The following is a 42,323-nucleotide window of genomic DNA, read 5'->3' on the forward strand; positions in this document are numbered from 1 at the left end:
CGGATGCGCCGACACCCGGGCTCAGCGGCACCGCCTCCGGTCTCGTCTGGGCTGGCGCCGCGGTGGCAGGCTTCCACCCAATCCGGTGCCGTTCTTGCGTGGCTTCGTGCCGCGCATCGTCCTCGGTATGCAGGTAGGCGCTGGTGGTGGCAATGGACGCGTGCCCGAAATTGTCCCGCACGAAGCGCAGGTCCACCTGCTGGTCCGTCATGTGCGAGCCAGCGGTATGGCGCAGCCAGTGCGCCGACGCGCTGGCCAGCAGGCCGGCCTGGCTTTCCCATTCGGGGCCGCGCGCGCGCAGCCGCTCGGCCGCCAGCGCGAACACCTCCTTCAGGATCAGGTGGAGAGCGCCACGCGACAAGGGCCGGGGCGCCCGGGTCTGGCCAATGACTGGCAGCACCAGGGGGCGATCTTCGCCGGGCATCGGGCTGGGCGGCAGGCCGTGGGCGCGGCGGTAGCGCGCCAGTTCTGCCACCAGCTCGTCGGTGGCCGGCACCAGCCGCGTCTTATTGCCCTTGCCGGTTACCTCCAGCCACCAGCGCTCCACCCCGTGGACATCGCGCCGGCAAAAAAAAGCCCCCATGCGCGTCTCGGCCACCTCGGCCGCCCGTAGCCCACCGAGATAGAGCACGGAAAAGAGCCAGCGGCAGCGCGCCGCGTGCAGGCGCTCGCGCTCGGTGGCGGTGTCGCTCGCACCCGGCATGGCCTCGATGGTGTCCTTGACCGCCTGCCACAGTTCGTGACTGAGGTAGCGCGTGATGCGGGGCTTGGCCTGCCCGCGGCGGCGGCGCGCCAGCGACAACGGGTTGCCGGCCAGGTAGCCGGCCTCGACCAGCCAGAAAGCGCTCGTACAACAGGTGTTGCCGACCATTAATTCGGCAAACGGTGACCACTAAATCCGCCAATGATCATCGATCTAACTGATTGATCCATAAGCAATTTTCTGCGTTGTGACGTGCACCACTGTTGTTCGTAGGCAACGCGTTTTGGGGTGCCGCGTCCACTAATTCCGCCAGCCCGAGTCGACCGTTCAGTAAATCGCCTAGTGTGTAAGACCACGGTCTTGAGCACGGCCATGAGGATTGCAACGAAGCGCGAACTGGCGATTGCGAGGGTCTTACGTCCGCTTGGGAGGGCTCCCCTCACGCGTAAGCAAGCTGAGAACGGCAAGGCTATCTGCACTTGAGAACTTGAGTCGCGCACTGCTTCGAGAAGTTTCGGCGCGCATGCTGATCGTTGACGAGGTTCATCACTTTGCTAGTGGAGGGCTAACAGGGGAAGTGTCGCGCGTCTTGACTGTTTCCGCAGAACTCGCGATCCGGGATGGGCAGGAGGCCATCGACCTTGGTCACATAGAGAATGCAGCGCGAACCCTGGTCTCCTGAGTGCGTCAGGCCTTGGCCCGTTGCTCCGCGTCCATTCGATGACGAGGCGTTTGGCGGTTGGCTCGGTCGCCTGGCGGCGAGGTATCTGATCAGTGTTGAACAGTTGTGGCAGATCGGAGACCTTGGTGCGTTCTCGGCGTTGACCAATATCGGCTGGCTTCTGTTCCCTCCGATGGACGAGAACGCACTGTGCCGCCTCGCGCAGCTGACTCATGTTGGTATCCCGAGGTTGGCAGCGCTTCAAACGCCAACAGCGTGGGTGTCAGACCGAGATCAGCTCCCTTACTGCTTCGACTGCCTTGTTCTGAATCCCGTCGACGTCTTCTCGCCTCGCTGGAAGCGGGATTGGCTAGATCCGCACACCGCTGTCTGCCAAGTCCCTGAGCATAGACTGAACGCGCTGGCGCCATGCACGCTACGCATCTGCCGCAACCTCACTGCGGTGCTCCGTGAGATTGGAAGACGTCAGCGCAAGGGTAGGCAGCGGCGTCAAAATCTCGGCATTGGCGGAAATTGTGACCGCCATTGGCGGAAATAACGATCTGCAACACCAGCGTGGCGCCACGAGGGCGCGGGTTGGGAAGGCATCCGAGACTATACGGTTAGGCGGAAGATGGCCTAATAAACAAAATGCACTTAAGCGCGGTCTCTTAGGCGCCACAGTAAGCCGAAGTCCGGCAACGAAGGGGCGCCAATGCTAGCGCTTCCATCCGATCCGGTGCTGTTCCTGCGTGGCCTCACGGCGGCGTGCCTGAAATTGTCTCGTACAAATCGCAGGTCCACCTGCTGGTCCGCCATGTGCAACCCCGCGAAGTGGCGCAGTCAGTGTGCCCAGGCATTGGCCAGCAGGTCGGCCTGGCTTCCCCAATCGGGGCCGCGTACGCGCAGCCGATCGGCGGCCATCGCAAGCACCTCCTTCAGGACTAGGCGAAGGGCGCTACGTGACAAAGGCCGCAGTGCCCGGGCCTGATTGATGACAGGCAGCACCAGGGGTTGATCCTCGCTGGGCATCGGCCTGGGTGGCAGGCCGTGAGCACGGCGATAGCGCGTCAGTTCTGCCATCAGTTCCTCGGCGGCCGGCACCAGCCGCATCTTGCTGCCCTTGCCGGACACCTCCAGCCACCAGCGCTCCACCTCGTCGACGTCGCGCCGGCAGAAAAAGGCGCCCATGCAGGTACTGGCCACCTCTGTAGCAAGTAGCCTACCGAGATAAAGCGCGGAGAACAGCCACCGACAGCGCGCCGCGTGCAGGCGCTCGTGCTGGTGGCGATCGGCATGGCCTCGATAGTGTCCTTGACCACCTGCCACAACTCGTGGCTGAGGTACCAGATGATCCAGGGTTTCGCGTCAAGTCAGCAGGCGCTCCAAGATATCCTCGTCCGGATAGGCTTCGTTGAGGGCACTCCGCACGGAGGTGACAACAGATTGAAACTCCGGTGAATTTCTCACGGCCTCACCGAAGGACTCGATAAGCAGGCTTTCTACAGCCGCTCGTTCTAGGATGTCCCTGTCAAGAATTCCCTTTTCCCTTAGCCTCGAAATATGGGTCCTCACCGAATCCTGCTTTCCCAGGCGCAGTTTCGGCTGGTCCGATTCCAACGAAGCCGTCGCCGCATCCCTCTGAGTGTCGCGTGTACCTGATGTGGTTCGCGCCAGTCTTGCTGAGAGCAATTGGGCTATCTGCGTAGTCTTACTAATGGAATCCATGGGGGAGGCATTCAGTTGGTTTGACCGTTACCGACGTACCGAGATAGCAGAAATTTACCGATATCAGTTGTATCCTGCTCAGGTGGCCTCACAACCTGCCCTAGTAGCATCTCCATATCACGCCGAAGCGCCGCTGGAAGCTCATTATTAGCGAGGCCGGATCTGATTCGTGCGATAGCGGTGATTGTATCGCCACGGACGATGTTCCGCAGCCCAGCCGCGAAATCCGCGTAGGGATCGTCAATGCCATTGGCCTCGAGCGGTAGCAGCGTTGTCAGGCCTTCTTCCGTTTCTCCGGTTGTAATCTCGAGCAGGCCTAGTTGCAGGCGCAATACGTGAAGCTCAGCAGCATACCTGAGTGCCGTCCGCATGTAGCTCTTGCCTCGCTCGTAGGCGCCAAGGCTCGCGAGCAGACCTCCGCCCAGAAACCATAGGCGACCGTCCTTCGGGTAGGTCTCTATACCCATCTCTACTTGTTCCAGCGCTTGCCGGGAACCCTCCGGAACTTCTAGTAGTTGAAGGAGCGACGCTAGGGTTGATTCCGGCATAACTGACTTTCCTTCCATGGATCTTCTCCTTAATCTAGTACCGACTTCAGTGCGATGAGCGCTGAGCGATGAATCTGAGATACACGCCCCTTTGTCACTCCGAAAAGCTCAGCAATTTGCTCAAACGAAACGCCGTGCAGATAGTGAAGGACAATAAGTCTGTTTTCACGCTTTGGTAGCGTTTGTATGCTATTGAAAAGCTGGGAGCGAAGCCGCTTCCACGCCAGCGATGTGTAAGGGTTTTCGGTCCCGACGTCTGACTCGGGCGAAAACATGCCAGTATCCTCCAGCAGGAAGCCAAGTGCCAAGCCAAGAGCCATATCGGCAATCTCGGGAAATCTCGGGATTTCTGCGGGATCGGATTTAAGCGACTTGAGACGGTCATTCTTCAGGCGTTTCGCCAGGGAAATCTGCTGTTGTGCCTCCGTTAGCCTTTCGACGCCAGACAGAACGTTCCCCTCCATCCGGTGTGTGCAGTATGTTTTGAATGAGACGCCCCTGGAAATATCGAACTTATCGAGAGCCTGTAGTAGCCCTATGCAGGCCAGTTGATGGTAATCGCCGAACTCGACGTCATCTTTCAGGCGGTTGCCGAAGAGGCGCGCTGCGACAGCCCGAGCGTACGGCAGATAGCAAAGGAATAGCTCTTCCCGAGCGCTTGCGTCATCCTGCTCTCTGTAGGCGGCCCAAAGATTGGCCTCGTGACTATCGGTCGATGGCATGGAGGCGGGCACTTGCGTAGCTCACTTATCTGAAACTTCCGACTAGTCCTCGAAGCACTAATGCCCAGCCATCAATCAGGACAAAAAGCAACACCTTCAGCGGCAGCGAGATTGTTGATGGGGGGACCATCATCATGCCGAGCGCGAGAAGCACGCTGGATACGACAAGGTCAATAAGAAGAAAGGGCAGCAGTATGACGAAGCCCATCTGGAACGCGACACGAAGTTCGTTCAGGATGAAGCTGGGAACGAGTTGCAGCATCCCAACATCCTCTCGGCTACTTGGTCGTTCTTTCTTGGATAGCTCGTGCATAAGACTAAGATCTTCATCTCTCACTTGCCTGAGCATGAACTCCTTGAGAGGAGGTGTCGCATTCTCAACAAACTGTTTGGCAGAGATCTTCCCGTCGAGAAACGGTTCGACCGCGCGCGCATTCACCGTTTCCACGGTCGGCATCATTGTGAATAGCGTCAAGAACAGCGCCAGGCTCACCAAGATTGGATTCGGTGGTGTTTCCGGCATTCCCAGGCCATGTCGGAGCATTGCAAGTACGATCACGATGCGAATGAAGGCCGTGCCTGCCATTACGATCGCCGGAAGGACGCTCAACAGCGTCAGGAGTACGAAGAGGCGTATGGCATTGCTGGCGCCATCCGCTGAAGAAAGCGAATCTAACCCCGGCAACGCAGTTGGCACAGTGGCTCCGTAGGCAACGAGCGGAGCAGCTAGTGCGATGGTGAGAACGACCTCCGGGATATATGCAAGGGACGCGCGGTTCATCCTTCGTGTCCTTCGCGAACCAGTTGGCTCCCTCGCGTCAGCGCGATACCTTGTTGATTGCAGGCGATGAGAATGGCCTCTCCGTCTGCCTCGACCAGATACAGCACAGTTCTGTTGTCCAATCTCAGAGTCTCAATTGCTTTCAGGCGTCGAGATTCTCGGGCTGGCTTCCGGAAACTCATATTAAGCCTTAGTCTCAGCAGAAACGGAGTGGCTATACCCAAAGCCAAGCAGAAGACGAGCGCGAGCCCGAAACGGAGCCAATCAATTCTCTCGGATGCCGAATTGGAGGATGGTGCCCAAGCCAGGGCAGGCATGCAGGCCACACTGCATGCGAGGCATATGGATCCCAGCGTAGATGGCTTCAACTGGGCGTCCCATTGAACGCGGCCACGCGGGTGATACGCACGCCGTAACTGTCCTCCACGGCGACTAGCTGGCCTTCGGCGACGACTTTTCCGTTCAAGAGAACAGCAACCGGGTCGGCCACCGATTTATTCAGGGATAAGACGGCTCCCGTCTTCAAAGCGAAAATATCTGCGGCAGAAAGAGATGATTTTCCAACAATCACCTCAAGTTCAACTCCAATGTCATTTAGCAGTTCCGCGGCATTGCGGATGAGATTCTGATCTCCGTCCGGCGTAGCGGCCGGCTCCGGGTATGCGAGTGGAGTCGATTTTTTGATGTCGGACATAAGATCAATTCTGGTTTTTGTCAATTTCGAGAAGCTGTATTGCGAGTTTCTCATCCTTGCAGCACAGCAATCCCATTGCGATCGGCAACCTATTTTTCTCGGTACGTAGATGCACCAGCGAATTTTGCTTTGGCTGTAGAACCAGAAGATCGCCAATATCAAGATTGATTAATTCCGACAGGCTGATCCTGGCGCCTCCAGCGGATACCTCAAGAGACATCTCGCATTCCAAAATTGATTCTTGAACCTGGTCGATCGAGATTGGCGTCTGCTTGTCGGCCTGCGTTGGGAAATAGTCTGCCGTGACGAGAATGGATGCGAGAGCGATCGAGCCGTTGCGAATAATCAACTGTGCACTTGACGCAGGATGTAGTCCCGCCAATTGATCAGACGTTTTCTTCGCAGATTCTGTGAAGCCACTGTTAGAGCCTGCGAGCCTGAATGCCAGATCGTCGCCCATGCTCTTTGCAAGTCGCGATAGCATTTCGCCACCAGCCTGATGGCTTTCCTCTCGAGATAGGGCCATTGAAAATGAAAAGAGAGCGGTTTCGAAACCCGTCGAGTGACCTAGCCAGAGGCCGTCGCTTAATCGATACCATGGCCACGCTTCCGGAAGAGGCGCAAGTGACAGCAGTCTAGGCTCATCCACTATGATGGTGGACGCGGCGCTCCAGTTGATAGACCAGGCATTCAGAATCTCACGTGCAGTACTATGAAACTGCCTGAGCTCCGAAGCGCCGAGAGGCCGGCATTGCCGAAATCCGGCCATATGCTATCCCCGTCCTTTCATATCAAAGAGCTGCTGTATCATCTCGTTGCTGATGTTGATGATCTGAGATGCGGCCTGGAAACCGCGTTGCACGATGATTAATTGTCCGAATTCCTCGGCGACGTCAACGTTCGATCCTTCAACGGCTTTCGCGACTATCTTCCCGGCGCCTGCTTCGCCACTGGTGCGCCGGAGAGCCGTGGTTCCCAATGGCGCGAGGAAGACTCCTTTCCCTTCTTGAGTCAGTACCTGATTGTCCCGGAACATAGACACCGCGATCTTGCCGAGCTTGGTGGTCTGCTGGTTGGAGTAGCTAAGTTGGAGTTCGCCATCCTCAGTGACAGAGGTCGATACCAGTGTTCCCACGCCATACCCGTCCTTGGAACTTACTTTCAGCATGGACGTTGTACCCGACGAGAAGTTTGTTACTCCGTTGGAGAAGTCAAAGCTCACGTCTTTCTGATTCGATCCAGCACCTATGGCCACGGTGAGCCGGTCATGGCCGGGAAGGATTGTGTTGCCGACAAACTGCAGCTTGCCCTCGCCAACTTTGCCTATCCCGTCCTCCTCCACCGAGACGTTCCAAAAGCCAGGCCCGTCCGTAGTCGACTTGGCGAACTTGGCCGTGACCACGTGGCGCGCTCCGCTCTTGTCAAATATTTCAATGCCACTAACCGTATGGCTATCCGCAGAGGAGGAGAGATTGTCGGAGAACCTGACGCTGGATGTAGCGAGTGGCGGCGAACCCGCTTTACCTTGCAGGTTCGGCGTGTATAGCTCACCATTTTCAGAAAGCAGGGCCAACTGAAGCTTGGTATTCTGCTCCCTGATGGTTCCATCCTCATCCATTGCAAAGCGAGAGGAGCGCACATACTTTTGCCTGCCGGCATCAAGTAGCGTCAGGAATCCCTCTCCGCTGAGGGCAAGATCAAGATTGTCTGTTCCGGCTCGCAGGTCCCCCTGTTTGTAGTCAACTCTGGCGCCTTGAAATGCAACACCATTACCCGGCGGAACCCCGAGGAATTCTGCATGCGTAGAGAATACCGTCTGCTGATCGAGGAGGGCATTGCTAAATCTGGGGGCTGCACCCTTGAAGCCAGGCGTGTTCATGTTTGCGACATTGTTGCTGATTGTTTGGAGGCCCTTCGAGTAAGAAGACAGACCAGACATACCAATATATAGCGCGTTGAGCATGTGAGTCCTCAGGAGCGAATCTGCGCAATCTGCGTGGTAGTAACGTTGCTCAGGAATTGACCATTTGATAGCTGCACCGTCAACACGGGTTGGGAGCCACTGACAGACACAGCGGAGACCGTTCCGCTCTGGGTACCCGAAGCGGTGTTTACGTCTATCTTCTTGCCTAGCATGGAAAGCGCGTAGGTCGATCCCTGTACTTGAAGAAGGCTGTCAATCTTGAGTGTCAACTGCTGCGTTTGCTCCAAAGTGGTGAACTGTGCGAGTTGACTTACAAAGGCAGTGTTATCGACCGGCTTGAGTGGATCCTGATACGTGAGCTGCGCGAGCACGATTTTCAGCAAAGAGTCAATGCCAAGTGAGGTGTTGCCACCGGAGGTACGACCGATATTTGAAATAGGATTGGTTGCCATAGTGGTTTCTTGATGAACGCTCGTTACATGCCGTACCAATGGCCATTGAGATAGATCCCATCTACGACCAGTTTGTTATCTCGGACAAGCCTGCGCGCGACGTCGACTACTTGCAAGTGATCGGGTTCCGAGAGTGTGGGGAATCGAATCGAAATGACTTTTCCCTGGACACCGGCAAGGATCGCCAGTTCCAGTGAGGATATGCTTGTTGCCACCGAAGTCGCACCTAAGCGAGAACTCCGTTGCTGTACACGGCTAGAATCTGTATCGATCTTTCGGGAGGTTATTGAGTCTCGCTGGTCTAATACTCCACCGTTTCCGATGAAAGGATCTCGTGTCGTCGCCTGGAGTGCTTGGATGGTGGATGCGAGCGGATCCTCCTGTGAGGACTTGTCGGGAGTATCTACGGATAACTGGTGTCGGGAGCGATAGGACTCCATCCCTCTCAAATTCGGATTCGCTTGGGAAGCGGGCGGCATCGCTGAAGGGGCGCGCGGGGTTGTTTCCTTCTGCATATGCGGGTGCCCCTGTTGTGAAGCGGCATAGGCAACTGCCGCGCAATGCACGGCGTCAACAAACTGTTGTTCGATCGAGCGAAAACTGCTGTCGGCGAGACTGGATTTCGCTGGCAGGTGATGCCGCGGTGGATCCAGTTCCCGGTATGTCAAAGGTTGGGTGGGAGCGTATGTTTTCATAGGCCCAACGCGGCTCGAGCGAACCCGTCCTCTTGCGATCTAGACGTAACTTCAAGCCTCTTCTTCATGATGCCGCGATCGAGATCGCAGCGCAGGTCGTTAAGGTTCTCCAACTGCATATTCAGGCGATAGGCAGAAACGGCCAGTTCCCGTAGGCGTACATTGACACGCGACTCTTCAGCCTTGAGTGTGGCAACGGCAACGTTGCAGGCGCGCATTGCGCGCAATATGGAGCCGTCCAAGTAAGTATCGAAGTGCCCGTCGGAGAGCGCGGAGACAAGGGCGCTACCTAGTGACTTGAGTTCCATCTCGGTTTGACCGCGCTTAGTCAGCGCGCTCGTGAGCGAGAGGGTAGTCAAGTGCCGCTCTTGCTCAATTCTGCGTTTTTCAAGCTCCTTCACGCGAAGAATTTGTTCTATCTGTCGAATTCGTATCGAAGGATGATTCATTGCGCTCCTCCAGCGAGCGCCGATTTCAAGCGCACCAGGGTATCCTCCTGCCCGTAGCGCGTGCTTGTATCCTGTTGGAGAAAAGTAATTAGGTGTGGATAGTTTCGGATCGACTCATCGAGAAGGGGATCCTGACCTGGGACATACAAGCCCGCCTGGATCAGCGTACGGGCGTCCTCATAGCGGCTGAGTTGAGCGACGGCGTTACGAGCAAGTTCCTGATGGTCCTTGTCAACGACATGACTCATTAACCGGCTCGCGCTTCGTGTCACGTCAATAGCGGGAAAGTGGCCCCTTTCCGTCAGCGCTCTGGACAAGATGATATGGCCATCGAGCAGGGACCTCATGGCATCGGTTACCGGATCGTCGGCATCCTCTGATTCCATCAGGATACTCATAATTCCAGTTATGGATCCGCCGGACTTGAGTGCGCCGCATCGTTCGACAATCCGGGGTAGTGCCGCGAAAACGTTAGGGGTATAGCCTCGCGCTGTAGGTGGCTCGCCACTGGCCAGTCCCACTTCGCGGAGCGCCATGGCATACCTGGTAATCGAATCAAGAACAAACAGGACGTCTCGTCCGTCATCGCGCATTGACTCTGCGATGGACAGAGCCACGTTCACGGCTTTCGCTCGAGCTATCGCGGGCTCATCCGACGTGGACACGACAAGCGTTGTCTTCGCCCTTGTGCTCTCAGTCAGTGCATGATTCCAGAAATCGTCCACTTCGCGGCCGCGCTCGCCAACTAGGCAAATGACGCATGAATCAATCGCAGTGTGGCGGAGAATGGCGCCAAGAAGGGTGCTCTTCCCGACTCCGCTGCCAGCAAAAATCCCGACACGCTGACCGCGCCCAAGTGCCAGGATGCCGTCGATTGCCCTGATGCCGGTAGATAGCTGCGTGCTCGGCGATATCCGGTCCAGGGGATTGATGCGAACGCCGTTCAGGGGACGATCTTCGGAAATGAGCCATGGTGAACCGTCCAATGGGAGGCCAATTGAATCCAGCACGTGACCATTGGGTGCAATAGGAAGAGGCAGCGTATCACCGTCCGATACAGCAGTGACCGTTGCGCCAAGTCGGACGCCTGTCGTGGTGCCGTACGGCATCAGGGTGATTTTCTCGGAGTCGACCCGTGTGACTTCGGCGCGCAATTTGGTTTCGGGCGCATCGATCTCGCACAGACTTCCCAAGCCGACATCGGGACCGCAGGCTTCGAGATAGGTTGGCATGATCTTGGTAATACGCCCGACGGCCTGATAAAGACGCGCTGAACGGACTCGGCTAACCAGTTGGTGGATGGTCACTTTACGCGGCTTTCAGGTTGTCGAAAAGGCCCCTGAGGTTCTGAAGCTGAACAAGGAGGCTGAAGTCGACAATGCCAAGCGCAGGTTTCACCTGACAGAATCCAGGCTCAGCATCCTCAATGACCTCAAGGGTTAAGGGCACACGCGGAGACTGAATGGACTCCCGCAGCCTCCGAGCGTCCGGGAAGTCGTAGCCGGAGACGCTAACGTGCAGGGACGCACCATCCCCAAGCCTTGTCATGTAGCCGTGGATGATCGACTCCAATGCGCTCGCCCGGAACTCTGGGTCCTGCGCTACTGTCGCGACCGCGGCACCAGCGATGTCCAAGGCGAGATTCTCGATGTCTTTTAAGTGTTCAAACAGCGTATCGGTCGCGATTCCGATGCCCTTCTGCAGCGTGGCGATGCGGCTTGATTCGTCGATCCGAACCGACTCGACGCCCGCCTTTACCCCCTGTTCGTATGCAACATGGAGCGCCGATTCGTGCTCGGCGCGGATCTGGTTGTCACGCTGCGTGTAGGCGGTGTGTGAACGTGAGAGTTGCTCCTTCAACGCCCCGATTTCCACCTGGAGTTGAAGCAATTCATGCTTGGCAGTCAAGTCCATCGCGCTATGCTCTGCAGCCGGAAAGGACGAAAGAGCCTGTGGCCCAGCAACATGCTGAAATCGACCAGCTTTCACAACAGCCATGATTACGCTCCACTCGAAATGTGTGGCGCCGCTCCGTCGTGTCCGGCAGATAGGGAGCCGGGTGGAATGACGAGGAGGGCTTCAAGTTCGCCCAAGAGAAATGCCACAATGCTTGGTGTCACGAGTCCAGTAGTCTCCAACTCGAGCAACCGCCGGCTTCTATGCGAGGGAAGGCATGACAGAACCTCATTCCGGAAGTGGTTATCCAGGGCGCTGAAAACGCGGATGAGCAGCCAATCCGGAACGCGCTGCAGCTTCGCAGAGAGTGCCGTGGATTTTGATGCTATCCGGATTCCCGGTGGCCATCCATGCTTCTTCTGTGCCGGCACCTGAGTTTTCCGGACCGGCAGGGACGTCAACTCGCCTTCTGCAAGGTGGGTTTCCAACGTCTGGCGCTCCTCTGCCGAGAGCATGCGCAGAATTTTGCTGACGGAGCGGGCATCCATCGCGCGGAGTTCGGCTAGGAGCGTTTTCGCTTCCGGGGGGAGAGTGGATGGCATCGTTGTCATTGCGGGCTGGGCTTCAGGCTGTCCTTCAGGCGAACAACGTACTGCTGCAGAGCGGATTCCGAGGCCTGAAAGCGACGACGCAGAAAGTATGCCGAGAGCACGGCGACAGCGAGAAGACCGCCTGTTACAAATATGCCGGGAGACAAGAATTGCGCGCCTTGGCTCGGAGCCTTGTTTGTAGCGCTTGGAGTGGGCACGCTCGGATGAGGTTCAGGTGGCGTGTCCAGTAGCGAGGTATCCGACGAGGTCGTTATCTCCTGTGTGACAACGGATAGCACGTCCCCACGAGCGGCGTTGATTCCTGCCGCTGTCGCGATGACCGCCTTTACGTTAGCCACATTGACCGACACCGGGACGGTATGCAGCACGACGGCCACTTGGAGCTTCTGGATGGAGCCGCTCGGAATTGTGCTGTGCTCAACACGCTTCGTCGACTGCTCATCGTTCGGCTCGTCGCCTCGCGTCTCATTTGCCTTCTTCCTCGCAGAGAGGATGGGCTCCGTCCCCAAGGTCGTTGGTGCACTTGCCAGGCGGGACGGTGGGATCGCTGCATCGACGCCCATACCGGCTCTGCGCCGAATCGATGCGTTTTCTTCGGTCAGCTGAGTTTCGGTCCGAGTCAGCGTGGCGTCTACCCTGACCATTACATTTCCATTGCCGACGATCGGGACAAGCATCGAGGTCAGCTTACTCACGTAATACTGCTCAATTTCAGCTTTCTGGCGCAGGGCGGGATCGGTAATCAGGCTGGCCGAGGTGTCTGGTGTGGAGGATAGGCTTGTGCTAAGCGATCTCTCATCCAGCACATTGACGTCGGCCGGTTCTAGATGTGGAACCCCCGCGGCAACCATCCGTTGCACCCGGAGGATATCCGTCGCGGTCAAGGCTACATTCTCACGCATGCCGAGCGATACCGATGCTTTTGCCCGCTGAGCCTGCCGGCGGAACACGGTCTCTTCCGGCAGGACAAGATGGACCCTCGCTGTCGAGACATTCGGCAGTGTCAATAGCGTTCTCTCCAGTTCGCCTTGGAGGGCTCGCTGGAAATTGATCCGCTGGGAAAAATCGGAAACTCCCAGGTCCGAATTGTCGAAGAGCTCGAATCCGACCGTTCCCTTTAGCGGCAGATCCCGCGATAAAACTTGGGATCGAGCAGCGTTTACCTCCGACTTTCGGACGAGAATGGCAGTGCCGTCCTCGCTCGCCTGGAAGGCAATGCCGTGTTTCTGTAGTTCGCTCGAGATCGTACCCGCGTCTACGGGCCGCAGGCCGGAGAACACAACTTGATAGGGCTCAGCGCTCAGCCAGTACCATGCACCGAACGTGGTTAGGAGCACCAGGAATGCGACAGAGATCAGCAGAATCTGGGCGCGTCTGGATGCGCGCCATGACGATAGTAAGTTGGTCATTTCGCTCAGAGTTGCATACGAAGAAGTTCTTGATAACCTTCAACAAGTCTGCTGCGAACCTGAGTGGCTATTTGCAACTGCATTCGAGCATCCTCCAATGCGAGCATGACCTCGTGTGGTGCAATGGCTTCACCCACGGCAAATCGTTGAGAGAGGGATTCTGCCGAACGAAGCGTGCTGTCGATACCGTCTACGCCCTCCGTGAGCAACGAACCGAAGTTTACGGATTGGTCAGCAACTGCGAAGCTAGGAGATATCGCCGGCCTGACATCTATATTGTCACCGATCGGAAAGATTGCTGCACTCATGACTTCGCACCGATTTCCATAGATTTTGCATTCATAGCGCGAGCCGCGTTGAGAACCGCAATGTTTGCCTCGTAGACACGAAGCGTTTTTACCAGTAACGCCATTTCGCCGGCGTGGTCGATGCCTGGGTAGGCAACATACCCATCTCCGTTGGCATGCGGATGCGACGGCTCGTACACCAAGCGAGACGGGAAGTCGACCGGCTCCAGTCCATAAACTCGCACTCCGTCGGGACCGGATACTCCCCCCGCGGGGCCAGAGAGAAGCTTGAACGGTGTGAAGGTAGCTCCATCCGCCGTTCGGGTGGTGTTCGCATTGGCGAGATTCGTCGCGATTGCATGGACGCGACGCCACTCCACGTCCAGCGCGGAGCGAGCTATTTCAGAAATCGATGCCGTCATCTTTTCGTGTCAGTTAGCGCGAGATGCATCAACTGGATCTGTTTGTCCAGCACAGTCGCAATCTGTTGAAACCTGCTTGAAGTGCTTCCACTCTCCATCACTTCCAGATCAAGTCTGAAATCGTTCTCTAGGAGTGGTACTAGTCGAGCGTCGGGCTTTATGGCCTTTACACGCCGTGCTCGATCTATTTCGGAGCCGGCGGAGAGCATGGCAGAATTGAGTTCGTCCTCGAAATTCACGCGATACACGGCTGCTCGACCGGACTGTGCATTCGCGACGTTGTCCGCGATGGCTGTCTGGCGGGCATACAAGCCATCGAGAGCCTTTGACAAAACCGAGGTGACAAGACTGGCGTTCATTGGATGACTAGCTCTGCGTGGAGTGCTCCGGCTGCCTTGATGGCCTGCAGGATGGCAATGGTGTCGCGGGTGCTGATTCTCATCTTATTAAGGGCTAGGACCAGGTCGGCTACCGTGGTGTTCGGAAACTTTGCTACCGCGGAGTTGGGCTGCTCTTCGACGGTCAGTCTGCTATTTGCCAGCACAAGGCTGCGCACTTGTGGGCCGGCGACGGTGATGAACCCTGGCTGTGAAGCCGAGTATTCTGTCTCCACATTGACACGTAGATCGCCGTGCGACAGTGCAATGGAGGATACTCGAACGTCACCGCCCGCCACGACCGTGCCGGTTCGCTCGTTCACCACCACACGAGCTGCATGGTCCGGTGCCACGGAGATTCCTTCCAGTCGAGCAACCAGCGAATTCAGGTTGGCATTCATCGAGGCCCGTATTAGCACCGTCGTGGCATCTTTGGATTGGGCCATTCCAGGCCCTAGATTGCTATTGATCGCCTTGGCGATGCGCTCTGCAGTCGTTGCATCCGCCTGCTTCAACACGAAACTCACCAGACCGTTCGTGACAATGGGCACGGCATTGACGGAAACTTCAACATTTGCGCCGGCGGGAATCAGTCCCGCGGTCGGGTGATTTTTTTGGGCCAGGTTGCCGTTGGCGTCAAATCGGTATCCTCCAGTGGATACGGCGCCTTGAGCCAATGCGTAGACTTGTTTGTCGGGACCTTTCAATGGAGCCAGTATCAACGATCCCCCGGAAAGGCTGCGGGCGTCGCCGGCGGATGTCACCGTGACATCAAGTTTGTCGCCGATATTTGCTGTAGGCGGCAAAGTGGCCTGAAGCAAAACTACTGCGACGTTTCGGCTCTGGACCTGGTCCTGCGGTACGACGAGCTCGAACTGAGACAGTACGTTGGACAATGCCTGTCGCGTAGCGCGGCTTCGCGGGGAGTCGCCGGACCCTGCCAATCCGGTCACAATTCCGTAGCCGACGAGCATGTTGTCGCGCCAACCCAGGAAGCGTCCGAGGTCCTTGATGCGGACTTCCTGCGCTGATGCGGGTAGCGAAAGAAGGCCGGAGATCAGCAAAAGAATAAGGAGACGAATCACGCTGTTCACCAAAGGCCCAGCCATCCAAAAAACCTGGGAATAAGGCCAGGCCTCGCGCGATCGGTAAGAAATCCGTCCCCGATGTAGTCTATTTTTGCATCCGCCAGACGGCTGGAGAGAACGGTGTTGTTCTCCGCGATGTCGACTGCCCGAACTCGTCCCCGCAGCTTGATATTGGTTTTCTCGCCATTGATGTCGATTGCCTGGCTCCCGGCGACAAGCAGATCGCCGTTTGCCAGGACCTCCATGACCGATGCGGTCACCTGGGCTACGAGGCGGCCTGTTCGCTGCAACCTGCCCTTACCGGAATAGTCGTCGCCGACGCCAGCACGAAGCTGGTGCTGTCCTGCCCAATTGCCCGAGACGTCAGCGCGTACGCCAAAATTCGCGTTGGTGCTGGTGTCGGCGGTATTGGACGCCGTAGAGTTCTCGACGACGATGACCGTGACGACATCGCCCGCTTGCGCGGCTCGCCGGTCAGCTGCATATGCGGTGTGCGCCGTTGGCTGGTATAGGTCAGCGGACTGTGCCGGTGGCATTGCCGAGACAAGGATGGCACAGCTCCACAGCCTGACTAGATTGATTTTCATAGCTATGACCCGTCGTTGCGGCAACTATCGCGCCGCTCTTTGTCCGGACAAACACCGATTCGCTTGCATGCGCGTGGCGCACAGCTGCGCCTTTGCTCACCAAGCGCACAGCGCCGACTTTTACCGTAATCTCCACGTCGTCGCCGCTACGCACTTTGACAAGGCTTTGGGCCGACACAGGGGGTATCGCTTCCCCTTGTGCGATGTCTCTGCGAGCAAGGACAAGGGAATTAGTCTTGTCAAATAGAAGTGGCGGTGGGTGTCCTACTGAAACTGGACATTCACGTTTGAAAGAGACTTCGTCCACGCCGACAGGCGAACCCGCGGATATCGGCGACGCAACAATCCAGCAGGGCAGCCCGCCTGACGAGTTCGGTGGTAGCGACAAGTCACTCTTCGCAACGTGCAACGCCACGGTCTCCTGCTTATCGGCGGAAAGATGATCGGTGAGAGCCGGTATGGATCGCCGGAGTTCTCGTATTACGCTCGCGGTCGGAAGCATAACCGTGTGGCCAGCCAGAGGGTTGCGTACAAGCGCAACCGGTATATCGGCGATGCGTTTCATCAGGGCGGGTTCTACTTGAGAGAGATCTGCGACCTCATGAAGCAGCACTGGACCAGCATGTACATCAGCGGATCCCCTGAAGCCTAATCGTATCGGCTCAGCGTTGCAATTCACTAATGAAATCGAACTGACTGCGAGCGCGGCCAACCAAAGCTTCATCGTTTCAAGCCGTTAGCAATTCCCATTAGTTCGTCACCGGCTTGAACGACTTTAGCGCTTGCGGCGTACGCGCGTTGCATAAGCATCAAGGTAACCAGCTCGTCGCTTAATTGGACGTTTGATGATTCGACGTGACCCTGTGCCAGCAGGCCCAGGCCATCATGCCCCGGCTCTCCCTGGATCACTTCACGCGTACTGTCATCTGGTCTATAAAGACTATCGCTGTGAGCTATGAGATTTCGCGTATCCTTTGGCGAGATTAGCTCGATTGCGCCCAATTCGGTTGATTGTCCACCTACGTTCGCGAGTATCTTTCCCGATTCGGAAATTAGAATCTCCGTTGCTTCGCGGGGAACATTCACCATGGCTTTAAGAGGCATGCCATTTACCAATGATAGGTAGCCATCCTCATTGATCTTGAGTTGCCCGCCGCGACTAAGAAATATCTGACCATCTTGCCCAAGTACCTCGATGAAGCCAGTGCCCCTGATCGCGAGGTCAAGCGGATTCCCCGTGGGCCGTAGTTCCCCCTGAGCGAACGAGCGGTTGGAGATATCGATCTGCACACCGCTTAGTGCAGGGTCTCTGGTTTCGCCGAAGGCTAACACCTGGGGGGTGCTGCTCGCCGAGGCTCCGCGAAGTTCGGAGAAAACCGGGGCCACGCGCTTGAATGAAGCGGTGTTGATATTGGCAAGATTATTCGACACAGCGTCAACCGCTCCTTGCTGAGCACGCAGTCCGATAGCGCCAATGTAATAGGATTGATTCATTTCAGTTTCCGACTTGCTTGAGTGCCTGCCCAAGCATTTCGTCATAGGCGTGCATCATCTTCTGCCCGGCTTCCGCTCGTTTGAGTGCTTCCATGACAATCACATACTCAGTCGACAGCGCAACGTTGGACGCTTCAAGGTAGCTCTGCTTTAACTGCGGTGCCTCTACCTCTCGCGTGTTCTGCTGCGTTGTCGTGAATCCATCTGAAGCCCGCACGAGCTTCCTCTTGTCTATGAAGTCGACAACGCGGATCTTTGCTACAGGCAGATCGCCGTCGAGTAGCATCCCGTCAGCGGTGACTTTGAAGGTTGGGCTCTTGACGACGATGTCGCCCCCGGATGTGCTTGCGACTGGCCAACCACGGGAGGAAACAAGACGACCTGCTCCATCGAGAGAGAAGGAACCGTTCCGGCTATACACCGGACCTGAGGGCGAGGCGAGTTCAAAAAAACCATCGCCAAGAACAGCCATATGCGTCGAAACCGCGCTCAGCGAGACCGCTCCAGCGCTGAGATCCGGTGCCGCGAGAATCGTAGAATACTTCTGCCGCTGCTCGATCGCTGAACCAGTAAGGGAACCCGCAGTTCCCGCCACTGGGACATCCCGTTTATATCCCGCCGTAGCCCCGTTCACCAGATTCTGGGAAGCGATCTCGATTCGCCGGGATTCAGCATGTATTGCCCCTATTGCCAACATTGCCAAATCAGCCACGTTTTGTCCGCTTCGCAAGAGACTGGCAATACAGCCAGCAATATTTCAAATATATTACAGAGTGTAACGGAAAATTACTTTGTTACATACAATACTAGTTCCCTCCTGGAGTGGGGGGGGTGGCTGCCACTTGACCAAATGCACTCAATTCGAAGGCCGCCGGTATCTCGTTGAGCGCGAGCACAGAGAGTCGGGGAAGTGTGCGACGGCTAAGGTTCTTTACATGCCTTCGCACATCCGGGTGACAGATGAGGACGGGGAGGAGGCCTTGCCGCATCATCCGATCAGCCATGGCGATAAGATTAGCTAGGAAGCGCTCGGTGAGCTTCGGATCAAGGACGGAGGTTCCTGGCGACTCTGCAGCGCGCACCGCATCGCCGATCGCGATTTCCAGGGCGGGTTCAAGTGTGAGTACGACCAGCTTTCCTGCGTCGCCAGCCAACGACTGACAAATTGCGAATCCGAGCTTCTGGCGAATTGCCTCGCAGAGCAGAGCCGGATCTTTCTGATAGCGCCCAACGTCCACCAGAACTTCAACGATCTGATCTATGTTCCGGACCGGTACCCCTTCTCCGACCAGATTCTGCAGAACCCGCTGGACATCGCTGAACGACAGAATGCCGGGGATCAGTTCCTCCACCAGGCCGGGCTGGCGGGCTCGGGCCCCATCCAGACGCCGTACTACTTCGGCGCGCGTAATAAAATTGGGAAGATTCCCCTTCACCGTTTCGGTTAAATGGGTAATCAGAACCGTCAGCGGGTCTATCAACGTGTAGCCCCGGCTCTTGGCCAAGTCCGAATCGCTTGATTCGATCCACACAGCGGGAAGGCCAAAGGCGGGATCCCGCGTCTCGACGCCCTGAATTTGCTCCGGGTTACGATTGGCGCTGATTGCCAAGGTTTTTTCAGGATACAGAACGTCCTTGCCGTAGCGATCACCGCTTAGTAAGACTTGATACTCATGGGGGGCCAGAATTTGTCTCTCGCTCAGGCTAACGCTGGGAAGCTCCACGCCTGTTTCTTGTGCTAACTGAGTTCTGAGCGTCGAAACTCTCTCCAGCACCAGCGCTCGCATAGGCAGCCAGGCTTTAGCGAGTTGGCTGCCCATGGCAATCTCCAACTGGGCGGCGGGTGAACGCACTTCCTCAAGCGGCTGAGTTGCATCAGCCTCGCTTGCATCCGATGCCTGCTTAAATTGCATCTTTCGTTGAATTAACCACCAAGCAGGAAAAACTATTGCCAATATCAGCAGGATCGGCCACTTTGGCATACCAGGCATTAGCATGAGGCCAATCAGGGCGCTGGCAGTAATGAATTGGATGCGAGGGAAACGAGTCAACTGACGCAGGGCTTCAGCGCTTAGCTGACTGTCGGAGGCGGATCGTGTGACGATAATGCCAGTCGCAACGGAAATGATCAGTGCGGGAACCTGGGTGACAATACCATCTCCAATTGTGAGCAGGGTGAATTTCTGAAGTGCCTGATTCCATGACATTCCCATTTGAGCGACGCCGATGAGCCAGCCTCCGATAATGTCGATAAGTAAAATTATAATGCCAGCGATCGCATCACCTTTTACAAATTTGCTGGCACCATCCATTGCGCCATAGAATCCGGCTTCTCGCTCCAACGATTTTCTTCTGACTTTTGCTTCATCCTGTGTTATTAATCCCATATTCAGATCGGCATCGATGCTCATCTGTTGACCAGGCATAGCATCCAGCACAAAGCGAGCGCCGACTTCGGACACACGCTGAGCGCCATTTGTCACAACGACGTACTGAACGACGACCAGTATAAGGAAGACAATAATCCCGATAACGAAGTTTCCACCGACGGCGAACGAACCGATCGACCCGATTACGCGACCCGCATCGCCATGTGTCAAGATCAGCCGGGTTGCGGCTACATTTAATGCCAGGCGAAATAGCGTCGCTACAAGTAATAATGATGGAAATGTTGAGAAGTCAACAGGTCGCTCAACGTAGAAGGTGAGAAGCAGGATGGTAAGGGCAAGCGAAAAATTGGCAAGTATGCAGAAATCCAATAGGCTTGCCGGTATTGGGGCAAGCAGGATGAGAAGAATGCAAAGCACGCCAGTTACCAAGAATAAATCGGAATTTCTAGAGGTGATACCTCCACCGGGATTCTCAGTATTTGGTATCATCATGGTCATTTTGAGATCTTATTGTTAAAGTACAGTTTCGCGACGTCCCGGTATAAATTCACAGGAATCTCGCAATCCACTATTCCGGTTCTAAACAATCTTCTCGCCAGCCGCTTTTCCTCAATTGTGCGAATTCCGTACAGCGCTGCTATCCTCTTGATCCGGGCGGCGTTCTCGCCTGCCCCTTTCGCTACAATGATCGGGGCGTTATCCGCGTCGCGATAGCGCAGGGCTACCGCATAGTGCGTAGGATTTGTTACGACGAGGTTTGCACCCTTGACCGCACCGAGGCTTTGAGACCGGGCAAGCATTTCTCGCTGAAGTTGTCGCCTGCGGCTCTTGATTCTCGGGTCTCCTTCACGCTGCTTGTGTTCTTGGGTGAGTTCGCGCCTGGACATTCTCATGTCTCTGGAAAATTTACGGCGGGCCAAATAGAAATCCACTGCGGCAAAGAGAAGCGCAATGCATGCATAGAACCCAAGCAGTCTGACGACTGCGCGACGGATTTCCGACCCGAGGGTGCCGAGGAGCATGGGCCCACCCGTTGCAGAGTAAAAGGCGTCGCGCACGACGAGATATGTGGCGAGACCATAGGCTGAGACCTTTACAGTGGACTTCGCCGCTTCAATAATGGATTGCGATGAGAAAAGGCGCTTGAAGTTTTCACTTATATTGAGGCGTTGCCAGTCCGGTATTGCCGCCGCCGGTGCAAATAGAAACCCGACCTGTGCCGTTCCAACTGCAAGGGCGACACCCAAAATAATTAAGAAGAGAGGAACGCATGTATTGAGGAGTCTGAGGCCGTGCCGTGTAGCCAATGCGATCATGGCCCCTCGATCGGGGTGAAGCCCCAATCCATCCGCCAGTACTTCTCGCAAAATGGTCGCGATATTTCGAATGAATTCGGGACCACTATTCCACGAGTAGAGCAAGACTGCCGCGACCATAGCGGAAAATCCCACCTCGTTGCTGCGCACGACCTTGCCTCGTTTCCTCGCCTGCTCGAGTTTATAGGGGGTCGCATCCTCCGATCGGTTTGATTCCTGCTCTGCCATAGCTACTTGGTAAGGACGCGGAGAGCCAATCGAAAAATTTCCGACATGGCAGGCGTATTTAGGGAAACTACGGCAGGGAGAAGAAGAAGGGTAACGATTACTTTAATTTGCAGTCCCATAACCAGAATATTCATCTGCGGCATCGTTCTGGATAGAAATGCGATAGATATATCCACTATCAGCAGCGCCAACATGATGCCTCCAACCAGGCCGATAATATAGACAAAGGCGGAGGATGCGAATGCCGTCAAGGGTCCAAGGGGAATTTCCTGCAAACCTGTACCGAACGGTACAATGTCAAATGAAGTTGCCAGGAAATAGAAGATGTCTTCCAGTCCTCCGGAGGAGACGAATGCTGCGGTTGCAGCCATCAGCAATACAGTCCCGATAAGCGGAACTTGCGCTCTTGTGGCCGGATCGATGACCGACGCCAAGCCGAATCCAGCCTGAATATCCAGCGTTCTTCCTGCGAAATAGACCGCTGCAGTTGCAATCTGTAAGGCGAGGGCAATCGTTGCTCCGACAACTAGCTCCGCCAGTGCGGCATTGATGGTCCACGTAATTGAAACCTGTCCCGGCAAAGGCCAACTGGATTCGGATAGGATGCCCGCGCTCATGCCAATTGCAAGGAGGACCCGGATAACGCTCGGAACTTTGAGCTGGTTAAAGGGAGGGGCAAGCAAGAGAGCGGGTGCAAGCCGCAACGAGGCCAGCAGCACCATAGCAAGCCATGCCGTAAGGTCGCTCACATTACCCCAGCTTGGCTATTGAGAGAAATAGGGAGGTAGCGTAGTCGGTTAACCGCCCTAGCATCCAGGAGCCAGCAACGGCTATTGTTACTAGCGCTGCGATGAGCTTTGGAACATAGCTCAGAGTCGCTTCCTGGATCTGCGTAACAACCTGAATCACACTAATGATGACGCCTACTACAAGAGTAACCAAGAGTAATGGCGCGGCAACTAGGAATCCTGTCCATAGCATGGACGATACGAGGTGAATGGCGGAGGTGGAGGACATCTGGGGGGAATGGATAGGGTCACGCGGTGGCTTCGAAGCGACGCGTCGGAGATGCTCGGGTCATCAATGCGGCCGGCATTGCAGATCGAATCCTCGTTTCGGCTTTTGCGAGTAGCTACATCCCGTCCTTAACCAGTATCCGCCGCGAGTTCGATTCTAGTCCCGAGGTGCTTCATTCTTCAATCTCTTGAGCAGAGCCTTTAGCAAGGCGTTGCCCTCCGGAAGCGCTCCCTCTCTCAGTTTGGCAATGGCAATAGCAAGTTCCGTTGACGTGGAGTTCGGCGAAAGGCGATTGGCACGAGCAAGCTCTTCCTGTCCCCGGGAGAGGTTGCCGGCAAGAAAGGCCATTGCTGCCCTAGTACCCGCATCGTCCTTCGCTTCCCCGCCCATCTCCTCCAGGATCAGGAGCGCTGTCTCGAGGTTGCCGGAGATAGAGTGTGCCCATGCTAAGGCGGCTTTGCTGGATATACCTGGCCAGGCGGTAGCCGCCTCCTCCAGGGTCAGTATGGCTGCGGGGTAGTCGCCGCTGCCAAGCGCGACCAAGCCGAGCGCAACCTTGGCTCGTCCGGAATGGGGTTTCAGCTTAATGGCCTTACTCAAGTAGTCTCGCGCCTGGTCCAACTGATCCTCGGCCAGAGCACGATATCCCAGAGTTACAAGACTCGCTCCATCCGTCGGAGCAAGTTTTGCGTAGTGCTCGGCTTTTTGGTGGTCTCCCATATCCAGGGCGAGAATAGAGAGGGCGCCGGCGATTTCGGAGTCAAACTCGAGGAAAAGCTGATGCTCACCGGCTTCAAGCGCCTCAACCGGGCGATTCAGTGTATGGAGCAGGCGTACCTTAAGACGGTTGGCGCCGATGTGGCCGGAGAGGCTGGGTGCAGAGAGGATTTCCAGCGCCTGCTCCGCTCTTCCACTACGCCAGGCGGCATAAGCTAATTCATAGCGGGGCTCGACCGCATCCGGCGCAGCCGTCACAACGACTTCCAGGTGGTCGAAAGCCGTATCCGGATCGCCTAGTGCCAGCAGAGTGATTCCCAGATTCCGAGAGAGAGCCAGCGGACGGGACTCAGCAGGAATCGTCATACCTATCTTCCTTGCCAGATCAAAGTCCCCACAATCAATGGCAAGCTGCACCACGTCCGCGGACAAGACCGGATTCTGAGGGTCAAGCCGATGATAGGACAGAAGCCGCGTGAGTGCGCTCTTAGCTGGATCCTGGCTTACGTCTGTCATTGCATTGCGCTGCGAATAGATGACCGCACACCATATGGCGCGGTTCGAGTCGGTGATGGTACTGACATCTCTCTGGTTTCGATAAGTTTTTTCTCCCTCCCTTCGTAGGGGGTAAACAACCCCGGATCGGCAAGGATAAGTTCTTTAAGTTCGAGTGCGACAGAGGCACTCAATATATCCTTGTGTGGAGAAAAACGATGGTTGCAGTTATCGCTGGATCGGGCCTGGGAACACAAACGTCCACCACCGTCCTGGGTTCAAACGGATCCCTTCTCGACCCGAGGATCGGGCGCGGTACGGACCAGGCATACGTCAATGCGACGACGGGCAACTTGGTCATTCGGGGTCAGGATTCGTTCTTGGTCGGAGTTGGCTCCGATGTCTCGGTCAACCGATCCTATAACAGCCAGGGGGATCTGACTGACGATAACGGGGACAACTGGACGACCGGACTGTCGAAGAAGGTAACACTTTTGTCGGGCAGTTTGAACGCTGTTGGCAGTACCGTTGAGCGTCTTGATTGGGATGGCTCTCGAGCGATCTTTACCTATGACGGATCGGCAGGCGCCTACGTCTTCAAACGCCCGGATGGTCCCTCTGACACGATAAGCTCCAAGAGTGGAGTCTGGATCTGGACGCATGGCAGCACGCGCGCCGTCGAGCAATATGACGCGGGCAGCCAGGGGCGGATCGTTTCCAGTGTGGACGCCAGCGGCTACGGCGTGAGCTTTGGATACAGTGCCACAGGCCTATTGACGAGTGCCACGACGTCGAATGGGGAGACAACCTACCTGGATTACAGTGGCTCCCTACTCACTCAGGTACGTACCGTACGCCAGGTGGCGGGAGGTAGCGTCAATGAGACATCGGTCCGATACTTCTATGATGCGCAGAATAGGCTTCAACAAGTCATAGTGGACTTGACACCCGAGGACAACTCAGTTGCGGATGGCAGGACGTTTGTCACGACCTACACATACGATGGAAGTAGCAAGCGAGTATCTTCCATTAGCGAGAGCGATGGATCCAGGGTCGCGTTCACATATCAGAATACTGGTGGCGCGTACCGCGTTTCCGGCATCAGCGTTGTCGCTGCGGATGGGGTCAGCCGGGATACCCAAATCACCTACGATCTGACCGCACGTATCACCTCGGTCACGGACCAAGGTGGCGCTGTTTCCCAGATTCAATACGATGGCCAGAATCGGCTAACAAAGTCTACCGGTCCGACCGTGAATGGTGTACGGTCGGACGTAACCTATGCCTACGACGCCTCCGGATTCCTTGCCTCAACCAGCGACGCCACCGGAAAAACTGTTGTATTCGAGCGAGATAGCCGAGGCAACGTGGTTACTCAGCGGGACCAGTCCGGCAATACTGTTACGCGTACGTACAACACACACAATCAGCTCACATCCGAGACAGTCTATTTGGTACCGGACCCTGACGGGGCAGGAAGTCAAAAGCCCGGATCGCCGTTGACGACGAGGTACATCTACGACGAAAAGGATAACCTGAGATTTGTCGTCGCCTCCTCTGGGGCGGTTGTCGAGAATCAATATAATGCGATCTCGCAGAAGATTGCCGAGATTCGCTATTCGAAGAGCAGCTTCGATGTAAGCGGATTGGTAACGGATCAAGCGCCTACGCTGTCGCAGATGCAGGCATGGTCAGACAACACGGCAGATCGAACGGCTGTAGCGCGTGTCGATTACTTGTTCGACTTTCGCGGCAATGTCAGTCAAAAGACCACCTACGCACGTACGAGTGCTGCCGGTACCGGAATTTCCGATGGAACGGAGTCAACAATCGCATACGTCTACGACCATCATGGACGGCTACTCAAGACTGTCGGTGCGGACAACGGCATCACGCAGTGGACCTATGATGGACTCGGCAGGGTGCTGACGGTAACGGATTCCGCAAACCGCCAGACCGTTAATTTCTACGACGATGCTTCTCGAATCACGAAGGTTACGTATGCCAATGGGCTCGTAACAAGCAGCACATTCAACCAGGCCGGTGAACTGGTGAGTACGCAGCAGAGCACTGGAGGGCAAGTGCTGGCTACGACAAGCTTCAAATATGATCTCAACGGTCATCATTCGGCGACCATTGATCCAACGGGCAATGCAGCCTATTCTTTCTACGATGCCGCAGGGAGAGTCGCAGGCGAAGTATCCTCGGACGGCAATCTGACCGAGTACTGGCGCGACGCTTCTGGCCGGCTGACCCGAAGCATCCGATATGCCACCAGGCTGACCGATGTTCAACTGAACGCGCTTCGCGACGCGGTAGCGGCGGGCCGAGCCCTCGATCTGGCGGCGGCACGACCGCCGGCTGGAGCGGCCGACCGTTCGGAGTTCAATGCCTATGATGCAAATGGGGTGCTGGTCAAGTCGATCGATACCGAGGGCTATGTCAAGCAATACACATATGACGGTGCGGGCCGCCAGGTTTCGATGGTTAGATTCGCGTCGCGATACGCGACTAGTGGACTAGCCAACAGACCGAGACCCTCCGATATCTTGGTGGTCGCGGATGCCGCTAATGATCGCATCGCTCGTAGCTTTTATGATGCCGACGGACGTCTCGCTGGCGCGCTTGACGGAGAGGGATATCTCACCGACTATGAATATGACCGGGCAGGTCACCTTGTTCGCGAAACGCGATACGCGAACCGAGCCAATCCATTCGGCGCGTCATCCACTGTTGATTCACTCCGACCTAGCCTGTCGCCATTGTCGGATCAGACTATCCGGTATTTCTACGACGGGAAGGGTGAGAGGACTGCCACGCTAAGCGCGGATGGTCTCCTCTCCGAATCCCTTCGGGATAAGAAGGGAAATGTCACCAAAGTCATAGATTACGCCACGCGAGTCACCTATTCGGCCGGAGCCACGCTCGCAAGCCTTCGCCCCACGCAGAGCGCAGAGGATCGTGCGGTTCTTTCGACCTACGACACACTGAATCGTCTTTCGCAGACCACGAACGCTGATGGCCTACGTACCACGTTTTCTTATGACGCTGGCGGAAACCTGATTGAGCGCACATCCCAATCGGTGGTTGGGGGTACTGCAAGAAGCTACCGTGCTCGCTTTGATGCGCTTGGCAGAGTGGTCGCCGAACTTACTGGGGAAGGTGTCGCGGCGCTCGCCGCATTGACAAATCCCACGCAGGCAGCGATTGACCAAGTTTGGGCGACGCGAGGCCTATCGTACAGATATGACGCCGCAGGGCGCCGTGTCAGCACCACCGACGCTGCTGGGAATCGTACGCTGAGTTTCTACGATGCTGCTGGGCGGCCTGTGTTGACAATTAATGGTGCAGGTGAAGCGGTGGCGAACGAGTACAGCGTCACGGGGGATCTACTGGCCAGCACCAGGTATGCGGCCAAGTTTTCCGCGATGGCACTTCAGGGGATGAGCGGCGGCGCGATTACCGCATCCATCTCGACGGCACTGGCCGCTCTCCGCAATCCTGCTGCCGATACGCGCACGGAGTTCAAGTACGATAGACGTGGTCTTCAGTTCTCGTCGTCGACCGTTGGCGGCGGAAGTCTATCAAAGACGCTGAATGCCTTCGGCGAGGTCATCGAGACCGCAACGACGCTGAACACAACCGTATCGGCTATTTCTCGTTTTGTACGTGACAGACTTGGCAACGCTGTATCGCAAACGGATGATGTTGGTGGGCTGAATCGAGCCACCACGACAGAGGTCGATGCCTTTGGCCGACCGATTCGCGTCAAGGATGGCGGTGGCAACGTAACGCAGTACTCTTACGACAAAGCTGGCAGGACGGTTGCGATCAATCTCCCTGGGCAGCGTCTGACGACCTTCAGCCTGGATGTGTTTGGCCGCACTCTGACACAGAGCGATGCCTTGAATCGCTCTGTAAGAACGGTGTACAACCAAGCGGAAAGGTCAGTCACGACGACCACTGCGGAAGGTGTTCAGGTCAAGAAGTTCTACAATGAGTTTGGAGAAGTCCGCTCCACGCTGGAAGGCAACGGGGTGGCGAGGAGCTACGAGTTTGACCGGAATGGCCATATTGTCGCGACAACGACTTCCGCCGGCATCGCTCGCGACGAGTATGATGCCGCGGGACGATTGGCGTTCAGCGTCGATCGCGATGGACGTCGCGTCGCATATGAGTACGATGCGGCAAACCGGGTTTTGCGGGAACGGGTGGACCCCAGTGGCCTCAATCTCACAACGTCCTACGAATTCGATGGCCGAGGGCACAGGCTGAGCGTCACCAATGCCGGCGGCGTGCGCACGGAGACGACTTTCGACGCGGCCGGAAGGGTGAGCTCGATTCGGATTGATCCAACCGGCACGAATATCGTCACTACCTTCCTGTACGACGCGGCAGGGCGTCTGGTATCACGGACTGACGGCGCCGGGGCACTGGGCGCTCACACCATAGCATACGAATGGGACAAGCTAGGACGCCGCGTTGCCGAAATCGCAGATCCAAGCGGATTGGCGCTGCGCACAACCTATCGCTATAACAGCGCGGATCAGCTAACGTCAAAAGCAGACGCCCTTGGCTATTCTAGCCGCTTCGTCTATGACGCAGCCGGACGTCTTTCGTTGACCGTGGAGGCAGCAGGCTCGGTCGAGCGAAGAGTCTACGATGCGGCAGATCGTCTGGTTTCTAAGACCCGGTATACCAAGGCGATTTCAACTTCAGGCCTGGGCGACGCGATATCCACAAGCGATGTGGAGCCTCGCTTGGTACCGACACCGCTCACCGACAGGACGGAGCGTTCCGTCTACGACAAAGATGGACGGATTGCATACGCGATAGATGCGCTGAATCATATTACGAGCTTCACCTACGACAGCAATGGCAATGTTAGCGGAACGCTAAGACTAGCCAAGGTGGGATCGCTTCCAGCCGTGCTTGACGTCACAAGCATGTCTGCGTTGGTTGCCTCTCTTGCGGACGCGTCGGCCGATGTGGGGTCCTGGAACTCCTATGACGCAGCCAATCGCCTTCGATATAGAGTAGACAGTCTGGGCTATGTCACCGAATTGGTATACGACGGCGCTGGCAACGTGATAAGGGAGGTCGGGTACGCGCGAGCGATTGCGGTACCGCCATCGAGCACGATAGCCGATCTTGCGAAGAGTCTAATTCTGACGCCTTCCGAAGATCATGTGTTGAATAGTGTTCTTGATCGCGCTGGGCGAGTGTCTTACACCGTAGACGGATTGGGGTTCGTAACCAGGACGGATTACGATACGTCGAGCAGGCGCATTGGGTCCACCCGCTTTGCGGAGGCCATTGCAGTTGGCCAACCGGTTACGGAAGCAGCAATTTCTGGCGCGCTTCCGGCGGATGCGGCTCTCCGAGCTGTGACCACCCGAACTATCTTGGACAGTGCGGGGCGTGCCATATTCGTGGTGGATGCCTTGGGCTACGTCACTGCAAAGCAGTACGACGCGTCGGGCCATGCTATCGCAAGCACCCGTTACGCCAACGCCATCGCGAATCCGGCCGGCGCGAATGAGGCGACGCTTCGCCAGTTCGCATCCAATACAAGCCTATCTGGCGCAACGGCTGTTACATCATCCCGGTATGACGCGGAAGGTCGACTGATCGAGACCGTCGATGCGGAAGGTGGGCGGGAACGCTTCACGTACGACGGAGCAGGCAACAAGATCCTGTTCGTGAACAAGAAGGGCTACAGCTGGGTATATGGCTACGACGCAGCGGGGAGGCTTGTCTCGGAGACCACAGCGCCGACTCAAGTCTGGTGGTCGGGGGGAGGAATTGCCAGTCCTTCCCTATCATCAACTACGGTGGCTGTGCAGACGACATTCTTGTATGACGCTCTTGGACAGCTTACCTCACGTACAGAGGCTGCGGGTAGCGTCAGTGCGCGTACTACTTACTATGACTACGATCCCATAGGAAATCAGGTGTCGGTGAGATTTCCTGACGTTGCAATCTATGATCCGGCGACAGACAGGCTGAGTGTGACGGACGGCGCGCGTCACGAGAAAATCGTCTCGCCGACAAGCATTGTGACATTCGATGCATTTGGCCGGGCCGCAGTGAATCGCGATGCTGGCGGAAACCTGTCTTACAAGGTCTATGACAAGCTTGGCAGAGTTATCGGGGAAATAGACGCCGAAGGGTATGTCATACAGAATCGCTATGATGCATTCGGTAACAAGATATCCATTACTCGTCTTTCCCAACGATTTAATCTGCTTTCGCGAAGCAATCCAGCCGCACCCATCACAAACATCGAGTTTGATAGGTTGCTTGGGGACCTGCCTGGGTCGAGCCGAAGCAGCGACAGGACAGTAAAGAACAGCTACGACAAACTGAACAGGCTGGAGACTGTAGTTGAGCCGGAGGGATACAATTTCGATTCTCTAGAAGTAGGGGCAGCTTCATCCTATATCGCAGGGAAAAAGACTATCAACCTCTACGATGCGTTCGGTAACGTCCGGAAGCAATCTATCCTGGCAAATATGGTCCAGAATAGATGGAGCGATACTTACTATTACTACGACAAAAATAATAGATTGACGGCCGAGGTAAACGCGCTTGGCTATCTTACGCGCTACGAATTTGACGCTAATGGAAATAATTCCAAAAAAATCGAGTTTGCGAGAAGGTTCCCAGGAGGCTGGTCCATTTCCGGATATCCTGAACCACTGCGAGCATGGGGAGGCTCGGCAGAATCAAAAGTATATGGGCAGGATCGCGTCACAGAATATTATCATGATCGACTCAATCGCAAGACCTCAGAAATAAGGAAAGGCATTGAGTACGATTATGTAGACCCGGCAAATAATTCTATAGCAAGGCGTATTGCAGATTTCGCGACGCACTATCGATATGATGTGCTTGGAAATCAAATTGCAGTGTTGGACGATTCCGGGGGGGCCACCTACACATACTATGATGCTATCGGTCGTATTTCCGCTGTCGTAACGCCTGACCGCCTGCTCGATGCATCAACGGGTCGCTCCGGAAAGCAGTTGATTGAGTTCAATCGCGATATCTTTGGAAATGTCGTCCGCCAGACAAAGTACTTCAATGCGCCAACGAGCGCGAACGAGACAGGCTATGCGGGTGGCGGTTCCAATGGCGACGTCGATGAGATCGAGCTTTCGGTATTCGATCGGCATAACAATCGCATAGGCACCAGTCTGAATGGTGCTGTCTCGGAGGCGTCATTCGATGTGTTCGGAAAAAAAGCGCGCGAGTGGTCTCTGTTCAAAGCTGCTTCAGGAGAGCCCGCGGTATATAAGACAGCGGTCTTCAAGTATGACCGGCTTGGACGTCTTACGGAGACGCTGCTGCCGTCTAGCACTGCGTCGCCTGTCACGCAGGTACAGAAGCTCAATGACACGAGTGATGTTGGAAAGCTGTTGGACGAATATGGACTGATCGTGAATGCATTCCACGATGAGACCGGTCGAGGCAACTACTTCAACACGTCGTCCGGAACATCGGAAGGCCAGTTCATCATGCTGCGAGGTGCCATCGATTCATATCGTGCCACCGGAGACGCGCGATGGAAGACGATCGTCGACAAGCTGTCGACGAATCTGCTTGAGGCGATGTATTTTACCGATACGCCACCGGATCAGGCAGGTGAGAAGAACATGTTCGCTCCTCATTGGCTTTATGCTGCGAAGAGCGATTTCGTTAGCGACGAGATTCACTACGGTCAATCGTTTGAAGTATCGAACGGTGAATTGCTGATCCCGGAACGGGGGGATACGCATGGCGAACTGGTCCGTAGCATCTTCCACGCACGCACGCTAGATAGTGAGTATGTTTGGGACAACCCACATTCCCAGCTCAAGACCGCCCCGGGCGCGCGCAAGATTTCCATCGCTTCTCAGGAATATGTGCCCGGCGTGGGTACGAAGGTCAGGCTCTCCGAGAACGTAAGCGGCAGATGGTTGCTTACCTATACGACACAGACCGGAGAGATTGTCCGAAAGGGGGAGCCGTACGAAGCATGGCCCTATTGGCATAAGTTGGGCGCAAACGAGATAGACTCTGCACTGGATGTGCTCACCTGGGCCTATGACGCCTTTACGGAGCTGCACTCCCTGACACTGGATCCGAAGTGGGAGAAAGCGGCGGCTGCGACGAAGATCACTGCAAACATCGCCTATCGATACGACGATGGACGCACGTGGCTAAGGCCGACAGTCGGTAAAACCCCGTTTGATATCGGCGGTACGTTCAAGTACGTGACACCGGGGCGTGCAGAGCCGAACTGGAGCCGGGATTCCATGGGGAACGCAGTCATTGATATCCCGAAGGATAGCGGTGACGTCCAGTATGGCTACGGCATGAATACAGTACTGGATGGTGACGATATCCTTATCGAGGTCGGATCGGACCGACCTCTGGGGATGGAGGTCTTCATTGATACGAAAGAGGGGGTGTGGCAGGGACGGTACTCGAAAGTCATCATGCTGGCTGGCACAGGCATGCAGACGTTTCGTATACCGCTGTCGGAGTTCAAGCCCACGTATGCGGAATCTGGGGTCCACCGTACCAATGATGATAGAAATTCCTCTGCCGGCTTGGCGGCGGGTACCCGTGCTTATGCTATCGGCCTGCAGACAAATGCGTTCACATCAATCACGACGGCATCGGAGAATCAGCAGTATAACGATTGGGTTAGGAGTGGCGGGTGGAATTCAGGCAAGGCTTTCATTCTGAGTTATGAAGGCAAAATGACGGTCGGACGCCTTCGTCCGGCTTCGCAGAAGCCGCTGACTTTCGATCCTCCTCCCAGGGTCGTAGGGAGTCAATGGTTCTATCCGACCAGTTCGTCCAGTGCCTTCGATTTGCCCGGGACTTGGGAGTGGCATAGCCGATCGGGCCCCGTCCAATGGGTACGTAATTCGCAGGGGGAGATTACGGCGAGTTTCGCGGCAGGTAGTGGCGAGGCGCAGTTGGGAATGGGGTTCGAGCAGAAACTGGCAGGAGATTCGCTCGTTATCGAGGTTGGCTCCTCCATTTCGCAGAAACTGACCGTCTTCGTCGATCCGATAAAAGGGGATTGGCAGTCCAGGCGATCCGTTGAAATCCAGCTGACTGGGACTGGAGTACAGCGCATTGTTATTCCGCTCTCGCAGTTTGGACTCACTACCGGAAATTCCGTATTCACCGTCGGCATCAACGATAAGGAAGCAGCGGAACACGCGCTGACGCTGCGTCGTGTCGCCCAGGCGAACGGGAGTGAGACACCATTGGCGCCGTGGTTGTACGGAACAACAACAAGCAATGCCTTCGACATCGAGGGGAGCTGGTCCTATGCAAACCGATCGTCCGGCGTTGTAAGCTGGGTTCGCGATGCAAATGGCCACATCTCGTCGGACCTAGCAGCGGGCACAGGTGAAGCCCAGTTCGGCCTGGGAATAACCCAGGCGCTCAGCGGCGACTCCGTGGTTGTGGAGATCGGGTCATCCGTGCCGCAGTCTGTAAGCATCTTCATGGATCCGGTCAAAGGCGAATGGCAATCCAGAAAATCCGTCCCGATTCAGCTGGCGGGAACCGGGATTCAGCGGTTCGTGCTGCCGCTCTCGGCATTCGGACTCACTAAAGGGACAACAATCTACGCAGTTGGGGTGACAGACGCGCACAGCGCTGCGCATAAGCTGACAATCAAGCAGATTGGGCAATTGGCCACCCTGCAGCGGATTGCCTACGCGCCAGCCGCTATCCCTTTTACGGCAAATTTCACCGGTGAGCCTCAGCAGTTGATTGGCTGGCGAGGGCCCATCTATATGGGTTACCAGTCACCCTCTATGTGGAATACGCTGGGGGATGCTGGCGCGTTGTCGTCGTTGATCCAGATGCTGAACGCGTCTCAGAACGACTATCAGCTTCAAACCGGGAAGCGCGGTCCATTCACGCCGGTCTTCTATCCCGAACGCAGCGATGGCGAGCAGTACGGGCAGGCGAATACCTTCGGCTGGGACGGCCCCGACCCCAACACCGGTTGGGGTGGCTATCAATACCGGATCCTGGAGGATACGGCTCGATACTGGCAGAAGAAACCGTCCGATGCCGCGGCCGGTGGCGTGGTGATGGACTTCCTTGGCTGGATCAATGAAAACTGGACGGATCCGGCAAAGTATCCACCAAGCGATTTCCCGAAGGTGATCGAAGGCCGTCATGCCGGCAGTGGCTATGGCACGGGTAAGATTGTTCGCCCCTCTACCGCTAACGGTTACGTCTATAAGGCTGTACAAGGTGGGACTTCCGCCGGTGCAGAACCGGCGTGGCCCAAGACCATCGGCGCTCGCGTGTCTGACGGCGCTGTAGTGTGGGAGTGCGTTGGGTACGATTACGGAACGGCTTTTGGTACGTACTCGTCGCCGCACGAGGTCGCGCTGTTCCTACGTGCCGCTTTGTATGCGGACCTGGCGGGCGGAAACCAAGCCATTACCCGACCCCTCATCAAACGGTGCCTGGCATTTCTTGATGGTACGAGGGCAACTGGAGACATGGCAGGCACATGGTCTCCGGACCCAAAGAACCATCAATGGTACGGATTCTGGTCGGGAGAGATATCAACGACACTGGCCGTGGCGCAACAGCAGGGGGGAGGCATTCTCGACGCGATAGGCTTCGACAAGGCCAAGCTTGGTGTTTGGCAGGCTGACAGCGCGTCCTGGATCCTGAACAACAGCAGTACCGAAACGCGAAAACTAAGCTTCTTTGAAGGAACGAAGGAGCAGGTGGCCTACAACGCATTCGGCGAAACCGTTGCCAAAGGCATTGACGATGGTTGGCAGGAGTATTACCGCTATGACAATGCGGGCCGACTGTGGGCAAGCAATGAGGACGGTATTAATCGCATCTTTCTCCACGATCTGTCCGGCAATGTCACTCAAAAAATTGAGAGCCGGCAAGTCGATCTGTCCAGTTACACGTCTGCGCAAAGTGCCGCCGGATTGTCGGCGGGTCTTGCGATGCGAACGACTGTTGTCTTCGATGCAATGGGAAGGACAATTCGTGAAATTTCACCTTCGTTCTCCAATGAGGGAGTCGCCGGCACAATTAATCCTATTCAGTATTTTGAAACCGATCGCTGGGGAAATCGTACGGCTGTCAGCGATAAACGTGACGGGTCTTGGGTAACACGATTTACATATAATGTAAGGAATCAGAAGTTGACGGAAACCGGACCGGTCTCAGTTTTTATGAAAGAGCAGGGTGGTACGGTTTACACAGCTTCTCAGAATAGGACGGCTGCTGTTGGATACAATTTGGCTGGACAGAAGATATTCGATCAGGATGCCAATGGCAATGTGACGGCCTATATCGTAAATTCCGCTGGGGCGTTGCTGAAGACAATCTATGCGGATGGCGCAGTAGACGCAATAACCTACGACTCTCTCGGTCGCGTTGTATCGCAAAGCGATGCGTTGGGTCGAAAGTGGGATCTTTCCTATGATCGTCAGGGCCGTATGATCAGCCGGGCGGGCCCCGATGGGACTCGATCGTACAGCTATGATCTAGCTGGGAACCTGACGCAGGAGATCCGCGGGGATGGCGCCAAGTATCGCTATACCTATGATACCGAAGGGCGCGTCCTGAAGGCATCCATTCCCCTTGGGCAAGCCACGCTGTATGAGTATGACAAGCGGGGAAACAAGATCAAGGAGACCGGGCTTAATGCCGATGTTGCAACCTGGAAATACGACTACTTTGGACGGCTGCAGGCGCACCGTGATATTGGTGGGGCAGACCACCACTACACCTATGACTGGGCATCAAATCTACTGAAGACGACGAATTCACGCGGTGTCGCTATTGACTATGTGTATGGGCAGAATAATCGCCTTATTCATATCTACGACGGTAGCCTAACAGGCGTTGGTACCGGCTCGTCTCGTGGCGGACACACGCAGTATGAATATGACGCTAGCGGCAATCGTATTCGCGAGGCATTTTCGCTGGCCGGTACGGTCTACAAGGACACTCGGCTAACCTACGACGAGCAGGGGCGGATTTCATCAGCCGTTGACGCCCATTTCTCAATATCCTATCGATATGATGCAGCGGGAAATAGGCGGAATATCTCGACCAGCTACACCGCGATGACTGGTTCGGCCACCACGGAGGACATGTGGTATGGCTATGACTCCAGGAACCGGATGACGCTGGCTGATGGCTATCTCAGCAATAATGTGCTTACTATTGGCGCTGGGCGTGGTAGTCGTATTTCCTACGACGCAGTGGGCAATCGAAAGACTGTCAATGAACTCGCGAAGGACGGGACGTCCGTCAATGAAGAATACGCATACGACATTGGGGATCGGTTGACCTCAACCAAGCGCAATGGCGTTGTGGTGAATGTCAGGGACTATATTAATGGTCGTGTAACATCTATTGTTAACTACAATTCCAAGGGTGAATATCAGAGTCAGGAGCTACTTGATTATAATGATAATGGATGGCAGCGACAGAGAACCGTAAAGACAAGTTCGTGGCCTGCGACATTCGAGGATATCTATACCTACACGATAGATCCGTACGGGAATGTTGCTGGCTATACTGCCACTCATCGTGGCAATATGGACCGCGGGAATTCCTACTCGTATAAGCAACAGTACGACAACGTATTCGAGAAGTTCGGTACTTATAAGCAGCAAACGTCGGCGATGCGAAACATCACCGGTTATGGTGGGCTAATTAAAAACAAGAGCGTCGTCACATTTGATGCTAATGGAAATGCGAAGTCGATGGTCGATGACTCAAAATCATCGAGAAATGTAGATTATATTACGGATTTCGAAGGGCATATTTATACTTCGAAGAGCAGCGCAGGAACCGAACGCTTCTTCTTTGTTGGCGGGCAGGAGATGGGCTCGAGCAAGGCTGGCGCCCATGGTACACAAAGCTATTTCGAGCGAATTGCAGAGGGCAACCCTGCCAATGCGCCCACCACCTATACGGTTGGTGCGGATGACACGCTACGAGGTATCGCAAGTACTCTCTGGGGAGATGCGAACCTCTGGTACCTGTTGGCTGGCGCGAATTCAATCGACACGGATGGCAATACCCGTCCTGCCGAGGGGAGAGTTCTCGCTGTGCCATCCCGCGTCACGAACCTGAACAACACAGCAGAGACATTCAGTCCGTATAGCGCTTCACGGGTGATAGGCGACACCAATGCGTTTGCGGGAGATCCCCCGGAACTCAAGCAGGAAAGCAGCGGTGGCGGCGGGATCTTTGGAGCGATTCTGCGCATTATTGCCATTGTCATTGTGGCGATTGTAGTTACGGTATTTACCGCGGGCGTTGCGGCAATTGCGTTCGGGGCGGCGGCTTCGGGGGCGAGCGTGTTCGGTGCGGGTACAGCCGTGTTAACCGGGACATGGGCGGGTAGCGCGGTGGGCGGTATCGCTGCGGCTGCTGTGGGCGGCGCTCTAGGCTCGGTTGCGGCGCAGGGCGTCGGTATGGCACTGGGTATGCAATCGAAACTCAATTGGAAGGGGGTGGCCGTCAGCGCTATTGGGGCCGGGTTGGGAGCGGCCAGTGCCCGGTATGTTGAAAGTGCGCTGAGAGTCGCAGAAATGGGGGTGGACGCCACCCAGGCGGCGATCGGCGCGGTTCATGCGGCGACCTCGCAGGCAGCGAACATCCTGGTGGGGCAACAGAGTCGATTCGAGTGGGCAGCGGTTGCGGCAGCAGCGATTGCGGCGCCACTTGCCTCTCGGATGGTCGAGAATGTGATACGACCTGCGGCGGAGGCACTGGAGCTCGTTGTTGGTGACACCGTAAGGCGCGCCACGCAGTCAGTGACCTATCAGGCTGTTGGAGGAATGGTCGCGCGCGAGGGGCGTTTTGAGGCTGCGCGGGCGTTGGCTGATGCGTTTGGCAATGCATTGGGTAATAGCTTGGTTAGCAACTTCAGCGAGGCAGCGAGTTCGCGGGAAGATGTGCTGGGCGACAAGATTGCGGAACTGCAACGCTCGCCTATCTGGAATGATCCGCCGATGGCCGCTAGCCCGAGTGGCGGTGGTTACCACTGGAGCGATATAGGGCAACCGCAGACCCAGGCGGATCGATATGCGCGGTGGTACGGTGGCGAAGCAATCAATATCCGAGCCACCGGCGTCGATGTGCCGATTAATGGCCTCGGTTGGACTCGGTCGCAAACCATCCCGGTTCTGCCCGATGGTACCGTGGTGGCGCAGAGCGCAGACGCGGCCGACTCGAGGTTGAGGGTTGAGAAGGCAGCGGGTGACGATGGTGAGCCGCCGGCAATTCCGGGATATGACGTTTCGTCTGTGCAGAGCTATCGGGATGGAGGGCGTAGCATCTATTACACACCCGGCGCGGTAGTAGCCCCTGCTCAGCCGCACCCAACCGCGACAGGCACTGCAGCGAATGCAGTGCCTTATCCGAGCGCTATCGGTACGCGGCTGCAGGAGGTTGACGCGCCAGACGTGAGCTTTGCGGCCACGGGTGGGCGTGACCCTCAAGGTTTGCCCAGTGCGTTGCTGGACACCGGCAAGGTTGCCTGGAACACGGGACTGAGCATTGTCGAAAGCGGCGTGAATATACTTAGCGGAGCACTGCCCGGGTATCCTGACTACGTTCCATTCGCAGATGGCTTGCGTGGAAAATATGACAGCCCCGTTTTTGGAGGGGGGCTGGAACTAGTCGCAGGAATGGGTATGCTTCGGGGTGCGGGCCCGTCGAAAGCTGCCGCTCCTACCGCTACGACTAGCGGCTGGTCACAGCTATCAAGTAGAGGGCGTTCGTACATTCGAGACGTCGAGTTACAAACGGGCATGAAGCTAACCAAGGAGCAACGAGTGCTTCTTGCTGACAACCTACGTACTAACAAGTACAGTAGACTAGGATCCGAAGCGGTTACAGCGCATAGAACTCAGTTCAACAGCGTGAAGAATGACTTGATTAAAGAGTGGGAGATGAAGACTGGTCGGATATGGCCGACTTACAGTGCAGATGTCCCGTCGAAAAATGGTATTACAATATCGCGCAAAGAAGGTGCGCCGTATGATGCCCATCACCTCATTGAGAATAGCTACGGAGGGCCGAATCAATGGTGGAATATTCACCCAGCACGTTTCCCTGAGCAGCACCAGGGCGGGATTCATAGAACGGGTAGTCCAGCTAGAAGTATATTCGAATAGTGGGGTTAATAATGGCAAATTATAGTGATTTGGTGTCTATAAAAGGAACGGGTACTTCATTTGACAAGCTGGTTCCTTTGGATAGCTCGAAATTGGCTCAACTTAGATCCATATACGGTGCGTTGCCAGCGGATTACACGTCGTTTCTGTCCGCTGTGGGATTCGGAGAGCTAGGGCAGGCGGCGTATATGCTGTACGGTGGTCTGCTGGAGCCGACGGAAGTATATGGCGATGTTCCAGACCGTCTTAGTGGGGTTCTTTTATTCGGGGATGATTTTCAAGGTTTTAATACTGGTTTTTATAAAAGTGATTGGAAGGTAATCGAGATCGATCCAACTAATATGCGGGAAAATGTAGTGGCGTCAAATTTTGAAGAGTTCATCCGAAGGAAGATCACGGAAGTCTGATCTGCTGCTGTTGGATACAATTTGTCTGGACAGAAGATGTTCGATCACGACACGAATGGAAATGTTACGGCCTATTTCGTAAATTCCGTTTGGGTATTGATGAAGACGATTTATGCGGATGGCGGCGCCGTAGACGCAATAAGCTATGACTCTCTCGGTCGCGTTGTATCGCAAAGCGATGCGTTGGGTCGAAAGTGGGATCTTTCCTATGGTCGTCAGCCAGTCCCCGATGGGACTCGATCCTACAGTTAGGATTTAGCTGGGAACCTGACGCAGAGATCCGGGGGGGTGGGGGCCAAGTATCGCTATACCCATGATGCCGAAGGGCGCGTGCTGAAGGCGTCCATTCCCCTTGGGCAAGCCACGTTGTATGAGTAGACAAGCGCGGAAACAAGATCAAGGTGACCGGGCTTAGTGCCGATGTTGCAACCTGGAAATATGACTACTTTTGGCGGCTGCAGGCGCACCGTGATATTGATGGTGCAGACCACCACTACACCTATGACTGGGCGTCAAATCCACGAAAGACGACGAATTCATGCGGTGTCGCAATTGGCAATGCACTGGGTGCGAGTCTGGTACAGCAAAACTTGAGCGGGTCGAACCTGCCGGCGTGGCAGCAGCGGATACTAGACGCGCAGGTGGACCCCGTGACTGGCGTTTCACGTAGTGCCGGCGTGCCGTTTGCCGCGGAGGCCATGCACGAAGCGCGTGTGGCTGATTTGCGTGCCATGGCAGGTGAGGAGTTGAGGGGCCCAATCAACAGGCAGCCACCCGACATCAATCTCCCAGAGGGAACATTTGGTACGGCAGTTCGGGGCGACGCTGGCACTGGTGTTCAGGCGTATGCAGTTCCTTACCCCAATGTAGTTGGAAGACCACTATCAGAGTCCGATGTCAATATTGTCACCAACCAAAGGGGGGCAACGTTGGATGCAGCGCCCGGGCTTGGTGAGGGATTGATGCGCGTTGGCAACGCATACCTGGATGGTAGAATTGACTTCTCCGGCGCATTGAAAATGGGCGCTGAACAGGTTCGCTCGAGTTGGACCACGGCGCATCCCAAGCAAGCTGTACTTGATACCGCGACCGAGGTGTCCGCGTGGGGTGTGAGTCGAGGTGGCTTTGTTGGTGCTGCTGCACTTTATGGAGGCAGCGGTGTAGGAGGTTTTGCAGACGGGCTGCTGCCAAACTCGCCGGCAGAAGCTCTGATCGGCGCGGGGCTTGTGCCGATCGGTGGCCCCCTGATGGGGAAGGCTGTCAGTGGGCTGAATAGTCTAGCTGCTCGAAGCGCCTTCGCTCTGAAGGCCTTTGCGGCCACCATCATCGGTGGCTTCGGTAGCGGTATCCCATCGGGAAAAATTTCGCTCTGGAGCGAACTCTAGTGCAAAATTACATAATAACAGTTATGATATAAATTGAGGTATCATCGAAACATGGCGTTCTTAGGAGTGCATCTTGGTTTCAAGACTGGGGCTAGCTCGCATTGGTAATGTCCGGCTCGCATATGAGTCACTGGGCTCGGACACGGATCCGCCCGTCGTGATGATTCACGGACTTGGTCAGCAACTGACGGGATGGCCGGATGCTCTGATTGAAGATATCGTGCCGGCGCTATCGGGGGATCCGGTTTGACAATCGCGACATTGGCAAGTCAAGCCGGCTGAGCGGCAGGCCCCGTCTAGCCTCGCTTCATTTGCTGACGCAACTGGGGTTGACCGGGAGTGCGCCGTACTCCCTGGATGACCTGGCGCACGGCACCGTCAGCCTGAACTCAATTCCGGCCATGCTCGGGCCGCTTGGAGGAGAACCGGCATGAACGTGATTGCTTTGGGAGGCTGCGGCCTCATGGGCCGGCATTTTGTCGAGACGGCGATCAAGCTCAAGGCCTTTACCCGGCTTACCATCGCCGACAGAAACGTGGGTGCGGCCCGAGACTATGCGCTTGCACTGAGGCATCCATCCATAGATTCCATGGAGGTGGACGCACGCGACCGTGTGGCCCTGACGAATGTCCTGAGGCAATACGACGTCGTGGTATCGACCATCGGCCCATATTACCTCTTCGGCACGGCGGTGCTCGAGTGCGCAATCGATGCGGGTTGCCACTACATCGACATCTGCGACGATCCCGAGCCGACTCTGGCCATGCTGGGTCTGCACGCCAAGGCCGAGGCCGCGGGGATCACTGCGATCATTGGTATGGGGGCAAGCCCGGGTGTTTCCAACTTACTGGCGAGCACGGCGATCCGGCAGGTGGGTGCACCACATCGTGTGGTGACAACCTGGGGAAGCACTTCGCGCGCGAAGGAGGAAGAAAACGCGGACTCCGAGATGGGCGCAGCACTGGAGCACTGGGTCGAGCAAGTCACCGGACGTATTCCAGTGTTCAGAGCTGGGGAAATCGCATTTGGGAGTCCGCTCGCCGAAATCCGCCTTGACGTGCCTGGCGTAGGGACGGTCAAGGCCCATACCGTGGGTCACCCCGAACCTGTCACTCTGCCGGGCACTTTTCCATCCATCCGTGAAAGCGTCAACGCGATGGTGCTCTCTCATGGCCTGGCCGGTGTACTGAAGGTGTTGCAGGCCCGGGTGGACAAGCACGGGCAGACGGTCAAGGAGGCTGCGGAACTGTTGCATACGATTTTGGTGAGCAAAGACCTGTCCGGGCTCTCGTTTGGTGAGTCGATGTACCTGTTGAAACGCTCACTCGCGGAGACTCTGTTTGGCAGGCGCTACATCCCCGCCGAGATGGCTGCCATAGCGGAGGGCAGGAAGGGGAAGAAGCGGCATATCTGCAGCGCTTGGTTGAATGGCGAAATCCCTGGCGGAATGGGGCCAAATACCTGCATCCCGACGGCGGTTGCGCTAATCATGCTGGCAAGGAACCAGATTAGCAAAAGGGGGGTAAGTGCCCCCGAGGCTGCGATACCAGCCGATGCGTTCTTTGGGCACTTAGGCCCATTTGTCCGCCTTCGTGATCCGAATCAGCCGGTCGTCGCCCTTCGTGAAGCCTTTGTGCAATAGC

31 protein-coding genes and 2 pseudogenes are annotated in these 42,323 nt (G+C 56.0%); 6 read left to right on the top strand and 27 right to left on the bottom strand.

The window, feature by feature from the left end; all coding sequences use genetic code 11:
- A pseudogene (locus AC3FOF_RS40935) lies at nucleotides 1–838 on the bottom strand (tyrosine-type recombinase/integrase); the annotation flags it as partial.
- Nucleotides 839–1,127: 289 nt separating this feature from the next.
- Between AC3FOF_RS40935 and AC3FOF_RS40940 the strand changes: the two are divergent.
- Nucleotides 1,128–1,385, top strand: a complete 258-nt coding sequence (locus AC3FOF_RS40940) for a TniB family NTP-binding protein (protein WP_488729895.1) — start codon at nucleotides 1,128–1,130, stop codon at nucleotides 1,383–1,385.
- On the top strand, nucleotides 1,360–1,923 hold the full coding sequence (locus AC3FOF_RS40945; protein WP_488729896.1) for a TniQ family protein: 564 nt from the start codon (nucleotides 1,360–1,362) through the stop codon (nucleotides 1,921–1,923). Before AC3FOF_RS40940 ends, AC3FOF_RS40945 begins: the two co-directional genes overlap by 26 nt.
- Nucleotides 1,924–2,082: 159 nt before the next feature.
- Here the strand turns inward: AC3FOF_RS40945 and AC3FOF_RS40950 are convergent.
- The 26 genes and pseudogenes from AC3FOF_RS40950 to AC3FOF_RS41075 form a co-directional block, all read right to left on the bottom strand.
- Nucleotides 2,083–2,728, bottom strand: a pseudogene (locus AC3FOF_RS40950) (hypothetical protein); the annotation flags it as partial.
- Nucleotides 2,729–3,103: 375 nt separating this feature from the next.
- On the bottom strand, nucleotides 3,104–3,658 hold the full coding sequence (locus AC3FOF_RS40955; RefSeq protein ID WP_488729897.1) for a hypothetical protein: 555 nt from the start codon (nucleotides 3,656–3,658) through the stop codon (nucleotides 3,104–3,106).
- A gap of 11 nt (nucleotides 3,659–3,669) precedes the next feature.
- A complete protein-coding gene (locus AC3FOF_RS40960; RefSeq protein ID WP_488729898.1) occupies nucleotides 3,670–4,362 on the bottom strand; it encodes a sigma-70 family RNA polymerase sigma factor in 693 nt (230 codons plus the stop codon).
- A 25-nt stretch (nucleotides 4,363–4,387) separates the two neighbouring features.
- A complete protein-coding gene (fliP, locus tag AC3FOF_RS40965) occupies nucleotides 4,388–5,143 on the bottom strand; it encodes a flagellar type III secretion system pore protein FliP (RefSeq protein WP_488729899.1) in 756 nt (251 codons plus the stop codon).
- Nucleotides 5,140–5,460, bottom strand: coding sequence for a flagellar biosynthetic protein FliO (locus AC3FOF_RS40970; protein ID WP_488729900.1), 321 nt, complete (start codon nucleotides 5,458–5,460; stop codon nucleotides 5,140–5,142). Before AC3FOF_RS40970 ends, fliP begins: the two co-directional genes overlap by 4 nt.
- A 47-nt stretch (nucleotides 5,461–5,507) precedes the next feature.
- The gene (locus tag AC3FOF_RS40975) at nucleotides 5,508–5,837 is read right to left on the bottom strand and encodes a FliM/FliN family flagellar motor switch protein (RefSeq protein ID WP_488729901.1); all 330 of its coding nucleotides are present in this window, start codon (nucleotides 5,835–5,837) and stop codon (nucleotides 5,508–5,510) included.
- Nucleotides 5,838–5,841: 4 nt separating this feature from the next.
- On the bottom strand, nucleotides 5,842–6,297 hold the full coding sequence (locus tag AC3FOF_RS40980; protein ID WP_488729902.1) for a FliM/FliN family flagellar motor switch protein: 456 nt from the start codon (nucleotides 6,295–6,297) through the stop codon (nucleotides 5,842–5,844).
- A gap of 312 nt (nucleotides 6,298–6,609) precedes the next feature.
- Complete coding sequence (locus tag AC3FOF_RS40985) at nucleotides 6,610–7,800, bottom strand: flagellar hook-basal body complex protein (RefSeq protein WP_488729903.1); 1,191 nt, start codon at nucleotides 7,798–7,800, stop codon at nucleotides 6,610–6,612.
- Nucleotides 7,801–7,808: 8 nt separating this feature from the next.
- Nucleotides 7,809–8,213, bottom strand: coding sequence for a flagellar hook capping FlgD N-terminal domain-containing protein (locus AC3FOF_RS40990; protein WP_488729904.1), 405 nt, complete (start codon nucleotides 8,211–8,213; stop codon nucleotides 7,809–7,811).
- A 691-nt stretch (nucleotides 8,214–8,904) separates the two neighbouring features.
- Nucleotides 8,905–9,357, bottom strand: a complete 453-nt coding sequence (locus AC3FOF_RS40995; protein ID WP_488729905.1) for a hypothetical protein — start codon at nucleotides 9,355–9,357, stop codon at nucleotides 8,905–8,907.
- Nucleotides 9,354–10,664: a FliI/YscN family ATPase gene (locus tag AC3FOF_RS41000; protein ID WP_488729906.1), complete on the bottom strand. Its 1,311-nt coding sequence runs from the start codon at nucleotides 10,662–10,664 to the stop codon at nucleotides 9,354–9,356. Before AC3FOF_RS41000 ends, AC3FOF_RS40995 begins: the two co-directional genes overlap by 4 nt.
- A gap of 1 nt (nucleotide 10,665) precedes the next feature.
- Nucleotides 10,666–11,355, bottom strand: a complete 690-nt coding sequence (locus AC3FOF_RS41005) for a FliH/SctL family protein (RefSeq protein WP_488729907.1) — start codon at nucleotides 11,353–11,355, stop codon at nucleotides 10,666–10,668.
- A 505-nt stretch (nucleotides 11,356–11,860) separates the two neighbouring features.
- The gene (gene fliF / locus AC3FOF_RS41010) at nucleotides 11,861–13,273 is read right to left on the bottom strand and encodes a flagellar basal-body MS-ring/collar protein FliF (RefSeq protein WP_488729908.1); all 1,413 of its coding nucleotides are present in this window, start codon (nucleotides 13,271–13,273) and stop codon (nucleotides 11,861–11,863) included.
- Between the two features lie 5 nt (nucleotides 13,274–13,278).
- Nucleotides 13,279–13,581: a flagellar hook-basal body complex protein FliE gene (gene fliE, locus AC3FOF_RS41015; protein WP_488729909.1), complete on the bottom strand. Its 303-nt coding sequence runs from the start codon at nucleotides 13,579–13,581 to the stop codon at nucleotides 13,279–13,281.
- Nucleotides 13,578–13,982, bottom strand: coding sequence for a flagellar basal body rod protein FlgC (locus AC3FOF_RS41020; RefSeq protein ID WP_488729910.1), 405 nt, complete (start codon nucleotides 13,980–13,982; stop codon nucleotides 13,578–13,580). Before AC3FOF_RS41020 ends, fliE begins: the two co-directional genes overlap by 4 nt.
- Nucleotides 13,979–14,341 (bottom strand): hypothetical protein, encoded by a 363-nt coding sequence (locus AC3FOF_RS41025; RefSeq protein ID WP_488729911.1) that lies wholly within the window; start codon nucleotides 14,339–14,341, stop codon nucleotides 13,979–13,981. The genes AC3FOF_RS41020 and AC3FOF_RS41025 overlap by 4 nt, the downstream gene beginning before the upstream one ends.
- Nucleotides 14,338–15,444 (bottom strand): flagellar basal body P-ring protein FlgI, encoded by a 1,107-nt coding sequence (locus tag AC3FOF_RS41030; protein ID WP_488729912.1) that lies wholly within the window; start codon nucleotides 15,442–15,444, stop codon nucleotides 14,338–14,340. Before AC3FOF_RS41030 ends, AC3FOF_RS41025 begins: the two co-directional genes overlap by 4 nt.
- A 5-nt stretch (nucleotides 15,445–15,449) precedes the next feature.
- Complete coding sequence (locus AC3FOF_RS41035) at nucleotides 15,450–16,034, bottom strand: flagellar basal body L-ring protein FlgH (RefSeq protein WP_488729913.1); 585 nt, start codon at nucleotides 16,032–16,034, stop codon at nucleotides 15,450–15,452.
- Nucleotides 15,961–16,758 (bottom strand): flagella basal body P-ring formation protein FlgA, encoded by a 798-nt coding sequence (locus AC3FOF_RS41040; protein ID WP_488729914.1) that lies wholly within the window; start codon nucleotides 16,756–16,758, stop codon nucleotides 15,961–15,963. Before AC3FOF_RS41040 ends, AC3FOF_RS41035 begins: the two co-directional genes overlap by 74 nt.
- Entirely contained in the window at nucleotides 16,755–17,528 is a 774-nt protein-coding gene (locus tag AC3FOF_RS41045; protein ID WP_488729915.1) for a flagellar hook-basal body protein, read from the bottom strand. Before AC3FOF_RS41045 ends, AC3FOF_RS41040 begins: the two co-directional genes overlap by 4 nt.
- Before the next feature lies 1 nt (nucleotide 17,529).
- Nucleotides 17,530–18,240 carry a flagellar hook-basal body complex protein gene (locus AC3FOF_RS41050; protein ID WP_488729916.1) on the bottom strand — a complete coding sequence of 237 codons (711 nt, stop codon included), beginning with the start codon at nucleotides 18,238–18,240 and terminating at the stop codon, nucleotides 17,530–17,532.
- A 94-nt stretch (nucleotides 18,241–18,334) separates the two neighbouring features.
- Nucleotides 18,335–20,416 carry a flagellar biosynthesis protein FlhA gene (locus tag AC3FOF_RS41055; RefSeq protein WP_488729917.1) on the bottom strand — a complete coding sequence of 694 codons (2,082 nt, stop codon included), beginning with the start codon at nucleotides 20,414–20,416 and terminating at the stop codon, nucleotides 18,335–18,337.
- Nucleotides 20,413–21,462 carry an EscU/YscU/HrcU family type III secretion system export apparatus switch protein gene (locus tag AC3FOF_RS41060; RefSeq protein ID WP_488729918.1) on the bottom strand — a complete coding sequence of 350 codons (1,050 nt, stop codon included), beginning with the start codon at nucleotides 21,460–21,462 and terminating at the stop codon, nucleotides 20,413–20,415. The genes AC3FOF_RS41055 and AC3FOF_RS41060 overlap by 4 nt, the downstream gene beginning before the upstream one ends.
- Nucleotides 21,463–21,464: 2 nt before the next feature.
- The gene (locus tag AC3FOF_RS41065) at nucleotides 21,465–22,211 is read right to left on the bottom strand and encodes a flagellar biosynthetic protein FliR (RefSeq protein WP_488729919.1); all 747 of its coding nucleotides are present in this window, start codon (nucleotides 22,209–22,211) and stop codon (nucleotides 21,465–21,467) included.
- 1 nt (nucleotide 22,212) lies between these two features.
- The gene (fliQ, locus tag AC3FOF_RS41070) at nucleotides 22,213–22,479 is read right to left on the bottom strand and encodes a flagellar biosynthesis protein FliQ (RefSeq protein WP_488729920.1); all 267 of its coding nucleotides are present in this window, start codon (nucleotides 22,477–22,479) and stop codon (nucleotides 22,213–22,215) included.
- Nucleotides 22,480–22,635: 156 nt separating this feature from the next.
- Nucleotides 22,636–23,562, bottom strand: coding sequence for a tetratricopeptide repeat protein (locus AC3FOF_RS41075; protein WP_488729921.1), 927 nt, complete (start codon nucleotides 23,560–23,562; stop codon nucleotides 22,636–22,638).
- A gap of 347 nt (nucleotides 23,563–23,909) precedes the next feature.
- Here AC3FOF_RS41075 and AC3FOF_RS41080 point away from each other — a divergent pair, with 347 nt between their 5' ends.
- The 4 genes from AC3FOF_RS41080 (at nucleotide 23,910) to AC3FOF_RS41095 (ending at nucleotide 42,322) form a co-directional block, all read left to right on the top strand.
- Nucleotides 23,910–38,888, top strand: coding sequence for a hypothetical protein (locus AC3FOF_RS41080; protein WP_488729922.1), 14,979 nt, complete (start codon nucleotides 23,910–23,912; stop codon nucleotides 38,886–38,888).
- Nucleotides 38,889–38,899: 11 nt separating this feature from the next.
- Nucleotides 38,900–39,295, top strand: a complete 396-nt coding sequence (locus tag AC3FOF_RS41085; RefSeq protein WP_488729923.1) for a hypothetical protein — start codon at nucleotides 38,900–38,902, stop codon at nucleotides 39,293–39,295.
- Nucleotides 39,296–39,696: 401 nt separating this feature from the next.
- Entirely contained in the window at nucleotides 39,697–40,680 is a 984-nt protein-coding gene (locus tag AC3FOF_RS41090) for a hypothetical protein (RefSeq protein WP_488729924.1), read from the top strand.
- 430 nt (nucleotides 40,681–41,110) lie between these two features.
- Entirely contained in the window at nucleotides 41,111–42,322 is a 1,212-nt protein-coding gene (locus AC3FOF_RS41095) for a saccharopine dehydrogenase family protein (protein ID WP_488729925.1), read from the top strand.
- Nucleotide 42,323: the final 1 nt, after the last annotated feature.

The organism is Cupriavidus sp. 96C5-1 (genome assembly GCF_057798855.1).

What these genes read in the sequence shown, in the direction of transcription:
- AC3FOF_RS40945 (WP_488729896.1), top strand. Translation starts at nt 1,360, where the DNA reads ATGCAGCGCGAACCCTGGTCTCCTGAGTGCGTCAGGCCTTGGCCCGTT.
- AC3FOF_RS40955 (WP_488729897.1), bottom strand. Translation starts at nt 3,658, where the DNA reads ATGGAAGGAAAGTCAGTTATGCCGGAATCAACCCTAGCGTCGCTCCTT.
- AC3FOF_RS40960 (WP_488729898.1), bottom strand. Translation starts at nt 4,362, where the DNA reads ATGCCATCGACCGATAGTCACGAGGCCAATCTTTGGGCCGCCTACAGA.
- fliP (WP_488729899.1), bottom strand. Translation starts at nt 5,143, where the DNA reads ATGAACCGCGCGTCCCTTGCATATATCCCGGAGGTCGTTCTCACCATC.
- AC3FOF_RS40970 (WP_488729900.1), bottom strand. Translation starts at nt 5,460, where the DNA reads ATGCCTGCCCTGGCTTGGGCACCATCCTCCAATTCGGCATCCGAGAGA.
- AC3FOF_RS40975 (WP_488729901.1), bottom strand. Translation starts at nt 5,837, where the DNA reads ATGTCCGACATCAAAAAATCGACTCCACTCGCATACCCGGAGCCGGCC.
- AC3FOF_RS40980 (WP_488729902.1), bottom strand. Translation starts at nt 6,297, where the DNA reads ATGGGCGACGATCTGGCATTCAGGCTCGCAGGCTCTAACAGTGGCTTC.
- AC3FOF_RS40985 (WP_488729903.1), bottom strand. Translation starts at nt 7,800, where the DNA reads ATGCTCAACGCGCTATATATTGGTATGTCTGGTCTGTCTTCTTACTCG.
- AC3FOF_RS40990 (WP_488729904.1), bottom strand. Translation starts at nt 8,213, where the DNA reads ATGGCAACCAATCCTATTTCAAATATCGGTCGTACCTCCGGTGGCAAC.
- AC3FOF_RS40995 (WP_488729905.1), bottom strand. Translation starts at nt 9,357, where the DNA reads ATGAATCATCCTTCGATACGAATTCGACAGATAGAACAAATTCTTCGC.
- AC3FOF_RS41005 (WP_488729907.1), bottom strand. Translation starts at nt 11,355, where the DNA reads ATGGCTGTTGTGAAAGCTGGTCGATTTCAGCATGTTGCTGGGCCACAG.
- fliF (WP_488729908.1), bottom strand. Translation starts at nt 13,273, where the DNA reads ATGACCAACTTACTATCGTCATGGCGCGCATCCAGACGCGCCCAGATT.
- fliE (WP_488729909.1), bottom strand. Translation starts at nt 13,581, where the DNA reads ATGAGTGCAGCAATCTTTCCGATCGGTGACAATATAGATGTCAGGCCG.
- AC3FOF_RS41020 (WP_488729910.1), bottom strand. Translation starts at nt 13,982, where the DNA reads ATGACGGCATCGATTTCTGAAATAGCTCGCTCCGCGCTGGACGTGGAG.
- AC3FOF_RS41025 (WP_488729911.1), bottom strand. Translation starts at nt 14,341, where the DNA reads ATGAACGCCAGTCTTGTCACCTCGGTTTTGTCAAAGGCTCTCGATGGC.
- AC3FOF_RS41035 (WP_488729913.1), bottom strand. Translation starts at nt 16,034, where the DNA reads ATGAAAATCAATCTAGTCAGGCTGTGGAGCTGTGCCATCCTTGTCTCG.
- AC3FOF_RS41040 (WP_488729914.1), bottom strand. Translation starts at nt 16,758, where the DNA reads ATGAAGCTTTGGTTGGCCGCGCTCGCAGTCAGTTCGATTTCATTAGTG.
- AC3FOF_RS41045 (WP_488729915.1), bottom strand. Translation starts at nt 17,528, where the DNA reads ATGAATCAATCCTATTACATTGGCGCTATCGGACTGCGTGCTCAGCAA.
- AC3FOF_RS41055 (WP_488729917.1), bottom strand. Translation starts at nt 20,416, where the DNA reads ATGACCATGATGATACCAAATACTGAGAATCCCGGTGGAGGTATCACC.
- AC3FOF_RS41060 (WP_488729918.1), bottom strand. Translation starts at nt 21,462, where the DNA reads ATGGCAGAGCAGGAATCAAACCGATCGGAGGATGCGACCCCCTATAAA.
- fliQ (WP_488729920.1), bottom strand. Translation starts at nt 22,479, where the DNA reads ATGTCCTCCACCTCCGCCATTCACCTCGTATCGTCCATGCTATGGACA.
- AC3FOF_RS41075 (WP_488729921.1), bottom strand. Translation starts at nt 23,562, where the DNA reads ATGACGATTCCTGCTGAGTCCCGTCCGCTGGCTCTCTCTCGGAATCTG.
- AC3FOF_RS41080 (WP_488729922.1), top strand. Translation starts at nt 23,910, where the DNA reads ATGGTTGCAGTTATCGCTGGATCGGGCCTGGGAACACAAACGTCCACC.
- AC3FOF_RS41085 (WP_488729923.1), top strand. Translation starts at nt 38,900, where the DNA reads ATGGCAAATTATAGTGATTTGGTGTCTATAAAAGGAACGGGTACTTCA.
- AC3FOF_RS41095 (WP_488729925.1), top strand. Translation starts at nt 41,111, where the DNA reads ATGAACGTGATTGCTTTGGGAGGCTGCGGCCTCATGGGCCGGCATTTT.